47 protein-coding genes and 1 pseudogene (1 of these 48 running past the window's edge) are annotated in these 57,671 nt (G+C 64.4%); 19 read left to right on the top strand and 29 right to left on the bottom strand.

Annotation, left to right across the window (positions count from 1 at the left end):
- The 12 genes from FJ956_RS13395 to FJ956_RS13340 form a co-directional block, all read left to right on the top strand.
- A protein-coding gene (locus FJ956_RS13395) for an aldehyde dehydrogenase (RefSeq protein WP_140677064.1) crosses the window boundary here: on the top strand, positions 1 to 724 show its end. It extends 752 nt beyond the left edge of the window; 724 of the gene's 1,476 nt are visible here — the last part of the coding sequence; the start codon falls outside the window, past its left edge; the stop codon is at positions 722 to 724.
- A 62-nt stretch (positions 725 to 786) separates the two neighbouring features.
- Positions 787 to 1,791 carry an ABC transporter substrate-binding protein gene (locus tag FJ956_RS13390; protein ID WP_140677062.1) on the top strand — a complete coding sequence of 335 codons (1,005 nt, stop codon included), beginning with the start codon at positions 787 to 789 and terminating at the stop codon, positions 1,789 to 1,791.
- A gap of 65 nt (positions 1,792 to 1,856) precedes the next feature.
- Entirely contained in the window at positions 1,857 to 2,717 is an 861-nt protein-coding gene (locus FJ956_RS13385) for an ABC transporter permease (RefSeq protein WP_140677060.1), read from the top strand.
- A 1-nt stretch (position 2,718) separates the two neighbouring features.
- Positions 2,719 to 3,519, top strand: coding sequence for an ABC transporter permease (locus tag FJ956_RS13380; RefSeq protein WP_140677058.1), 801 nt, complete (start codon positions 2,719 to 2,721; stop codon positions 3,517 to 3,519).
- Positions 3,516 to 4,592: an ABC transporter ATP-binding protein gene (locus FJ956_RS13375; protein ID WP_140677056.1), complete on the top strand. Its 1,077-nt coding sequence runs from the start codon at positions 3,516 to 3,518 to the stop codon at positions 4,590 to 4,592. Before FJ956_RS13380 ends, FJ956_RS13375 begins: the two co-directional genes overlap by 4 nt.
- 182 nt (positions 4,593 to 4,774) lie before the next feature.
- A complete protein-coding gene (locus FJ956_RS13370) occupies positions 4,775 to 5,989 on the top strand; it encodes an ROK family transcriptional regulator (protein WP_140677054.1) in 1,215 nt (404 codons plus the stop codon).
- Positions 5,986 to 7,239 carry a M20/M25/M40 family metallo-hydrolase gene (locus tag FJ956_RS13365; protein WP_140677052.1) on the top strand — a complete coding sequence of 418 codons (1,254 nt, stop codon included), beginning with the start codon at positions 5,986 to 5,988 and terminating at the stop codon, positions 7,237 to 7,239. Before FJ956_RS13370 ends, FJ956_RS13365 begins: the two co-directional genes overlap by 4 nt.
- A 35-nt stretch (positions 7,240 to 7,274) precedes the next feature.
- A complete protein-coding gene (locus FJ956_RS13360) occupies positions 7,275 to 8,333 on the top strand; it encodes a substrate-binding domain-containing protein (protein ID WP_140677050.1) in 1,059 nt (352 codons plus the stop codon).
- 64 nt (positions 8,334 to 8,397) lie between these two features.
- A complete protein-coding gene (locus FJ956_RS13355; RefSeq protein WP_140677048.1) occupies positions 8,398 to 9,459 on the top strand; it encodes a substrate-binding domain-containing protein in 1,062 nt (353 codons plus the stop codon).
- 43 nt (positions 9,460 to 9,502) lie between these two features.
- A complete protein-coding gene (locus FJ956_RS13350) occupies positions 9,503 to 10,474 on the top strand; it encodes an ABC transporter permease (RefSeq protein ID WP_140677046.1) in 972 nt (323 codons plus the stop codon).
- A 13-nt stretch (positions 10,475 to 10,487) separates the two neighbouring features.
- Entirely contained in the window at positions 10,488 to 11,687 is a 1,200-nt protein-coding gene (locus tag FJ956_RS13345; protein WP_140677044.1) for an alanine racemase, read from the top strand.
- 86 nt (positions 11,688 to 11,773) lie between these two features.
- On the top strand, positions 11,774 to 12,511 hold the full coding sequence (locus tag FJ956_RS13340; protein WP_181170190.1) for an ATP-binding cassette domain-containing protein: 738 nt from the start codon (positions 11,774 to 11,776) through the stop codon (positions 12,509 to 12,511).
- A 20-nt stretch (positions 12,512 to 12,531) separates the two neighbouring features.
- Here FJ956_RS13340 and otsB read toward each other — a convergent pair whose 3' ends face one another.
- The 4 genes from otsB to FJ956_RS13320 form a co-directional block, all read right to left on the bottom strand.
- On the bottom strand, positions 12,532 to 13,314 hold the full coding sequence (gene otsB, locus FJ956_RS13335) for a trehalose-phosphatase (protein WP_140677040.1): 783 nt from the start codon (positions 13,312 to 13,314) through the stop codon (positions 12,532 to 12,534).
- Positions 13,311 to 15,098, bottom strand: a complete 1,788-nt coding sequence (locus FJ956_RS13330; RefSeq protein ID WP_140677038.1) for a trehalose-6-phosphate synthase — start codon at positions 15,096 to 15,098, stop codon at positions 13,311 to 13,313. The genes otsB and FJ956_RS13330 overlap by 4 nt, the downstream gene beginning before the upstream one ends.
- Positions 15,099 to 15,351: 253 nt before the next feature.
- Positions 15,352 to 17,514 (bottom strand): amylo-alpha-1,6-glucosidase, encoded by a 2,163-nt coding sequence (locus FJ956_RS13325; protein ID WP_140677036.1) that lies wholly within the window; start codon positions 17,512 to 17,514, stop codon positions 15,352 to 15,354.
- Positions 17,515 to 17,667: 153 nt separating this feature from the next.
- On the bottom strand, positions 17,668 to 18,726 hold the full coding sequence (locus FJ956_RS13320; protein ID WP_140677228.1) for a glycosyltransferase family 4 protein: 1,059 nt from the start codon (positions 18,724 to 18,726) through the stop codon (positions 17,668 to 17,670).
- Between the two features lie 224 nt (positions 18,727 to 18,950).
- On the opposite strand from FJ956_RS13320, the gene FJ956_RS13315 reads away from it, so the two are divergent.
- Positions 18,951 to 20,156 (top strand): ROK family transcriptional regulator, encoded by a 1,206-nt coding sequence (locus FJ956_RS13315; protein WP_140677034.1) that lies wholly within the window; start codon positions 18,951 to 18,953, stop codon positions 20,154 to 20,156.
- Between the two features lie 23 nt (positions 20,157 to 20,179).
- Here FJ956_RS13315 and FJ956_RS13310 read toward each other — a convergent pair whose 3' ends face one another.
- The 3 genes from FJ956_RS13310 to fghA form a co-directional block, all read right to left on the bottom strand.
- The gene (locus FJ956_RS13310) at positions 20,180 to 21,472 is read right to left on the bottom strand and encodes a sorbosone dehydrogenase family protein (RefSeq protein ID WP_246672064.1); all 1,293 of its coding nucleotides are present in this window, start codon (positions 21,470 to 21,472) and stop codon (positions 20,180 to 20,182) included.
- A gap of 40 nt (positions 21,473 to 21,512) precedes the next feature.
- Positions 21,513 to 21,965 (bottom strand): DUF2231 domain-containing protein, encoded by a 453-nt coding sequence (locus tag FJ956_RS13305; RefSeq protein WP_140677030.1) that lies wholly within the window; start codon positions 21,963 to 21,965, stop codon positions 21,513 to 21,515.
- A 166-nt stretch (positions 21,966 to 22,131) separates the two neighbouring features.
- Positions 22,132 to 22,965, bottom strand: a complete 834-nt coding sequence (gene fghA / locus FJ956_RS13300) for an S-formylglutathione hydrolase (protein WP_140677028.1) — start codon at positions 22,963 to 22,965, stop codon at positions 22,132 to 22,134.
- A gap of 327 nt (positions 22,966 to 23,292) precedes the next feature.
- Between fghA and FJ956_RS13295 the strand changes: the two genes are divergently transcribed.
- A complete protein-coding gene (locus tag FJ956_RS13295) occupies positions 23,293 to 24,789 on the top strand; it encodes an aldehyde dehydrogenase family protein (RefSeq protein WP_140677026.1) in 1,497 nt (498 codons plus the stop codon).
- 34 nt (positions 24,790 to 24,823) lie between these two features.
- On the opposite strand, the gene FJ956_RS13290 is transcribed toward FJ956_RS13295, so the two are convergent.
- The 4 genes from FJ956_RS13290 to FJ956_RS13275 all read right to left on the bottom strand — a co-directional run bounded on the left by FJ956_RS13290 (position 24,824) and on the right by FJ956_RS13275 (position 28,662).
- On the bottom strand, positions 24,824 to 25,885 hold the full coding sequence (locus FJ956_RS13290; RefSeq protein WP_140677024.1) for a maleylacetate reductase: 1,062 nt from the start codon (positions 25,883 to 25,885) through the stop codon (positions 24,824 to 24,826).
- A 14-nt stretch (positions 25,886 to 25,899) separates the two neighbouring features.
- Positions 25,900 to 26,187 carry a YciI family protein gene (locus tag FJ956_RS13285; RefSeq protein WP_140677022.1) on the bottom strand — a complete coding sequence of 96 codons (288 nt, stop codon included), beginning with the start codon at positions 26,185 to 26,187 and terminating at the stop codon, positions 25,900 to 25,902.
- 219 nt (positions 26,188 to 26,406) lie between these two features.
- Positions 26,407 to 27,399, bottom strand: a complete 993-nt coding sequence (gene ftsZ / locus FJ956_RS13280) for a cell division protein FtsZ (protein ID WP_040996104.1) — start codon at positions 27,397 to 27,399, stop codon at positions 26,407 to 26,409.
- 222 nt (positions 27,400 to 27,621) lie between these two features.
- Positions 27,622 to 28,662, bottom strand: a complete 1,041-nt coding sequence (locus FJ956_RS13275) for a proline racemase family protein (protein WP_140677020.1) — start codon at positions 28,660 to 28,662, stop codon at positions 27,622 to 27,624.
- A 287-nt stretch (positions 28,663 to 28,949) separates the two neighbouring features.
- On the opposite strand from FJ956_RS13275, the gene FJ956_RS13270 reads away from it, so the two are divergent.
- On the top strand, positions 28,950 to 29,825 hold the full coding sequence (locus tag FJ956_RS13270) for a hydroxymethylglutaryl-CoA lyase (protein WP_140677018.1): 876 nt from the start codon (positions 28,950 to 28,952) through the stop codon (positions 29,823 to 29,825).
- Between the two features lie 79 nt (positions 29,826 to 29,904).
- Here FJ956_RS13270 and FJ956_RS13265 read toward each other — a convergent pair whose 3' ends face one another.
- The 8 genes from FJ956_RS13265 to FJ956_RS13230 all read right to left on the bottom strand — a co-directional run bounded on the left by FJ956_RS13265 (position 29,905) and on the right by FJ956_RS13230 (position 40,193).
- The gene (locus FJ956_RS13265) at positions 29,905 to 31,407 is read right to left on the bottom strand and encodes a sugar ABC transporter ATP-binding protein (protein WP_140677016.1); all 1,503 of its coding nucleotides are present in this window, start codon (positions 31,405 to 31,407) and stop codon (positions 29,905 to 29,907) included.
- Positions 31,404 to 32,543 (bottom strand): strictosidine synthase, encoded by a 1,140-nt coding sequence (locus FJ956_RS13260; protein ID WP_140677014.1) that lies wholly within the window; start codon positions 32,541 to 32,543, stop codon positions 31,404 to 31,406. The genes FJ956_RS13265 and FJ956_RS13260 overlap by 4 nt, the downstream gene beginning before the upstream one ends.
- A complete protein-coding gene (locus tag FJ956_RS13255; protein WP_140677012.1) occupies positions 32,540 to 34,654 on the bottom strand; it encodes an SMP-30/gluconolactonase/LRE family protein in 2,115 nt (704 codons plus the stop codon). Before FJ956_RS13255 ends, FJ956_RS13260 begins: the two co-directional genes overlap by 4 nt.
- A 67-nt stretch (positions 34,655 to 34,721) precedes the next feature.
- The gene (locus tag FJ956_RS13250; RefSeq protein ID WP_246672061.1) at positions 34,722 to 35,726 is read right to left on the bottom strand and encodes a sugar ABC transporter substrate-binding protein; all 1,005 of its coding nucleotides are present in this window, start codon (positions 35,724 to 35,726) and stop codon (positions 34,722 to 34,724) included.
- A 31-nt stretch (positions 35,727 to 35,757) separates the two neighbouring features.
- Positions 35,758 to 36,756 (bottom strand): ABC transporter permease, encoded by a 999-nt coding sequence (locus tag FJ956_RS13245; RefSeq protein WP_140677224.1) that lies wholly within the window; start codon positions 36,754 to 36,756, stop codon positions 35,758 to 35,760.
- A gap of 23 nt (positions 36,757 to 36,779) precedes the next feature.
- A complete protein-coding gene (locus FJ956_RS13240) occupies positions 36,780 to 37,532 on the bottom strand; it encodes an enoyl-CoA hydratase/isomerase family protein (RefSeq protein ID WP_140677010.1) in 753 nt (250 codons plus the stop codon).
- Between the two features lie 2 nt (positions 37,533 to 37,534).
- A complete protein-coding gene (locus FJ956_RS13235; RefSeq protein WP_246672060.1) occupies positions 37,535 to 38,773 on the bottom strand; it encodes a CoA transferase in 1,239 nt (412 codons plus the stop codon).
- Positions 38,774 to 38,873: 100 nt separating this feature from the next.
- Positions 38,874 to 40,193, bottom strand: a complete 1,320-nt coding sequence (locus FJ956_RS13230; RefSeq protein ID WP_140677008.1) for a hydroxymethylglutaryl-CoA reductase, degradative — start codon at positions 40,191 to 40,193, stop codon at positions 38,874 to 38,876.
- 136 nt (positions 40,194 to 40,329) lie between these two features.
- Here FJ956_RS13230 and FJ956_RS13225 point away from each other — a divergent pair, with 136 nt between their 5' ends.
- Positions 40,330 to 41,721: a PLP-dependent aminotransferase family protein gene (locus tag FJ956_RS13225; protein WP_140677006.1), complete on the top strand. Its 1,392-nt coding sequence runs from the start codon at positions 40,330 to 40,332 to the stop codon at positions 41,719 to 41,721.
- 172 nt (positions 41,722 to 41,893) lie between these two features.
- Here the strand turns inward: FJ956_RS13225 and FJ956_RS13215 are convergent, their stop codons facing one another.
- Positions 41,894 to 43,963, bottom strand: coding sequence for an NAD(P)-binding protein (locus FJ956_RS13215; RefSeq protein WP_140677004.1), 2,070 nt, complete (start codon positions 43,961 to 43,963; stop codon positions 41,894 to 41,896).
- 219 nt (positions 43,964 to 44,182) lie between these two features.
- On the opposite strand from FJ956_RS13215, the gene argE reads away from it, so the two are divergent.
- Positions 44,183 to 45,340 (top strand): acetylornithine deacetylase, encoded by a 1,158-nt coding sequence (gene argE, locus FJ956_RS13210; RefSeq protein WP_140677002.1) that lies wholly within the window; start codon positions 44,183 to 44,185, stop codon positions 45,338 to 45,340.
- Positions 45,341 to 45,346: 6 nt separating this feature from the next.
- Here argE and FJ956_RS13205 read toward each other — a convergent pair whose 3' ends face one another.
- From FJ956_RS13205 to FJ956_RS13185, 5 genes are read right to left on the bottom strand one after another with little or no spacing between them, the layout of a single operon-like run.
- Complete coding sequence (locus tag FJ956_RS13205) at positions 45,347 to 46,276, bottom strand: LysR family transcriptional regulator (protein WP_140677000.1); 930 nt, start codon at positions 46,274 to 46,276, stop codon at positions 45,347 to 45,349.
- A 45-nt stretch (positions 46,277 to 46,321) separates the two neighbouring features.
- Positions 46,322 to 47,812 (bottom strand): aldehyde dehydrogenase, encoded by a 1,491-nt coding sequence (locus tag FJ956_RS13200; protein WP_140676998.1) that lies wholly within the window; start codon positions 47,810 to 47,812, stop codon positions 46,322 to 46,324.
- A 22-nt stretch (positions 47,813 to 47,834) separates the two neighbouring features.
- Positions 47,835 to 48,509, bottom strand: coding sequence for a DUF1028 domain-containing protein (locus FJ956_RS13195; RefSeq protein ID WP_140676996.1), 675 nt, complete (start codon positions 48,507 to 48,509; stop codon positions 47,835 to 47,837).
- A 5-nt stretch (positions 48,510 to 48,514) separates the two neighbouring features.
- Complete coding sequence (locus FJ956_RS13190) at positions 48,515 to 48,931, bottom strand: RidA family protein (protein ID WP_140676994.1); 417 nt, start codon at positions 48,929 to 48,931, stop codon at positions 48,515 to 48,517.
- A gap of 35 nt (positions 48,932 to 48,966) precedes the next feature.
- Positions 48,967 to 50,241, bottom strand: coding sequence for an NAD(P)/FAD-dependent oxidoreductase (locus FJ956_RS13185; RefSeq protein WP_140676992.1), 1,275 nt, complete (start codon positions 50,239 to 50,241; stop codon positions 48,967 to 48,969).
- Positions 50,242 to 50,542: 301 nt separating this feature from the next.
- Between FJ956_RS13185 and FJ956_RS13180 the strand changes: the two genes are divergently transcribed.
- Positions 50,543 to 52,174, top strand: coding sequence for an amidohydrolase (locus FJ956_RS13180; RefSeq protein ID WP_140676990.1), 1,632 nt, complete (start codon positions 50,543 to 50,545; stop codon positions 52,172 to 52,174).
- Positions 52,175 to 52,194: 20 nt separating this feature from the next.
- A complete protein-coding gene (locus FJ956_RS13175) occupies positions 52,195 to 53,814 on the top strand; it encodes a GMC family oxidoreductase N-terminal domain-containing protein (protein WP_140676988.1) in 1,620 nt (539 codons plus the stop codon).
- A 199-nt stretch (positions 53,815 to 54,013) separates the two neighbouring features.
- On the opposite strand, the gene FJ956_RS13170 is transcribed toward FJ956_RS13175, so the two are convergent.
- From FJ956_RS13170 to FJ956_RS13155, 4 genes and pseudogenes are all read right to left on the bottom strand, one after another.
- Positions 54,014 to 54,772 carry an ABC transporter ATP-binding protein gene (locus FJ956_RS13170; protein WP_210239423.1) on the bottom strand — a complete coding sequence of 253 codons (759 nt, stop codon included), beginning with the start codon at positions 54,770 to 54,772 and terminating at the stop codon, positions 54,014 to 54,016.
- Between the two features lie 122 nt (positions 54,773 to 54,894).
- Positions 54,895 to 55,698 (bottom strand): ABC transporter permease, encoded by an 804-nt coding sequence (locus FJ956_RS13165; protein WP_140651198.1) that lies wholly within the window; start codon positions 55,696 to 55,698, stop codon positions 54,895 to 54,897.
- 190 nt (positions 55,699 to 55,888) lie between these two features.
- Complete coding sequence (locus tag FJ956_RS13160) at positions 55,889 to 56,872, bottom strand: ABC transporter substrate-binding protein (protein WP_140676984.1); 984 nt, start codon at positions 56,870 to 56,872, stop codon at positions 55,889 to 55,891.
- A 472-nt stretch (positions 56,873 to 57,344) separates the two neighbouring features.
- A pseudogene (locus tag FJ956_RS13155) lies at positions 57,345 to 57,671 on the bottom strand (aldehyde-activating protein); the annotation flags it as partial.

Here is a 57,671-nt window from a genome sequence, read left to right as displayed (position 1 = left end):
TGGTGGCAAAAGCCCGGTCGTCGTCTTCGCCGACGCCGATCTCGACAGCGCCGCCAATGCCGTTGTCGCCGGCATCTTCGCGGCCACAGGCCAGAGCTGCGTTGCCGGCTCGCGGCTTTTGGTCGAGCGTTCGGTCAAGGACGATTTCCTCGCCCGGCTGAAGCGCAAGGCCGAAGCCATCGTCATCGGCGATCCGCAGGATCCGGCCACCGAGATGGGGCCGCTGGCGACTTCGCGCCAGCGCGAACGGATCGAGACGATCGTTGCCGAGAGCCTGTCCGCCGGCGGCCGGCTTGTCACCGGCGGCGCGCGGCCGAAGGACAAGGCTGACGGGTTCTACTACGCGCCGACGATCATCGAGGCGCAGGACCAGGCTCTCGCCTGCGTGCGCGAGGAGTTGTTCGGACCGGTGCTTAGCGTCATTGCCTTCGACACCGAGGCTGAAGCGCTGGCTCTAGCCAACGACACGCCCTTCGGGCTGGCTTCCGGCGTCTTCACCAGCAACCTTGCCAAGGCGCATCGCATGGCGCGCGGTATCCATGCCGGCGTCGTCTGGGTCAACACCTACCGTGCCGTCTCGCCGCTGGTCCCGTTCGGAGGCTACGGCCTTTCCGGCCTCGGCCGCGAAGGCGGCCTCGATGCCATCCGCGATTACACGCGCTCGAAATCGGTGTGGATCCGCACCTCGGACGAACCGATCCCCGATCCCTTCGTCATGCGCTGAGACGGCCTGGCGGGGGTGCAGACAAGAACAAGAAACGGAACAACCAATCAGAGGAGAACGACATGAAACTGATTTTCGCCGGCGTCCTTGCCGGATTGATGGCGACCACGGCCGCCAAGGCCGATGAAGTGGTGTTCACCAGCTGGGGCGGGACGACGCAGGAAGCCCAGACCAAATCCTGGGCCGAGCCCTTCACCGCCTCTTCGGGCGTCAAGGTGCTGCAGGATGGACCAACCGATTACGGCAAACTGAAAGCGATGGTCGACGCCAAGAACGTCACCTGGGACGTCGTCGACGTCGAGATGGATTTCGCCATCAAGGCGGCCAAGGACGGCCTGCTCGAGCCGATCGACTTCGCCGCCGTGCCGAAGGCCGATCTCGACCCGCGCTTCTCGAATGAGAATGCCGTCGGCAGCTTCTATTATTCCTTCGTGCTCGCCTGGAACAAGGGCGCCGTCTCCGGCGAGCCGGCAAGCTGGGCCGACATGTTCGACACCAAGAAATTTCCTGGAAAGCGCACCTTCTACAAATGGTCGGCTCCAGGTGTGATCGAGATCGCGCTGCTCGCGGACGGCGTACCGGCCGACAAGCTCTATCCGCTCGACCTCGACCGCGCCTTCAAGAAGCTCGACACCATCAAGTCGGACATCGTCTGGTGGGGCGGCGGCGCGGAATCGCAGCAACTGATCGCCTCCGGCGAGGCCGCCTTCGGCCAGCTCTGGAACGGCCGCGTCTTCGCGCTGGAGAAGGATGGCGCCGATGTCGGCGTCTCCTGGAACCAGAACCTCACCGCCGCCGATGTCCTCGTCGTGCCGAAGGGCGCCAAGAACAAGGACGGCGCGATGAAGTTCCTGGCAGCGGCCACCAGCCCGACCGGCCAGGCGAAATTCGCCGAGGCGAGCGGCTACGCGCCGATCAACACCAAGGCCAAGGCCGAGATGCCGGCCGATGTGGTCAAGGGCCTGCCCGACGCCCATGTCGACGGCCAGATCAACCTCGATATGAACTACTGGGCCGAGCACCGCGACGAGATCGCCACGCGCTGGTACGCCTGGCAGGCGAAGTAAACGTCCTTCGTGACAAGGATCGGGGCAGCGCTGGCCGTCCCGATCCGCAATCCGGGATTACCGTCATGTCGGTGGAAGCACAGCAAGGGATCGCAACCCCTCGCATACCGGCAGGCCTCGGCGGCCTGCTTCCGGCGTTGATCCTGATCGGGCTTTTCTTTGTCGTGCCGGTGCTGACGCTGTTGCTGCGCAGCGTCACCGATCCTGCTCCCGGTCTGCAGAATTATGCGGCGCTGCTGGGCGACGGCACCTATGCACGGGTGTTCTTCAACACCTTCCTCGTCGCCGCCGTCGTCACCATCGTCACCGTGCTTGTCGCCTTTCCGGTCGCCTGGATGCTGGCGATCATGCCGCCTGCGCTGGCGTCGATCCTCTTCGGCATCATCATCCTGTCGATGTGGACGAACCTGTTGACCCGCACCTACGCGTGGATGGTGCTCCTGCAGCGCACCGGCGTCATCAACCGCGCACTGATGGGCGCCGGCATCATCGACCAGCCGCTGCCGCTCATCAACAACCTCACCGGCGTCACCATCGGCATGGTCTATATCATGCTGCCCTTCATGATCCTGCCGCTGGTCGGCACCTTGCGGGCGATCGATCCGATGACTTTGCGCGCCGCCGCCCTTTGCGGTGCCAGCCCGCTCGCCGCCTTCCGCCGCATCCTGCTGCCTCTGTCGCTCCCCGGCATCGCCGCAGGCGGGCTGATGGTCTTCGTCATGTCGCTCGGCTATTTCGTCACCCCCGCGCTGCTCGGCGGCACGTCGAACATGATGCTCGCCGAAATGATCGCGCAGATGATCCAGTCGCTGCTCAACTGGGGCCTGGGCAGTGCCGCCGCCTTCATCCTGCTCGTCGTCACCATGGCGCTCTATGCGCTGCAGCTGCGCCTGGTCGGCTCAAAACGCGTGGCGGGAGGCGCCTGAGATGCTGCTCGACTATGACCGCCTCGGCTGGCTGAAAGTCGCGCTGCTTGCCTTCACGGCCTTGGTCGCGGCCTTCCTGCTGCTGCCCGTGGTCTTCATCGTGCTCCTCTCCTTCGGCTCGTCGCGCTGGCTGGCCTTCCCGCCGCCCGGCTGGACGCTGAAATGGTATCAGGAGCTGTTTGCCGATCCATCCTGGATCGAGGCCGCGCTCACAAGCGCCCGCATCGCCACGATGACGGCAATCCTCGCCGTCGCCATCGGCCTGCTCGCCTCCTTCGCGCTGGTGCGCGGTGAGTTCCGCGGCCGCGAGATCCTGCGCGGACTGCTCTTGACGCCGATGGTCCTGCCGGTCGTCGTTTTCGCCATCGCCATCTATGCCTTCTTCCTGAGGCTTGGCCTCGGCGGCACCACGACCGGCTTCGTCGTCGCCCACACCGTGCTGGCCCTGCCTTTCGCCATCATCCCGATCGCCACCGCGCTCGAAGGTTTCGACAAGTCGATCGAGGACGCGGCCATCGTCTGCGGCGCAAGCCCGCTGCAGGCGAAGCTGCGTATAACCTTGCCGTCGATCCGCATCGGCATCTTCTCCGCCGCGATCTTTTCCTTCCTCGCCTCCTGGGACGAGGTGGTGGTGGCGATCTTCATGGCCAGTCCCACCTTGCAGACCTTGCCGGTCAAGATCTGGGGCAGCCTGAGATCCGACCTCACCCCCGTCATCGCCGCCGCCTCCAGCCTGCTGGTCGCGCTCACGCTGGCCCTGATGATCGTGACGGCACTCTTGCGCCGAAAGCTGCAGACATGACCCAATCCTTTCTCTCGATCCGCAAATTGCGCAAGGCATTCGGTGCCTTCACCGCCGTTCACGATGTGACGCTGGACATTCCGAAGGGCGAGTTCCTGACCTTCCTCGGACCGTCGGGTTCCGGCAAATCGACCACGCTCTATGCCATCGCCGGCTTCCAGGATCCGACCGCCGGCGACGTGCTGCTGCAAGGCAAGTCGTTGCTGTCGGTGCCTTCGCACAAGCGCAACATCGGCATGGTCTTTCAGCGCTACACGCTGTTCCCGCACCTGAGCGTCGCCGAAAATGTCGCCTTCCCGCTTCGCGTCCGCCGCCGGCCCGATGCCGAGGTCAAGCGCAAGGTCGCTGACATGCTGGCTCTGGTGCGGCTGGAGAACTTCGCCGAGCGTCTGCCCACGGCGCTCTCGGGCGGCCAGCAGCAGCGTGTCGCGCTCGCCCGCGCTCTGGCCTATGATCCGCCCATCCTGCTGATGGACGAACCGCTGTCGGCATTGGACAAGAAACTGCGCGAGGAGATCCAGGCCGAGATCCGCCGCATCCACCGCGAGACCGGCGTCACCATCCTCTACGTCACGCACGATCAGGAAGAAGCGCTGCATCTGTCGGACCGCATCGCGCTCTTCCGCGATGGCCGTATCGAGCAGATCGGCACCGGCGAGGACCTTTACCTGAGGCCCGCCACCGATTTTGTTGCCGGTTTCATCGGCAACTCGAATTTCCTCGCCGCCGAGCATCTGGAGACGGTGGGCGGCGCCTCCACCATCCGCCTCGCCGACGGCGCGCTTGTCTCCGGCATAAATGCCAATGGCAGCTTCGCCCGCGGACAGAAGACCAGGCTGATGATCAGGCCGGAAGCCTTCCGTCTGGAGCGTTCGCCGAACAGTGCGGAGCTTGTGGTCGAGATCGTCGATGTCGCCTTCTATGGCGAGCGCCGGCGTATTGTGGCGCGCACGAGCGCCGGACAGGAAATCGACATCCGGCCAACATCTTCGGCCTTGGCGGCGCAGGACGTCGCAACTTGCCGTCGCCCGGTGTTCTTCGATCCTGGCGCGGCTTTCCTGTTTCCCGCCTGACCGTCGATTTGCCGTTCGCAGCCTGAAATCGAGCGCGCCGAGGATGAGATCGGCCTGCCTCCAGGCAAGATGGTGGCTGAGTAAATCCTCCCGGTGCGGTCTCCGACAACGCAACGTCATCGTTGACAAGGTGTCATTTCGCTAATAAGTTCGGTGACAGAACGAATTAATCCGAGGCCGCCGTGAGCGATCTGCCACGTATTTCCCGCCAGTTCTCGCAACGCTCCGTCATGGAGGCGATCGTCCAAGGCGGGCCGATATCGCGGGCCTCGATTTCCAAGCTCACCGGCCTTTCGAAGCAGACGATCTCGGAAATCGTGCGTGGCCTCGAGCAGGAAGGCTGGGTACAGGAAACCGGACGCACCAGCGGCCATGTCGGGCGCACCGCCGTCACCTATGAGCTTGTCCACGACGCCGCCTACATCATCGCTGTCGACCTGGGCGGCACCAAGGTGCGCGTGGCGCTGACCGACCTCGCCTGCCAGATCTTCGCCGAAGCGGCGACGCCGACCGATCCGCGTGGCGGCCAGTTCATCATCGACCAGATCGCGGCGCTCGCCTTCCAGGCCGCGGCCAGGGAGCGCATTCCCCGCAAGAAAATCCGCCTTGCCGTCATCGGCGCGCCAGGCGCGCCGGACCCCGCGACCGGCCGCATCCTGCTCGCGCCCAACATTGCCGGTTTCGACGCCATGAACGTGCTCGACGCGTTCGAGAAGGCGCTCGGCGTCGCGGTGATGATCGAGAATGACGTCAATCTCGCCGTGCTCGGCGAGAACTGGCTTGGCCGGGGCCAGGGCACCGACAATCTCGCCTATATCGCGCTTGGTACCGGCGTCGGCAGCGGCCTGATGCTGGGCGGCCATCTGGTGCGCGGCGCCACCCATGCCGCGGGCGAAATCGGCTTCATGCCGATCGGCGCCGATCCGTTCGCGGCGGAATCGCTGCGCACCGGCGCGTTCGAGCGGGCGGTGGCAACCCATGCGATAACCGAACGCTACAGGTCCCTGACCGGCATCCAGGTCGCGGTTCCCGCGATCTTCGAGAATGCGGCTGCAGGCGACAAGGCAGCGCTTATCGTGCTCGACGAGACGGCGCGTTATCTGGCGCAAGGCATTGCGGCGATCGCCGCCGTCGCCAATCCCGAAAAAATCATACTGGGAGGTTCGATCGGCCTCAGGCCGGAGATCCTGTCGCGCGTCAAGGCCCTGATACCGCTGTGCTTCCCCTACCCGGTCACGGTCGAGGCCGGCGAGTTGGGCGCGCGGGCGGCACTCATCGGCGCGGCCGCCATCGGTCTCGGCCAGTTGCACAACACGCTGTTCGGCGTCGACGCGCCGGATGGCCGGATTTCGCTTCCCACCGCCCAGGCGGCTGCCTTGAAGGAGGTTGTGCTGTGACCAGCGATATCGTCACCAGGCTGCGCGCAGCTCTCGATACCGACCACGCGCTGGCGCTGTTCAGGGGCGCGATTGGCCGCGAAAGCATCACCGGCAACGAGGCGAATTTCGTCGGCTTCCTGGAAGAGAAGATGCGCGAGCTGGGACTGAGCGGCCTGAGCCGCGCGGATTTCCTGCCCGGCAGGCCGAACATCTGGGGCGAGCGCAAGGGTGCCGGCAACGGCAAGCGCCTGCTCTTCATCGGCCATACCGACACCGTTCATGTCGATGGCTGGCGCGAGCATTGGGCGGGGACCGAGCGGGAGGACCCGTTCGGCGCGCCCATCATCGACGGGGCGGTCTGGGGCCGCGGCTCCGGCGATCTGAAGGCCGGCATCACTGCTTCGCTGGCGGCGCTCTCGCTGCTCGACAAGGCCGGCATCCGCCTCAAGGGCGATGTGGCCTTCGCTTTCGTCGGCGACGAGGAGAGCGGCCAGCCCGGCACCGGCGTATCCGCCGGCATCAAGCATTTCGTCGGCCGCATCGAGGCCGGCGCGGTCGCGGCGCCCGATTTCACCGTCTATGTCGAGCCGACGCGGCTTGCCGTCTATGCCGCGCAGATCGGCTTCTTCATCACCGACATCACGATCACCGGCAAGTCGGCCTATTTCGGTGTGCCCGAGCTTGGCAAGGATGCCTTGCGCGCCGCCCATGCCGCCATGACGGCGCTGTGGAACCATTCGGATGAGGTCGCGGCCCGCGCCGAGCACAAGCTCACCGGGCGCGGCTTCCTGCTGATCACCGGCCTCACCGGCGGCGGCTATATCGCCGTGCCCGAGCGATGCACGCTGTCGCTGATCCGCAAGCTCCTGCCGGGCGAGGACCTCGACAAAGCCGCCGCCGAGATCGAGGCCGCGGTACGCGGCGCCATCACCGATCCCGAGATCACCGTGGAGTTCGCCTATCCGGCCGGCCGCGACCACCAACTGGGCGGCACCGCCGCCGAGATCGATGAGACGCGCGCCGAAGTCGCCCTGCTTTCAGACTCGATGGCGGGCGCCATGGGCGGGCGCGGCGTGATCGAGGGCGCGCCCTTCTGGTCGGAATCGTCGTTGTTCGTCAATCGGTTGGGCATTCCCGCCGTCTATTGCGCGCCGGGCGATATCCGCAACTGCCACACTTTCGAGGAGCACGTCGATGTCGAGGAATACCTCGCCGGCATCGTCGGCTTCGCAGCCTTCATGGCCCGCTATTGCGGCGTGGCCGATTGAACGACCAACGAAGCAGAAAATGGGAGACTAAAAACATGCTGATGAAGAAATGGATTGCCGTCTTGGCCGGCGGATTGATGCTCGCCGCCGGCGCGGCTCACGCACAGACGGTCGGACCGCAGGGCGAGACCGCCACCCCGAGTTCCGGCCTGACGCTGAGCGATGCCGACATCGCGGCGCTGAAGGACAAGGGCTACAAGGCGGCGCTCCTGTGGCACACCTCTTCCGACTTCACCAACGCGGTGACCGCGGGCGCCACGGACGAGTTCGCCCGGGCCGGCATCTCGATCGCGGTCAAGACCGACGCGCAGTTCGACGCCGCCCGCCAGCGCAGCGACATCGAGACCGCTTTAGCCGCCAAGCCGAACGTCATCCTAGCGTTGCCGCTAGACCCCGTCACCTCCGCCGAAGCCTTCCGCCAGGCGGTCAAGGACGGCGTCAAGCTGGTGTTCCTGTCCAACCTGCCCAAGGATTACAAGCAAGGCACCGACTACGCCTCGATCGTCACCGACGATCTCTACCAGATGGGCAAGCAGGCGGCCGACGCCATGGCCAAGGCCATCGGCAGCAAGGGCAAGGTCGGCTATATCTTCCACGACGCCAATTATTACGTCACCAACCAGCGCGACCAGTCCTTCAAGAAGACCATCGAGAAGGATTATCCCGACATCAAGATCGTCGCCGAACAGGGCATCTCCGACCCGGCCCGTGCCGAGGAACTGGCCAATGCCATGCTGCTGCAGCATCCCGATCTCGACGGCATCTACGTGACCTGGGCCGAGCCCGCCGACGGCGTGCTTTCGGCGCTGCGCGGCGCCGGCAACACGCACACCAAGATCGTCACGCTCGACCTTGCCGAGCCGGTCGCGCTCGACATGGTCAAGGGCGGCAATGTCGCGGCACTTGTCGCCGACAAGGCCTACGAGCTCGGCCGCGCCATGGCCGCCTCAGGCATGAAGTCGCTGCTTGGCCAGCAGGCGCCCGCCTTCGTCGTCGCGCCGGCGCTGACCGTGACCAAGGAGAATGTCTCCCAGGGCTGGAAGGACTCGCTGAACCGCGATGCACCGCAGTCGGTGCTCGACGCGGCGAAGTGAAGCCGACGCTCCGGCTCGGCTTACCGGGCCGGAACTCTCTTCCTGAACAAAAAGGGGAACCGATATGCGCAAAGCATTGAGTATCATGACTGTATTGGCGAGCCTGTTCGCCGCTCACGCCTTCGCCGCCCAAGGTGTCACCACCGGCCCGAACGGCGAGAAGCCGGTTCCGGCGGCCTCGCTGACGCTGACGGCGGCGCAGGAGCAGCAGGTCAAGGACGGCAAGTTCACCGCGGCTCTCGTCTGGCACGAGATGAGCGAGTACACCAACGCCGTCAACGCCGGCGCGCGCGACGAGTTCAAGCGTCTCGGCGTCGAAGTGGTGGCGCAGACCGACGCCGGCTTCGACGCCGCGCGCCAGAAGGCCGATGTCGAGACGGTGATGGCCAAGAAACCGTCGATCATCCTGTCGCTTCCGGTCGATCCGGCGACCGCCGCCTCGGTCTACGACCCGGCCCGACAGGCCGGCGTCAAGCTCGGCTTCGTCGACAATTGCCCGGCCGGCTACAAGCAGGGCACGGATTACGTCACCATCGTCTCCGACGACCTCTTCCAGATGGGCAACAAGGCCGGCATCGCCATGGCCGAGGCGCTCGGCAAGAAGGGCAAGGTCGGCTACATCTTCCACGACGCCGATTTCTACGTCACCAACCAGCGCGATGGCGCCTTCAAGAAGACCATCGAGCAGGACTATCCCGATATGAAGATCGCCGCCGAGGCCGGCATGGCCGACCCGGCGCGCTCAGAGGACATCGCGCAGGCGATGATCACCCAGCATCCAGACCTCGACGGCATCTATGTCACCTGGGCCGAGCCGGCTCTCAGCGTGCTCTCCGCATTGCGCGCCGCCGGCAACAAGCACACCAAGATCGTCACGCTCGACCTCAACGAACCGGCCGCGCTCGACATGGTCAAAGGCGGCAACATCGCAGCCCTTGTCGCCGACGAGGCCTACTCGATCGGCGTGACGCTGGCGCGTGCCTCGGCAGGTTCCCTGGTCGGCCTGAAGGCCGAGCCTTTCTATGCCGTCGATTCCATTGCCGTCACCAAGGAGACGGTGAAGGAAGGCTGGAAGAAGTCGCTCAACAAGGATGTGCCCGCGACCATCGCGGACGCCATGAAGTAGCCGGCGCGGCAGGCTGCGAAGCACGCATCATCGGAGATCGAACATGTCCAGTGCCAACACCGGTACCGAGGTGGGCAGCCTCGCCAGCCGCTTCAATCTGCAGCAATATGTCGTCTATCTCGGCTTCCTGGCGATCTTCCTGTTCTTCGCTATCATGCTGCGGGACAGCGGCTTCCTCACCGTCCGCAACCTCTCCAACATCGTGCTGCAGACGGCGCCGGTGACGATCATGGCGATAGGCCTCGTCTTCGTCATGTCCGCCGGCGAGATCGACCTTTCGATCGGCTCGATCGTCGCGGTGGCGGCGCTCGCCGCCGCGGTCACCATCGCCTCCTATGGGATGGCGGCGGGCATCGTCGCCGGCCTGGGCGCCGGTATCCTCATCGGCCTCATCAACGGCGCGCTGGTCGCCTATGTCAGGCTGCCGTCCTTCCTGGTGACGCTGGCGACGATGGGCCTGTTCGCCGGTGTCTCGCGCTCGATGACCGACCTGCGTTCGATCTCGGTCACCAACGAGATCTTCACCGGCTTCTTCGGCTCTGGCTCGCTGCTCGGTGTGCCGTCGCTGATCTGGTGGACGGTCATCGCCATCGCCATCGGCCACCTCGTCTACCGTGAGACGCGTTTCGGCGCCCATGTGCTGGCGACTGGCGACAACGCCCGCGCAGCGAGCGTCTCGGGCATCAGCGTGCCCAAGATCAGGCTCGCCGTGCTCACCATCAGCGGCGGGCTCGCTGGGCTTGCCGGACTGCTCTATGCGGGCCGCCTGCAAGCGGCGAAATACACGCTCGGCGAGACCGATCTGATGACGGTCATCGCCGCCGTCATTGTCGGCGGCACGCTGCTCAACGGCGGCAAGGGCTCGATCGTCGGCGCTCTCGTCGGCTCGCTGATGATGGGCATGCTGAACAACGGCCTGATCCTGATGGGCCTCTCGGTCTCCGACCAGATGATCGTGCGCGGCCTGATCATCCTCACCGCCGTCGCCGTGTCGCTGCGCGACAAATCCCGCTGAAGGAACCTTTTCCATGTTTCTTGACGTTCTGCGCCGCCGCAACCCCGCCTTCATCGAGGCGGCGATCGGCCTTCATCAGCAGGGCAAGCTGCCGGCCAACGCCTATGTGCTCGATCTCGACACGGTCGAGCACAATGCGGCGGTCCTCAAGCAGGAAGCCGACCGGCTCGGCCTGAAGATATTCGCCATGACCAAGCAGGTCGGGCGCTCGAGCTCATTCTGCAAGGCGGTGATGCGCGGCGGCATCGAACGCGCCGTGGCGGTCGACATGGCCTGCGCGCGCGCCACGCACAAGGCCGGGATGAAGCTCGGCCATCTCGGCCATTTGCAGCAGATCGCGAAATTCGAAGCGGAGGCGGCGGCGAGCACCTTCCAGCCGGATTACTGGACCGTCTTCAACGACACCAAGGCCGAGGAAGCCGGCAAGGGCGCCAAGGCCGCCGGCTATGTCCAGCACCTGCTCGCCCGCATCGCGGCCGAAGGCGACATTTTCTACCGCGGCCATGAGGGCGGCTTCGACGCCGCCGAGGTTGTCGGCGTCGCCGACCGGCTCGATGCCGTTCCGGGCGGCCGCTTTGCCGGTATCACCACCTTCCCTGCCCTGCTCTTCGACCATGCCGCGCGAAAAGTGTTGCCGACGCCCAATCTGGCAACGCTGAGCAAGGCAGCCGAGGCGCTCGCCAGGGCCGGCCGTAAGGAGATCGAAATCAATGCGCCTGGCACGACGTCGAGCGTCATGTTGGCCGCGCTGGCCGAAGCCGGCGCCACGCAGTGCGAGCCCGGCAACGGACTGCATGGCACCACGGCGCTGCATGTCATGGAGGACCTGCCGGAATTGCCCGCGGTGCTCTACCTCACCGAAGTGTCGCATCTGTCGGGCGGCAACGCCTACTGCTTCGGCGGCGGCTTCTATATCGACCCGATCTTCCCGGACTATGACGTCAAGGCGATCGTCTCGGCCGAGCCGACAGCGGCCGCCACAGCGCTCAAAAGCGTCGAGGTGCCGCCGCCTTCGGCGATCGACTACTACGCCATGATCGACGCTTCCGGCGCGCGAGCTCCGAGGCCGGGCGACAGCGCCATCTTCGGCTTCCGCGGCCAGGCCTTCGTCACCCGCGCCTATGTCGTCGGCGTCTCAGGTATCTCGAAGGGCGATCCGAAGGTCGAAACGATCGAGAACGGCTTTGGCGAACCCTATGCCTGGCCTGTTTAGAGCATGATCCCGAACCGAAGGACCGCGTCAGCGAAAAGTGGGAACCGGTTTTCGGACAAGATCATGCTCCAACGAAGGAGATGACCATGAACGCGCCCATCCTGCAGCTTCAGGATATCCGCAAGAATTTCGGCGGCATCACCGCGATCGAGAACTTCTCGCTCGAAGTCTTTCCGGGCGAGATCGTGGCGCTTGTCGGCGACAACGGAGCCGGCAAGTCGACGCTGGTCAAGATAGTCTCGGGCGTGCATCCGCCTTCCTCCGGCACGATAGCCATCGAGGGCAAGCCGGTGACGATGTCGAACGCCACCATGGGGCGCGCGCACGGCATCGAGGTGGTTTATCAGGATCTCGCCTTGGCCGACCAGCAGACCGTCTACATGAACATGTTCCTCGGCCGCGAGCCGCTGAACCGCTTCGGCCTGCTCGACCGCCGCCGCATGATCGCCGAGACGGAAAAGCTGGTGAAGGAGCTCGACGTACGCATCCCTTCCGCTCATGCCACCATCCGCGACCTCTCCGGCGGTCAGCGCCAAGGCGTCGCGATCGCCAGGGCGACGCACTGGGCAAGCAAGCTGATCCTGCTCGACGAGCCGACTGCCGCGCTTGGCGTTGCCGAGACCGCCAAGGTGGAAGAAATCGTTCTGTCGCTGAAGCAGCGCAATGTCGGTATTTTGATCATCAGCCACAGCCTCGACCAGGTATTCAAGCTGTCGGACCGCATCTGCGTCTTGAGGCGCGGCAAGCAGATCGGCGTGCGCGAGACGAAGAAGACCGACAAGAACGAGATCATCGCCATGATCACCGGCCTGCAGCAGCAATAGCGGCGTAGCGCTTGGCCGGCTTAGGCGACGAGATTGCGGCTGGCCGCTTGCGTGGCCGGCTTCCCGAAATTGGCTTCGAGCCAGGCAATGGCGCTCGCGACATCTTCGATGGCGAAGCGCGCAGCGGTCTCGCCTTGCGGCTTGACGCGGATCGAGATCCCACCCGCGGCGTTGACCGTGTCGAAGCCGTTCTCGTCGGACGTATCGTCGCCGAGGAACACCGGGCGCCTGCCGGTGAACGGATCGAGCTGCATGAAGCGCCGGATCGCGGCGCCCTTGGCCGCTTCCAGCGGCATCAGCTCGACGCCGGCATTTCCGGCGATCACGCGGTAGCCTTGCGGCAAGCGCGCAAGTGCTGCCTCGACCAATTCCGTCGCCCGCGCCAGAAGCTGCGGGGCGGCTCTCGTGTGGATGGCGAGCACTGGCCCCTTGCGCTCGACATAGACGGCCTTGCTCGCCAGCTCGAGTTCGATCTCGTCGGCGAGCGCCGCCATATCCGCCGGCTCGTCAGCGGCTTCGATCTTTCCGTCCGGCGCGAGCCTGTGTTCCAGCCCGTAGAGGCCGGCGATCCGCAGTTTCAACGGGTCGAACAGATGGTCGACGGCTGCTATCGAGCGCCCTGTGATGAAGGCGAGCGCACCGTCGAGCCGCCGCTCGATCCTCTCCAGGAGAATGCGCAACTCCTCGCTGACCGAGACGGCGTCGGGATGCGCTGCATGCTCCAGCAAGGTGCCGTCGATGTCGAGGAAAAGCGCCCACCGGCCTTCGGGAAGCGGCGGGGTAAGGTCTGCTTGAATGGTCATCGGAATCCGACTGCCTGTTTGCGTTCGAACATGGAGACGACATTGTCCCCTGTGGGGCCTGTCGGCCGGTCGTATAAGGCAGTGACCCGGTCGAGGTCGCCGCGCTTTCTCAGCCGCGCCGCGTCGAGCAGCATGCTGCCGGCCCAGCGATAGACATTGTTGTCGCGCACGATATCCCGCATGCGCCGCATGCGCTCATGCTGCTCGTCCGTTCCCATGGTCAGCGCCTGCAGCATCGTCTCGCTCATCATCGCCGCGTCGTAGGGATTGACGATCAGTGCCTCCAGCAACTCGCGCGAGGCGCCGGCGAAGGTGCTGAGCAGCAGCACGCCCTGCTCGTCGTCGCGCGAGGCCACGAACTCCTTGGCCACGAGGTTCATGCCGTCATGCAGGCTGGTGACGAGGCAGATGTCGGCCGCGCGATAAAGTTCATAGACCGCGGCCTGCGAATGGTGCTCGGCTACCATGACGACCGGCCGGTAGGATTCGCTGCCGTAGCGCTGGTTGAGCTCCTCGGCACAGCGCAGGCATTCCTCATACAGCTGCTTGTAGGCCGGCAACGTGCCTCGGCTCGGCGCCGCGATCTGCAGGAACGCGACTTTACCCACCATTTCAGGATGGCGAATGAACAGCTCCTCGAGCGCATGGAAACGATCGAGGATGCCTTTGGTGTAGTCGAGACGCTCGACGCCGACGCAAAGCTTGGCGCCGGCTGGAATCCTGAACCGCTTGCGGACGCGTGCCCGGCATTCCTCGACGCTGGGCAGGGCTTTCAGGAGCTCGACCGGCCATTCGATCGAAATCGGATAGGAATGCACCAGCGTCACCTGACCACCATAGGAAATGGCGGCATCGGCTCGCTCGATGCGGCTCTCCATGAAGCGGTCGACGCTCTCGGTGAAGTTGTTGGCGTGGAACTGGGTGTGGAAGCCCACGATCGAACTGCCGAGCAGTCCGTCCAGGATGCGTTCGCGCCAGGGGCAGATGCTGAACACTTCCGAATTCGGCCAGGGGATATGCCAGAAGGTGATGACGATCGCCTCGGGCAGCCGCTCACGGATCATGCGCGGCAAGAGCGCGAAGTGGTAGTCCTGGACCAGCACGATCGGCCGCTCGTTGCGCGCCTCGGCAACTACCGTCTCGGCGAATTTGCGGTTGACGGCCTCATAGGCCTCCCAGTCCGACTCGCGAAAGATCGGGCGCGTGAACGCGATATGGCAGAGCGGCCACAGACCCTCATTGGCGAAGCCGAGATAGTAGCCTTGATATTCGTCATCGCTCAGCCAAACCCGGCGCAGCGTGTAGGAGGGATGGCCAGGCGGCACCTGCACGCGGTCGTTTCCATCGACCACGGTCCGGTCGGCGCTGCCGCCGCCATAGGCGATCCAGGTGCCGGCGCATGCGCGCGTGATCGGCTCCAGCGCGGAAACCAATCCGCTCGCCGGCACCACCAATTCGACCTCGCCGTCCTTGGACTCGTTGTGGATATACGGCTCGCGGTTGGAGACGACGATGACCTGCGCATCCGGCAGATCCTCGTCGAGGATCTTGCGCAAGGTTTCCGGCGACCAGCTCACGAGAGCCGCATCCACCGACTGGCCGTTCTTCTCGAACTCGCGCAGCACCTTGCGCGCGGCCTCGGACGCAACATCATCGCCCGGTGGAACGGAGGCTCGCGCGTGCTGGCGCCGATGCCGTGAAACTGAAATGAAGGTCGCCAGAGCGGAAAGTCCTAGGCTTGCGAGAATAAGGACCAAAAAAAGGTCGACGCCATATTGTGTCATTGAAATGCCAGGTTGCCTCCGGCTGTCCGCTCTTTGTTTTTCATTCTTGCCGGCTGCGGACCGGTGAACCGGTTCAGGGTGTGGAACGCACAAACCGGCCATGGGTTCCGACATTTTTCGATTGTTGAACGCGGACTTGCGACGCCTTCTTCTAGAGCATGATCCCGAAAAGTGGGAACCGGTTTTCGGAGAAAGATCATGCCCTAACAAAGAGTTAGACTGTGATGGCGATTCAACGAAACGCCATCACGGTCTAAGTCCGCACGATAAGCGGCACCTGGCCTTCATGACGATCGGAAAGGAAGGCCACGACGCGGTCGCCGACCCGCTGGAAGGTGAGATCGACCGCCTTGTCGCCGACCGAGAGATGCCGGAGCGTGAGCGTGTCGATGCCGATCGGCAGCCTTGGCCGCGTGACGTGCAGTTCACCTTCCCAGCCGTCGATCTCCAGGCCAAGGCAGGCCTGCATCAGCATGAAGGTGGAGCCCGCCGACCAGGCCTGCGGCAGGCAGGCGACGGGATAGGCGATCGGCGCCTCGCCGGGCGCGCGCGTGAAGCCGCAGAACAGTTCCGGCAGCCGCATGTTGAAATGCACGGCCGACTCGAACGTGCCGCTCATCAGCCGTACCACGCTGTCGCGCTCGCCGTAACGCGCCAGGCCCACGCCGCAAAGCGCGGTGTCATGCGGCCAGATTGAGCCGTTGTGGTAGGACATCGGATTGAAGAACACCGCATCGTCGGCGAGCGTCCGCAACCCCCAGCCGGAATGGAAGGCGGCCGACAGCAACTGGTCGGCGATCAGCTTGGCGCGCTCGGGCTGCGGCAGCCCGACAAAAAGCAGATGCCCGGCATTTGTTGTTCGAACCTTGCAGGGCTGGCCCTCGCCATCGATGGCCAGTGCATAGAAATTCAGGTCGTCCAGCCAGAAGTCGCGTTCCACGGCGACCCGCATTTCCTCGGCCCGGTTTTCCCAATGCTCGGCGTCCGCATATTCGCCGCGGCGGCGCGCGAGCGCCGCCAGGCCGCGGAAAGCGGCAAAGACATAACCCTGCACCTCGACCAGCGCGATCGGCCCCTTGGGGATGCGGCCGTCGGCGTGGAAGACAGAATCGAAACTGTCCTTCCAGCCCTGGTTGGCGAGACCGGACTCGGCGGCGCGCTGGTAGGTGACGAAACCGGTGGCCCGGCTCGCCTCCTCCGTCCACTCGGCGGCGGCTTTGAGCGAGGGCCAAAGCTTGTCGATGAAGGCCATGTCGCCTGTGCGGTCGGCATAGGCGGAAGCCAGAAGGATATAAAGCGGCGTGGTGTCGACGCCGCCGTAATAGCGGCCGAACGGAAGCTCGCGCAGCGCCGCCATCTCGCCCTTGCGCGTCTCATGCATGATCTTGCCAGGCTGGGAATCGCTGAAAGGCGAAGTCTCCGTCGCCTGGTGCTCGGCAAGAAAGGCCAGCACGCCGCGCGCCAGTCCGGGATTGAGCCAAAGCATCTGCAGGCTCGAGATCACGCCGTCGCGGCCGAACGCCGTCGAAAACCAGGGGATGCCGGCATAAGGGTAAGGCCCGGTCGAAAGCTCGGTGGTGAGCAGCGCCACATCGGCACGCGCGCGCTCGACCCAATCGTTGAAGACGCGGCCCGAGCTGTGCACCGTGGCGCCATGCCGGCGCTTGGCGCGCATGCCGAAGCGGGCGCGTGCCGCCGCGGCGCGGAAACGGTCCCGATCGGGCGGATCAGCGACCTCGGGACCCACTTCGATGTAGAGGACTTTTTGACTGCGCTTGGTCACCGCGATGAGGAAATCGGCGCGATTGTCGCTCAGTTGGTCGGGCGCCTGCGAAAAGGAGACCGCGGAAAGCCGCGGCAGACCGTCGAGGCCATCATAGCCGAGCAGCACCGAGGTCTTGTCTGCTTTAGCGGCATGCGTTGTGCCGCGCTTTACCCGGGTCGAGCCGCGCACCTCGAACATGTCGCGAAAGTCGGCGGAAAAATGCAGCGAGGCGGTGATGGTCGAATGCTCGCGGCTATAATTGGAAAGCGTGATGCGCTCGAACAGCCTGTCCTGCCAGATCAGCCTGACCCGTTCGATATGGATCGCGCCCTGAGGGATATCGCGGCCGCCGGCACTATGGATCGGCAAATTGGTCAGGTTGGACGTGAACAGCACATTGTCCTGGCTGAGTGAGGCGCCGAGCAGCGACATCTGCCTGCCGCCGATGGTCAGCCGGAATTCGGACAGCACGCGCGTGTCGTCGCGGAAGAAGCCGTCGCCGGCGCCCCTGATGTCGCCATAGGCGTCGGCGACGGCGAAGCAGTCGCCCTGCTTGAGCGCAAAAAGCCGGTGCGGTTCGCGTGGCGCCGTCTCGTCGAGCGAGGAAAGGGCCACGGCGGGATCAAGCTTGCGCTCGTCGAGCTCCGTCATTCATCACCTCTTCGTTTGCCCCGCCCTAGAGCATGATGCCGAAAAGTGTGAAGCAGCTTTCGGACAACATCGTGCTCTATCTCTTTGATTTAGTGCCGGATTCAGATTTCGGGTCGAACAGACCTGAAATCATCCGGCTCTAGGCAGTGAACGTCAGGAGGCCTTGGCCTCCGGCATGCCAGTCAGGCGCATATAGGCAGCGAGGTAGTCGCGTGCCATTCTTGCCGCCGAGAACCTTGTCTCGAAAACCGCCCTCACCTGCTGCCGGTCGAGGTCGAGAAGCGCCGGCATCGACGCGACCGCATCGTCCACGCTGTCCACGACGAAGCCGGTGACGCCGGTGTCGACGATCTCCGGCAAGGCGCCTTGATCCCAGGCAATCACCGGTGTGCCGCAGGCCATGGCCTCGATCGCGACGAGGCCGAACGGCTCCGGCCAGTCGATGGGGAACAAGAGACCTGCCGCGTTGCCGAGAAACTTGGCCTTCTCGTTTTCCGTGATCTCGCCGACATAGTCGATGCGGTCGCCATCGATGAGCGCCTCGATGTTACCGCGGAAATAAGCGCGGTCGTCGTCGCCGATCTTGGCCGCCAGCTTCAACTTCAACCCGGACCGCCGCGCGATCTCGATGGCGCGGTCCGGCCGCTTGTCGCGGGACAGGCGTCCGAGGAAGGCCAGATACGGCTCTTCCGCTTGCGGCTGATAAGTCGGCTGATAGGCATCGAGCGGCAATCCGTGATGGATCGTGGCGAGCCAATTCGCATCCGGCAGACCGCGCTTCTGGCTTTGTGAAATCGAGATCATCGGGAAACGCGGGAAACGTTGGTAGGCCGGCGCCAAGTCGACATAGTCGAGCCGGCCATGCGGCGTCGTCACCGTGCGACCCGCGATCTCCTCGAAGAACGGAAAATGCAGGAAGTGGCTGAGATGGAAATGGATGACGTCGAATTCGCCGGCGCGTTCGCGCACATCGGCGAGCATCGCCAGATGCGCGGCGATTTCCGATTTCTTCGGCCGCGGGTCGAGGCGTATCGCCTGGTCGCGGCCTGGCGCCAGCCGCGCCGAAGTCTCGCTGTCGCCGCTCGCGAACAGCGTGACGTCATGCCCGAGCTCGACGAGTGCTTCGGTGATGTAGAAGACAATCCGCTCCGTGCCGCCATATAGTTTCGGCGGCACGGATTCATAGAGCGGCGCGACATGGGCTATGCGCATCTGGTCCCTCGGCTGTTGACGCGAGGCAAAATGCGTCAGCCGCGAGATCGTTCCTGCCCAATTGGTCGCGGGCACGGGTCGATATCCGCTCGATAGGGCACGAAAGGCCCGCACGGCGTTGAACCACGCCGCGCTCTCCGAATTCGATGCCGGGCGCCAAGTAACTAAATCAACTTGATTTTCTAAAGTGGCATTCTAGGGTTGCCGTGGCTGGTAACTATCTCATGATCCCCAAGAAAGCCATCTCCGGCACAAATCTCGAGCAGGCGAAATCGCACAACCGGCGTGTTGTGATCGAAGCGATCCGCATCAACGGCGCGCTGTCGCGGGCCGCGATCGCAAGGCTGACGGCGCTGTCGTCGCAGACCATCTCCAACATCGTCGAGGAATTGGAAGCAGCCGGGCTGCTGCGTCCTGAAGCAACGCTGAAAGGCGCGCGCGGCCAACCCGCCGTCCCCTACTCGATCAACCCCGATGGCGGTTATTCGATCGGCCTGCAGCTCGACCACCAGCTGGCCGTCGGCGTCGTCACCGATCTCTCCGGCACCGTGCGCGCGCGCGTCGAGAGAGATGTCGACCGACCGACTCCAACGCAGGCTATGCCGCTGCTAGCCGCGATCTCGAGCGACCTGATCGCAACCTGCCGGCTGGACCGGACGAGACTGCTCGGCGCCGGGATGGCGATGCCCGGGCCGTTCGGCGTCGAAGGCATGACTTCGGTCGGGCCGACCGCCCTTCCCGGCTGGCAGGACTTTCCGGTGGCCGAAGAACTGGAGCGCCTGACCGGCATCGCCGTGATCGTCGAGAACGACGCCACAGCGGCGGCAGTAGGCGAGCGGCTTTACGGCGTTGCCCGCAAGCTCGACAGCTTCGTCTACCTCTTCATCGGAACGGGCCTTGGCGCCGGCCTGTTCCTCGACGGCCATCTCTACAAGGGCAGGCGCCACAATGCCGGCGAGATCGGCCACATCATCGTCAAGCCAGGCGGCCTGCCCTGCGATTGCGGCAAGCGCGGCTGCCTGGAGCGCTACGTCTCGCTGCGCGCCGCCTACGACAGGCTCGACCTGCCGGATCCCGATCATGCCTCCCCCGACCTGTTGGAAGAGCTTTTGGCAAGCGGCGACAGTCGCTTCGAAGCATGGCTCGCCGAGGCGGTCGAGCCATTGCGGCAGGCGATCGACGTCCTTGAAATGGCGCTCGACCCCGAGACCGTGGTGCTCGGCGGCTTCATGCCTCTGCCGGTGATCGAGGCACTGGCCGGGCGGCTGGAACCGCTCCATCTCTCAGTGAGCTCGACCAGCGCCCGTACCACGCCGCGTGTCCTGGTCGGCGCAGCGGGAAAGGACACATCCGTCCTCGGCGCCGCGGCCCTGCCGATCTTCTCGGAAACCAACCCGCAATTCGACGTGCTGCAGAAGCCGGTGGGCTGATACATTGGCGTTGAGCCAGGTTCCTACGAGGAACCAGGCGCCGCAGCGGTCACCCGCCACACCGTGTTGCCGACATCGTCGGCGATCAGCAGCGCGCCGGATTTGTCGACGGCAACGCCGACCGGACGACCCCTCGCCTCGCCCTTGTCATCAAGGAAGCCGGTGACGACGTCCTGCGCCATGCCGTTTGGATGCCCGCCGCTGAACGGCACGAAGATCACCTTGTAACCGTTGAAGCGGGAGCGATCCCAGCTGCCATGCTCGCCGACAAAGGCGCCGCCGCGATAGGATTGCGGCAGGTTGTTCGCGGTGTAGAAGGCAAGCCCGAGCGGCGCGACATGCGAACTCAGCGCGTAATCCGGCGGGATGGCCTTCGCCACCATGTCCGGCCGCTGCGGCATCACACGCGGATCGACATTTTGGCCGTAATAGCTATAGGGCCAGCCATAGAAGGCGCCGTCCTTCACCGATGTCATGTAATCCGGCACGAGGTTCGGCCCGAGTTCGTCGCGCTCGTTGACAACGGTCCAAAGCGCCTTGCTCTGAGGCTCGAACGACAGCCCGTTGGGATTGCGCAACCCGCTGGCGAAAATGCGCGAGCGACCGGTGGCGCGATCGACCTCCCAGATCGCGGCGCGGTCCTTCTCGGCCTGGATGCCGTTCTCGGTGATGTTGCTGTTCGAGCCGACGCCGACATAGAGCAGCGAACCGTCGGGACTCGCCACCAGGCTCTTCGTCCAGTGGTGATCGATCGGTCCGCCCGGCAGTTGCGTCAGCACCTTGCCGGATGCCATGATCTTGGTGTCGCCCGGCTGATAGGGGTAGCGCACAATCGCGTCCGTGTTGGCGACATAAAGGTCGTTGCCGACCAGCGCCACGCCGAAGGGCGAGTTGAGATGGTCGAGGAACACCCCCTGGTAGTCCGGCTTGCCGTCGCCATTGCTGTCGCGCAAGAGCGTGATGCGGTTGCTCGGCCCGGTGTCGCCGCCGGAGGTGACCCAGCTCTCGACCCAGCCCATGACGATGTCCTTAGGCCGCTTGACCGATGCTTCGGTCGGCGCCGTTGATTCCACCACCAGTATGTCGCCATTGGGCAGCACGTAAAGCGAGCGCGGATGCTGAAGCCCCCTGGCCAGCGCCTCGATTTGCAGACCTTGCGCGACCGCCGGCTTTTCATCGTTTTTCCAGCCGACCACCGAGGCCAGATGCATCGGCGGGAACAGGTACTGGTTTATCTCGGGCAGCTTCGGGTTCGGACCGATCTGCGCGTTCGGGTTGGTGTTGTCGTCGCTGCAGCCGGCAAGGCCCAGGGCCATTGCGCAGCAGAGCGCCGCAGTCGTCCATTGGATTGCGCTATCAAATCGTCTCATCGGCCACTCCTACATGATGGCGATAGACCAGCGCCCAGCCGAGCCAGCCCGTGAAGATCAGGACGATCACCACCAGCGCCGACAAGATCAGCCCGGTCGGCACGACGGATGACCAGGCGTCGCGCGTGTGGATGAGCATGTTGAAGAAAGACAGCACGAGCACGACGAGGTTACCCGCCATGTGCAGCCATGCGGTCGGCTGAGCGCGTATCTTGCGGCCCCCAAGAAAGTCGGTGAGCCCTGCGATGGCGGCCAGAATGCCGACAATGACACCCACGGTCAGGAGCCAGGCCGAGAAGTTGGCCCAGGTCATTTCCGCTGTCTGCCAATAGACGATATCGGTGAGCAAGGTCCCGACGAAACAGGCGATCGGGATGGTGACGAGCATGGGATGGATGGGATGGCCAGCTATGCTTGCCGTGGATTGCGGATTTTCCATGAGGAAGCTCCTTTCCGCGCTGCTGCTAGGATGTAACAGCGCGAAAAGGCGAATGTTCCTCCGGAAATTCTCGCGCTCACCAGAAGGTGAATGCCCGATTGTCAGCCATGGCTGACGCGGAATAGACCGTTCCAGGGTGGCCGGGCGCGCATTTTACGGACGACAATCACGCAAGCCGCGCGGCATGCCACTTCAGGTGATCGTCCATGAAGGTCGAGATGAAATTGTAGGAATGGTCGTAGCCGTCCTGCATGCGCAGGGTGAGGTCGATGCCCGCCTTCTTGCATGCCTCTTCGAGCAGCCATGGCCGAAGACCGTCCTGCAGAAAGCCGTCGGCGGTGCCCTGGTCCACGAGGAATTCCGGAAAACGCTTCCCATCCTCGATCAGCAGCGTCGCGTCATAGGCGCGCCAGCCCTTCTCGTCCGGCCCGAGATATTTTTCGAACGCAGGCCGCGACCAGCCGGCCGTCGACGGCTGCACGATCGGTGCGAAGGCCGAGCAGCTCCGGTAGCGTTGCGGATTCTTGAGCGCGATCGTCAGCGCGCCATGTCCGCCCATCGAATGGCCGAAGATGGCCTGGCGTGCCATGTCGACCGGGAAGTTGGCGGCGGCGAGCGCCGGCAATTCCTCGGTGATGTAGGAATACATGCGGTAGTTTTTCGCATAAGGCTCCTGCGTTGCATCGAGGTAGAAGCCGGCGCCGCAGCCGAACTGCCAGTTGTCCTTCTCGTCCGGAACGTCAGGTCCACGCGGGCTGGTGTCGGGACACACGATGACGAGGCCGAGTTCGGAAGCCAGACGCCGGTACTCGCCCTTGTCCATGACATTTGCGTGCGTGCACGTAAGGCCCGACAGGTACCAAAGGACCGGAAGGTGGCCGTCCTTGGCTTGGGGCGGCACGAAGACGGCGAAGGTCATGTCGCAGGCACAGACCTCGGAAGCGTGGGAATAGACGCCCTGGATGCCGCCATGCGATTTGGAGGTGGAAACGACCTTCATCGGCTCTGCCTTTCGTAGGGAAATCTCGATCCGGCATAACCGCCGGCCGGGCTTGGCGCAACCTTGCGCCTCGCAAAACCAGACCGACGCGATGGAATAGGTCGGCGCTGATCAGTCTGCCGGACCAATACTGGGCCTTTGCCGCCAGGAGCTGCCCAATACCGACTGGGCCAGATCGCGCATCGCGCAAAGCTCTCGCCTGTCGACGCTTCGCCGAGGCGAGGACGCGCGCGTTGGCCGATTATCTGAACGCCCTTTTAGCTTTCCTTGTTTGAGGTCGCCGGCAGCCGGAGTAATAGTCGCGTCGGAATTCGTGAGGAGGAGACGATGACGCTGAACTTCGACCCGAGGGCGAAGGCCACCACGCTCTACCATGGCGAGTTCCGGCCAATGTTCATCGGCGGCAAATGGGTCGCGGCGCAATCCGGTGAGGAGATGCAGGCGCTGAACCCGGCGACGGGCGAAGTGCTGGCAACCGTGCCGCGCGGGTCGGCCGCCGACATCGACGCGGCGGTGGCCGCGGCGCGCGCGGCCCTCGAAGGCCCCTGGTCGAAATTCTCGCCCTACGAGCGGCAATGCGTGTTGCTCAGGATCGCCGACCTGTTCGAAAAACATTGGGAAGAGATCAGCGTCTCCGACACGCTCGACATGGGATTGCCGATCACCCGCACACTAGCCAACCGGCGCCGGGTCATCGGCATGCTGCGCTTCTATGGCGGCATGGCGACCGCGATGCATGGCGAGGCGATCGACAATTCCATTCCGGGCGAGATCGTCACCTTCACCCGGCGCGAGCCGGTCGGCGTCGTCGGCGCGATCATCCCCTGGAATGCCCCGACCGCCGCCTCGATCTGGAAGATCGCGCCGGCCCTGGCCACCGGCTGCACCATCGTGCTGAAGCCCTCGGAGGATGCATCGCTGACGCCGCTCCTGATCGCGCGGTTGATGCAGGAGGCCGGCGTGCCCGACGGCGTCGTCAACATCGTCACCGGAACCGGCGCCGAGGCCGGCGCGCGGCTTGCCGAGCATCCCGACGTCAACAAGATCGTCTTCACCGGCTCGACGCCGACCGGCCAGGCCATCGCCCGCGCCGGCGTCGCCAACCTCAAGCGCGTCTCGCTGGAGCTTGGCGGCAAGTCGCCGATCATCGTCTGCCGCGACGCCGATATCGACAAGGCCGTGCCGGTTGCGGCGATGGCGGTGTTCGTGCATTCCGGCCAGATCTGCATTGCCGGCTCACGCCTGTTCGTGGCGCGCGAGATCCATGACGAATTCGTGCGCCGGGTCGCCGAGTTCGCCGGCAAGCTGCGCATCGGCCACGGCATCGAGGCGGAAACCGAGATCGGGCCGCTGATCAATGCGCGGCAGGCAGGCAAGGTGGAAGGCTACATCAAGGCCGGCAGCGACGAAGGCGCCAGGCTGGTCGCCGGCGGCTCAAGGCTGACGGGCGAACTCTATGACGGCGGCAACTTCATCGCGCCGACCGTCTTCGGCGCGGTGTCGGACAAGATGACGATCGCGCGAGAAGAGATCTTCGGGCCGGTCATCTCGGCGATGCCCTTCGACACGCTGGATGAGGTCGTCGCGCGCGCCAACGCAACGCCTTACGGTCTCGCGGCCGGCATATTCACCACCAATCTCGGCACCGCGCACAAGCTCGCCCGCCGCGTCAAGGCCGGCTCGGTCTGGGTCAACATGTACCATGCCATCGATCCGGCGGTGCCGTTCGGCGGCATGAAGATGTCCGGCTATGGCCGCGAGGGCGGCGTCGAGCATCTGCACGAGTATCTCGAAACGAAAGCGGTCTGGATCCAGACGGATTGATATTCAGGTGAGGCCGCCTGCAACGGTCGCCTTCTCAGGCCCGCGGCGGCTCGCCGGTATAGGCGCGCGCGATAAGGGCCCAGATCGGTTCCCGCTCCAGCGCCCGCGGGTTCCAGTAGGGATTGGCCAGCGCGCGGTCCGTTGCGATGTCGATCCCGTCGGGCGGCATGCCTATCTCGGACAGGGCGCGCCTTGCGCCGATCCTGCCCGCGAGATCGTAGAGGGCCGTCGCCGGGTCATTCGTCTTCAGCACGGCCCGCAGGGTTTGCATGACGGCCGGAACGGCGGGGGCATTATAGGCCAGCGCATGCGGCAGCACGATCGTATGGGTCTCCGCGTGCGGCAGGTCGAAACTGCCGCCCAGCGTGTGACAAAGCTTGTGATGCAGCGCCATGCCGACCGAGCCGAGGCAGATGCCGCAGAGCCAGGCGCCATAAAGCGCCTCGGAGCGCGCGTCGCGGTCATGCGGGTTCCCGGCGATGACCGGCAAGGCGCTCACCAATGCGCCGATGGCCTCGGTTGCCATCAAATCTATCACTGGGTTGCTTTCCCTTGCGTAGAGCGCCTCGACCGCATGGGCGATGGCGTTCATGCCGCTTGTTCCCGACAAGGAAGCGGGAAGCGTCATCGTCAGGTCGACGTCGTAGATGACCACTTCCGGCAGCACCTTTGGGCTCGATTGGGTGACCTTCACGCCATCCTTGGTCTCGCCGAGGATCGGCGTCATTTCCGATCCGGCATAGGTCGTCGGCATCACGATCTGCGGCAGGTTGGTGCGCAAGGCGATCGCCTTGGCGAGGCCCGTCGTGGAGCCGCCGCCGACCGCGACCAGCCCGTCGGCCTTGAGTTCCGCCACGACGCGCAGCGCATCCTCGGTCACGGACACGGGCGTATGCATCGTCGCCCCGGCATAGACCCCGGCCGCCGTGCCGCCGAGCGATCCGGCAAGACGCCGCGCGTCGGCCTCCTGCGGCGGCGTTGCCAGCACGAGCACGCGTTTCAGTCCGAGCCGGTCGATCTCTTCCGGCAGCCGAGCGATCGTGCCCGATCCGAAGACGACGCGTGCCGGTTGGCCGTTATAGACGAAGCTTTTCATCGAGCCCCTCCCCGTCAGGCCCGGTTGTCGACACGCAGCAGGAAGGGATTGATGCTGACGCTCTGCCAGACATTGGCGGCGTTGAACGGGTCGGCGGCGTTGAACGCCTTCACCTCCTCGATGCTGTCGGCGGAAAAGACGAAAAGCGAGCCGATCATGGTTGCGCCGTCCGCAGCGACCAGCGGCCCGGAGATCACGGTCGTGACCGAGCCGCCGGCAAGATAGGCCTTGTGGGCATCATAATTGACGAGCCGGCGCTGAAGCGCATCGGCATGGTCGAGACAGTGCACGGCAAAGAGCAAGGTAATCCTCCCGGGTAGGCGCGACGCTTCATCGATCGTCGCTAAGTCTACTCCTCCCCGAAGGAACTTAAATCGACTCCCGTCGAACAGGCTGGTCAATTAGTCCAATCTGGACAGATGCTGGCCGATGCTGTCGTGATGGCTTGCGACGAAGAAGCGCGCAAAGGCGCCACCCCGCATCGCGCGGTCCGGGAGCGCAGCCGCGAGATCGCCGTGGCGTCAGGCGATCCGCTGCTCGAACTGTGCGATGTCCGCGCTCTTGCGCAGTCCGGTCGCGACGACGGACACGCGGAACTTTCCTGCCAATGCCTGGTCGAAGATGGCGCCGACGATGATGTCGGCATCGGCGTCGACTTCTTCGCGTATCCGCGTCGCGGCTTCGTCGACCTCGAACAGCGTCATGTCCATGCCGCCGCAGATCGACACGAGCAGCCCCCTGGCGCCGGACATGGAAGCTTCATCGAGGAGCGGATTGGCGATCGCCGCCTCGGCCGCGATCTTGGCGCGCCCCTCTCCGGAGGCCTCGCCGGTTCCCATCATCGCCCGGCCCATGTCCCGCATCACCGACTTCACGTCGGCGAAATCGAGATTGATCAGGCCTTCCTTGACGATCAGGTCCGTGATGCAGCCGACACCCGCGTAGAGAACGCGGTCCGCCATGGCGAAGGCGTCGGCGAACGTGGTCCTGGCGTCGGCGACCCTGAAGAGGTTCTGGTTCGGGATGACGATCACGGTGTCGGCGCTCTCGCGAAGGCGTTCGATGCCTTCCTCGGCCGCCTGTGTCCTGCGCTTGCCTTCGAACACGAAAGGCTTGGTGACGACGGCCACCGTCAGGATGCCGGCATCGCGCGCCGCACGCGCGATCACGGGCGCAGCACCCGTCCCCGTGCCGCCGCCCATGCCGGCGGTGATGAAGCACATATGCGTTCCCGCCAGGTGGTCCATGATCTCGTCGATGGATTCTTCCGCGGCAGCGCTCCCGACCTGGGGCAAGGACCCGGCGCCCAGGCCCTCGGTCACATGCGCGCCCAGTTGGATCAGCCGCGACGACTTCGACATGGTAAGCGCCTGGGCGTCGGTGTTGGCGACGACGAACTCGACGCCCTGCAGCCCTTCGGCGATCATGTTGTTGACGGCGTTGCCGCCGGCGCCGCCGACCCCGACAACGGTGATCTTGGGCCTCATCTCCAGGATTTCCGGCTTGGCGGTCATTTTCTCATCTTTCTACCGAAGGCACCGGCGGCTCCGTCGCACGTTCATGCGGAACCGGAGCGACAAGCACACCGAATCAGGCGACCCCCGCCGACATAAGGGAATCAGAGCAGGCGTCTCCCTGCAAGGTCCGCTGACATTCTGCACCAGCGCAATGCCTTGCCATGCGCTGGAAAGCGCCTGGGCGCTCGAATGATCCGAGCCGGCCCGCTGCAGGAAATTCTATTGTGTCACCGAAGTCGAGGTACCCCAGGTATCCGACAGCACATAGCCTTGCGGGTAGGGATCCGTCGGATCGAGATAGTAGTTGTGCTCTCCTGTGATCCAGGCCCTGCCGGTTATCTGCGGCACGATCGCCTTGCGCCCGGCGACTTCGGTGAGTTCGAGGATCTTGCCGGTGAAGCGCGAGCCGATGATCGATTCATGGATCAGCGCCTGGCCTTCCTTCATCTGGCCCCGCGCCTGCAGCACCGCCATGCGGGCCGAGGTGCCGGTTCCTGTCGGGCTGCGGTCCGAGCGGCCGGGCGAGACGATGCAGGTGTTGCGCGTGACGTTGCCCGGCCCCTGGAACGGCATGGCGAACTGCACGATCGACACACCGCGCACATTGTCGAACTGCGGATGCACGACATCGAGCTGCTCGCGCGCCGCGCGGCGGATCTTCTCGCCGGCCACGGCCAATTCGCGGGCCTCGTCGGGTGTGACCGAGAAGCCGAGCGCGGGCGCATCGACAATCGCGTAGAACATGCCGCCATAGGCAATATCGACCTTGATCGTGCCGAGCCCTTCCACCTCGATATTGGCAGCGAGGCGCTCGGCGAAGGCGGGGGCATTGCGCAGCGTGATCGACAGGCATTTGCCGTCTTTGCATTCGGCGCGCACCTCGATGACGCCACCGGGCATATCAAGCTTGAAGCGCGTCTCCGGCTCCTGCATCGGCACCATGCCGGTCTCGAGCAGCACCGTGGCGACGCAGATCGTGTTGGAGCCAGACATCGGCGGATATTCGGTTGGCTCCATGATGATGGCGCCCGCGGCGCAATCCTCGCGCGTCGAGGGCACCAGGAGATTGACATGCCGGGCAACGCTGCCGCGCGGCTCGCAGATCAGCATGCGCCTGATATGGTCGTGATCGCGTTCCATCGTGATCATCTTCTCCATCATCGTGCGGCCGGCAGGCGGCAGCACGCCGCCCACGATGACATCGCCGATCTCGCCCTCGGCATGGCAGCCGACGACGCGGATGCTGGTTTTGGTGCGCATTGCTTTTTTCTCCCTGTCCGCCGCGACCATCCGCCTGGCAAGTGGTCCTGCTTTGCGGACAAACTGATCAATCCGCGCGCCAGCCTCAAGGAGATTCCGCGAATGACCGCCAACGTTTTTCCAGCGGCGCGCCGAGACCGCGGAAAATTCCCGCTCGGCGGTCGCGCCTTCCTCTCGCAGCGTTCGGGCACAGATCGTGGCATTTTCATCAGCTCTGTACCTTTTCCTGCACCTTCCCGAGAGCGTTTGCTGGCTCGCAGGATGCGTGAACAACCAGCAATCGACCGATGAGCCAGTCAGGGAACGTTACGATCGTCGAGGTAGGCCCTCGCGACGGCCTGCAGAACGAAAAGGCGGTCATCCGCAGCCAGGACAAGGTCGCGCTGATTGGGCTGCTGGCGGATGCCGGGCTCAGGCGGATCGAGGCGACGGCATTCGTCTCGCCAAAATGGGTGCCGCAGATGGCCGACCATGACCAGGTCATGCGGGGAGCTCCGCGCCGGCCCGGCTTGGTTCTCTCGGCACTCGTGCCGAACGAAAAGGGCGCGGCGGCCGCGATCGAGGCCGGCGTCGAGGAACTTGCCGTCTTCGCTAGCGCGTCGGAGACCTTTGCGCGAAAAAACACCAATTGCACGATCGCGCAGAGCATCGAACGGTTCGGGCCGGTGATAGCGCTTGCCGCCGCCCACGGGCTCCCTGTGAGGGGTTACGTCTCCTGCGCCATCGACTGCCCTTACGAGGGAGAGATCGAACCGCAAGCCGTGCGAGATGTCTCCGAGCGGCTGATCGGCATTGGCTGCCACGAAGTGGCGGTCTCGGACACGATCGGACGCGCTAGCCCCGGGCGGATCGATCGGATGTTGGCCGAGGTAACGCAAGGCATTGCCGCCTCGCGCCTCGCCTGTCATTTCCATGACACGTCGGGCCAAGCGCTGGCGAACATCGACGTCGCCTTGGCCTTTGGCGTCCGGGTCTTCGACAGCGCCGTCGGCGGGCTGGGCGGCTGCCCCTATGCACCCGGCGCCGCCGGCAACGTCGCCACGGAGGCCGTGGTCGCCCATCTGGCGGCGCTCGGCTATGACACCGGTGTCGACGCCGACAAGTTGGAAGACGCCCGCGCCCTGGCGCTGCGGCTGAAGGCCGGTACAGGTCTGCGCGACTGACCCACCGCCTTGGCGGAGAGATGCACGATCCTGAGGCAAGGAATGGAGCAGGCCGGCGTTCTATGGGACGCTGACTGTCCTAATGGACCGCGGCATACATGATCGATTCTTCCGTCGCGTTGCGGCGATCCATTTCCTCGACAATCTTGCCCTGACGCGCAATGAGGATCCGGTCCGACAGCGTGAGGATCTCCGGCAGATAGGAGGAGATCACCGCGATCGCGATACCCTGGTCGGCGAGCTGGTTGATGAAGGCGTGGATTTCGGCGATGGCGCCGACGTCGACGCCGCGCGTCGGCTCGTCGAAAATCACCAGCTTCGGCTTCTGCACCAGCGCCTTGGCGATGACGACCTTCTGCTGGTTGCCGCCCGACAGCTCGATGACCTTCGCATTGGGGTCGATGGCGCGGATGTTCAGACGCTTGCGCCAGTCTTCGGCGAGCGAGCGAGCCTGCCGCATCGATATGATGCTCAGGCCGCCATAGGGCTGGCCGCCGAGATGACCCATATAGATGTTCTCGGCGATGCTCATCGTCTCGAAAAAGCCCTCGGCCTTGCGCTCCTCGGTGACGTAGACGACGCCGTCGCGCACGGCGGGAGCGGGCACCAGATAGCGTTTGGGCTGTCCGTCGATCTTCACCTCGCCGCCGTGGAAGAAGTCGCGCTTGAGCACGCCGCTGACAACTTTCAGCGTCTCGGTGCGGCCGGACCCGACCAGGCCGAAGATGCCCGTCACCTGGCCGGCATAAAGCGAGAAGGACGTGTTGCGGACCATGTTGCCCATCGATAGATTCTCGACCGAAAGCACTTTTGGCCCGCGCGGACGCGGCGCGCGGGTCCGCGAAGCGCCGCTGTAGATCTCGTCGGTGCGCGTACGGCCGACCATCGCCTGGATGATCTTCTGGCGGTCGAAGGCGGACGCCTTGTCGGATGCGACCAGCCTGCCGTCGCGCAGGATGGTGATGCGATCCGCCACTAGCAGCGCTTCCTCCAGCGCATGCGAGATGAAGATGATGGAGACCCCTTCCTCCTTCAGCTTCTTGATCAGCTTGAAGAAATAGCTCTTCTCCTCGGGCGTCAGCGTTGCCGTCGGTTCGTCGAAGATGATGACTTTGGCCTTGTGGTGAACTGCCCGCGCGATCTCCACCATCTGTTTCTGGGCCGCGCCGAGCGAGCCGACGACGGCGGAAGGATCGACATGGAAATTGAGCGACTGCAGAAATTGCTGCGCCGAGATGTAGATGCCGCGAAGGCGGTTGAGCGGCTTTTCCTTGCCGAGATAGATGTTCTGGGCGACCGTCATCGACGGCACCAGGCTGTTTTCCTGGTAGACCATGGCGATGCCTTTCGCGAGGCCCTCGGCGGGGGTGCCGAGGCGCTCCTCCCGACCATTGATGAACAGCTTGCCGCTGCTCAGCGGATAGACCCCTGCTATGACCTTGGTGAGCGTGGATTTGCCGGCGCCGTTTTCGCCGAGCAGGGCGTGAATCTCGCCAGGCAGCAGTTGGAAATCGACATCCAGGAACGCCGGATTGCCCCGAAAATCCTTGGTTGCCGCCTTGAGTTCGACGATGGGTGTCATGCTAAGGCATCCAAGGTGGAAACGATGTCCGGCTCGCTGGGATCGAGATGATCGAGCGCCAGGATTGCGCCGCAGCCTTTCGAGGTCAAAAGCAGTCGCCCTGCGTCTTCCACGCAGGAGGTTATGCCGTGGCGCTTGCCGTCGGCCCGGCTGTGCGCGCTCCAGATCGGCTGGAATTGATCGTCGAGCCTGACCACGAGACCGTAGGAGCGCGTGGGAGCCCATGGCTTGTGGATACCAAGCCGGATGACGCCGCCCGCCTGCAGGGGCTCCTTGAAGCTGTGGCCGCTGGAGAGCGTGGGCGCGATCCAGTATTCGGGAGCGACCGTCTCCATCATCTCGCGCTTGTAGCGCTTTTCACGCAGCACGAATTCCTGCAGCTGGGAGCGCACCGCAAACATGGTCAGCCAGTACCCTCCATGGTTCGACGGACAGATGCGGCCCGGATAGGCCGGCAGGTCAGCCAGCGGCGTCGCGCGGCCTTTGCTGCCGATCCCGACCGTCAGCAGGTGGTGCCGCCATGCCTCGCTGACGGCCACACGGTCGCCGTCGGCGATGCACACGCCCGAGGGATAGCCGAGGCCGCCCTGGATCACCGAGGCACCCCGGGCACCGATATCGATCCTCAGCACGCTGCCGCTGCGGCCAAGCTCCAGGAGGTCCTGCGCCCATTCGCCAACCGGGTGGGCGCTCGAGCCGTTGCAGACCACGAGCGTGTTTTCGTCGGCGAACACGCCGGCGGTCGGACAGTTGAGCCGTTGATTGCCGATGTTGGCGGGCAGCCGCTTTCCATCATGCGGTCCGCCCGCGATCGCGATTCCCTGCCCGTCCAGGCCGACGGCGATCGCACCGCCGGCGGAGGCCGCCAGAAACGTGATGTCCGCGTCATAGGTCTGCCGCGTTTTGACCGAGCCGTCGCTCGCGACCTCGACTAGGCTCCTTCCCGACGAAGCCAGGACATGGGTGCCGGCGACGGCCAGATTGTCGGCGCCTGCCAGCATCGCGATGCTGAAGACCCTTTCGAGCAGGTTGTTCGGCTTCAGCGCGCCGTCCATGACCGGTACGGTGATGGAATGCTCGCCACGGCCGCCCATGAAGCTGTCGACGATGCCGCCGATGTAGCGCGAGAAGCTCATGAGCGCGCTCCCCAATAGGCTGCCTGCGACGTCCAGTCCGGATCGGCCGCGGGCAATTTCAGCCGGCCGATCCGGTCGTTGTAGAGTCCGCCGAGATAGAGATAGCCCTTGTGCTCGCGCATCGACGTCACCATCGGATGGTTCTTGCCGCCAAGGTCCCAGTAGGATTCGACGATCTGGCCGTCCGGGCTGAACTTCAGCACGCAGCCGGTGTTGATGTTGGGGAACAGCCACTCGTCCCGGGCAACCCGCTTGGCCATGCGTTTGCGCAGCGAGGGCATGCGCATGGCGAGGTCGAGCGCCGGCGACCGCATGCCGACCAGGGCCAGCCAGAAATTGCCGTCCGAGGCGCGATTGATGTTGTCGGGATATCCGGGAAGGTTCGGGATCGTGACCTCGCGCTTGCCTTTGTTCGGCCCCGCGAACCAGTACCGGTTTATGCGGCATCCCCAGGTCTCGGCGAAGAAGAAGGATTCGCCGTCGCCGGCCATGCAGACCCCGTTCGGGAACTGGAGGTCGCGCAGGATTGTCGCCGTCGACCGGTCCCTCGGGTCGTAGCAGATCAGGCGTCCGTTGCCGCGGCTCTCCAGCGCATCGGTCGGCCAGTCATGCATGTCGTAGCGGATGGTCGCTTCGGAGAAGAAGATGCGGCCGTCCGGCGCGATGTCGAGATCGTCGGCGAGCTTAAGGCGTGAATCGTCGATGACCGACAGGAAGGTGCGCTTGGTCTCGTCGGTGAGCTTGGTCACCTTGCGGTCCGGCGAGACCTGATAAAGGCCCATGCCGCCGATGCAGACATTGAGGTTGTCGTCGGCGTCGAACGCCATCCCAAGCGGGTGGCCGCCGATATGCACGAAAACCTCCCACCGCGCATAATCGGGCGCCAGGAAGCGCACGATGTCGCCATGGCGGTTGGGGCAGTAGAGATTGTCCTGGCGGTCGAAGATGACGTCCTCCGGCCCTTCGATCTCGCCCTTGCCGATCAGCGTGACGTCTTTCAGCCGGTCGTTGAGCGCGTAGGGGCTCGTCGATCCGGCATCGGTTTCGGGGAGTTCGGGAAGGCGGAAATAGCTCGGCGACACATAGACCTTGTTGAGCAGCTTGTGCCTGTTCTTCAGCCAGCGCACATCGATGGCCACGACGCAGAGCAGCACGATGCCGAGGATCATCGAGCTGATGCCGCCGGTGATGCCGATGCGAACCATGCTGTCGGTGAGGATGAGCACGACCACGGCGCCCAGCACCGACTTGACGACCGAGCCGCGGCCGCCGCCCAGGCTGTTGCCGCCGAGGACGGCCGCCGTCAGCGCGGCGATCTCGAGGCCGACGCCGGTATCCGATCCGGCGCTGCCAAGCCGGGCCGCGAAGAACACGCCGGCCAGCGAGACCAGCACGCTCGACCAGACATAGGTCGAGAAGATGACGAACTTGACCTTCAGCCCGGCATTGTAGGCCGAGCGGCGGCTGCCGCCGACGGCGGTGATGTGCCAGCCCATCCTGGCCCGGGTCAGCACGATGTGCCACAGGACGATGACGACCAAGGCTACAAGAAAGGAGAATGGGATCCCGAAGACGCTGCCTTCGCCGATGAAGGCCCAGAGGTCGGAATCCGGAAACACCGCGGAGATGTCGACCGCATAGTGGAGCAGGATGATGTCGACGATCGAGCGGATGATGATCAGCGTGACAAGCGTCGTCAGAAACGCCCGGATGCGCAGATAGCCGATCAGGAAGCCGTTGACCGCGCCGCAGACCGCCCCTACCGCCAGCGTGGTCAGCACCGTGGCCCAGACCGGCCAGCCGAGGAGCGAAATGCAGATCAGGGCCGTGATATTGGCAAGCGCAAAGACGCTGCCGACCGAAAGGTCGAGCCCGCCGGCAAGCAGCACGATGCCCATCGCGACGACGACCAGCGCAAACTCCGAGAGCTGGCGCGACGTCTCGGTCACGCTGTCAAGCGTGAAGAAATGCGGATTCTCCAGAAGGAAGAAGCCGATCGTCAGGATCGTGGCGAAAACCGGAACGGCATTGTCGCTCCAGCGCTTCGACAGCACTTCGCCGAGCACCTTTTCAGGAAAATAACGAAAATAGAGGCGCTCGATCGCTTCCATCACAACGTCCCAATCAAATCCGGCTTGGCCGGGGCCGCCGCGTATCGCGCAACGGCCCGGCGTGTTCCTATTTCTTCAGCTGATCGAGGTCCCAACAGCTGTTCGCGGACATGGTATCCTTGGTGATGAACTTGTTGGGTGTGTAGAGCGCGAATTTGAGCGAGCCTGCCGGCTCCTTCGACTGCAACAGCACCTTGATGGTGTTGTTCAGGTCGCGGCCCTGGCCCTCGACATCGTAGGAGATGACCTCGTTGAAAGTGCCGTTCTGCACGCCCTGGCATGCGGTCTTGTTTCCACCGCCCGAGGTGATCAGGTAGATGTCCTTGCCGGACTCCTGAATGGCCGCGCCGGTGCCCGCATCCATGACGTCCCAGAAGCCGACGATGCCGCACAGGTCCGGGTTCTGCTGGATCACCGTCTGGGCGATGCCATGCGCCTTGGACTGGTCCCAGTCGCCCGTCTGGCTGGAGACGATCTTGATATCGTCGTGACCCTTGAGCGTTTCGGTGATGGCGTTGAGCTGATAGACGCTCGCCGCCGCCGTGGCCGGGCCCTGGATGATGGCGATCTTGCCGCTCTTGCCACTCGCCTTGCCGCATTTCTCGATCATGCGGTTGGCGGCGTATTGGCCGATCCCGTACCAGTCGGCGCCGACGAAGGCGTCGGTCTGATAGCTCGACTTCATGTTGACCTGGATGACTTTGATGCCCGAATCCTCGGCCTTCTTCAGGGTGCGCGCGTAGGACGCCACATCGAAATTCTGCACGACGATGATGTCCGGCTTTTCAGTGATCGCCTGGGTCAGCGCGCGCGTGCCGGTGTCGGTGCTCCAGTTGGCGTCGCGGATGTCGATCGTGTAGCCGAGCCGCTTGGCTTCCTTTTCCATGATCGCGGCCCAGCCTTCCGGCAGGTCGAAGCTCATCGACATCGGCACGAAGACCACCTTCTTACCGGCGAGCGAATCGAGCGTCGGCTGCCTCAGGGCGTCGGCCATGCCCTCCTGCGCTATCGCGCAGCCCGTGGAAATGATTGCCGCCGCGAGCGCGGCCGCCGCGTATTTCAGGATCATCATCTCGGTTCCTCCCATTCGATGATTGTCGGTTTCAGATGTCCCCTTGCTGCGATGTTTGTTCGTCTCGGGGGTTGAGAAGGGCGTCGATTACCAACGCAAGCAGCAGCACCGTGCTCTTGAGCAGGTTCTGGACAGTGTAGGAGATGTTGAGGATGGTCATGCCGTTCAGCAGCAGACCGATGAGGATCGTGCCGACCAGGATGTTGCGGACGCCGCCGCGCCCGCCGGTGAGGCCGATGCCGCCCAATATGACGACCAGAAGCACGTCGTAGATCAGGGTGGAATTGACCATGCGCATGTTCATGCTGGCAACCGAGGCCGCCGTCGCGCAGCCGGCCAGGAAGGCCATTGCGCTCGAGATCACATATTGCAGGATGATGATCGGGCGGACCGGAATGCCGGTGATCCGCGCCGTGGAGATGTTGTCTCCGATGCCGTAGATGAAGCGTCCGAGACCGGTCTTCCTGAGAAAGAGATAGAGTGCGGCCGAGCAGATCGCGAAGAGCCATATCGGCATCGGGATGCCAAGCACGGCGCCGCGCCCGAGAAACAGGAACCAGTGCAGATTGTCGGGGATGTTGTTGACGTCGAGGGACGCGATCACGCCTCGCCCGAGACCATAGACGATCGCCGACACCGCGAGCGTCGCAAAGATGGCTGGGATTTCGACATAGGCGATCAGGAAACCCATCACCACGGCGACCGCGACGGCGAAGGCCAGCCCGAGGGCCAAGGCGGTCGAGAAGGCGTAGCCCTGGTTGGCGAGCACGATCGACAGGGTGAGCGACACCGCCATGACCGCGACCAGGGAAAGGTCGACGCCGCGGCCGATGACCACCACCGCCATCCCGAGGCTGAGCATGCCCAGCATGGCGACGTTCCGGATCAGGTTGAGGATATTCTCCGGGCTCAGGAATCCGTTGAGGGCGACGGAGAAGTAGAGGAAGAGCAGCACCGCGACGACGAACACGATGAGTTCCTGGGTAAGGCCGATCCGGTGCCTGGTCTTCGTCGTCGCGCTCGGCGTCATTTTTTCGGAAGCAGTTGCCACAGTCACTTGCCCTTGTTGGCGAAAGCGTCGAGTCCGCGCTTGGCATCGTCGCTCGTGAAGGTGCGCTGCCCAAGGCGCGCTTCTTGCTGGAAGGCATCGCCGAGCGGCAGATGCTGCAATGTCAGTACCGCCTCCTTGATCGTCTGGATGGCCGTCGGGCTGAAGGACGCGATGCGGTCGGCGACATCGCGCGCTACCCGCTCCACTTCGCCGCTCGCCACGGCTTGGTTCGCGACGCCCCTGGAAAGCATTTCGGCCGCCGTGAAGCGCCTTCCCGTCAGCAGGATTTCCATCGCGTGCGCATAGCCGATCTGACGCACGAGGCGCACGAGCGTGCCGCCGGCGGGAACAAAGCCGTGGGCGGGTTCCGGCAGCTGGAAGACGGCGTCCTCGGCCACGATCCGAATATCGGTAGCCAGCACCAGCTCGAAGCCGCCACCGATGCACAGGCCGCGGATGGCGCCCACCACCGGCTTGTAGAAACCCGACGTCTTGATATGCGCCGGATCCCAAGCGGAAATGTCGAAGCTGTCGGAAGCAAGCGCCGGAATGGACTCTTTGAGGTCGGCGCCCACACAGAAGGCACGGTCCCCGGCACCGGCGAGCACGGCCACCCGGATACGGTCGTCGTCTCGCACCTCGTTGAAGGCGCGGCCGAGATCCTCATACATGGCCAGGCTCAAGGCGTTGAGCTTTTCCGGACGGTTGATCCGGATCGTGGCCACATGGCCGTCGACGTCGAAATCGATCGCCATCGCTAGACCGTCCCTCGCGATTTCATGGCGCTCAACTCTTCGGGCGAAAGCCCGACCAGCCGGGCGAGGATGAGATCGTTATGCTCGCCGGGCGCCGGCGCCTTCTGCGGCGCCGCCTCGGCCATTTCGGAGAGCTTGACGGGCAGCCCGAACATGCCGAGAAGCTGCCGCCCGATCGGCACCTGAACGATCATGTTGCGGGCGGCTATGTGCGGGTCCTCGACGACCTCCGCGATGGTCTTGATGGCGCTCAGCGGCACTTGGTCTCCGGCGAGCTCCTCGAGTTCGGCCTTGGTGTAGCGGCTGAACCATCGATCCAGCAGCGGCTTGACCTTGGTCTCGGCAACGACCGGATCGAAACGCTTCTCCATCGTATCGATCTCGGGATCCGTCGCCCTGTCCGGCTCGCCGAAGAGACCGCAGGTGATCGCCCAGAACTTGTCGGTGTAGCCGCCGAAGAAAACATAGCCGTCCTTGCACGGAAATTGCCCGTAGGGGCGCACGAACGGATGATCGTTGCCCAGCGGCGAGGCGATCTCTTTCCTCGCCGTATAGCGGACGACGGCGTTCTCGGTCAGCGTCAGGACGGAGTCCTGCTGCGAGACGTCGACCACCTGGCCGATCCCGGTCTTGTCGACATGGCGCAAGGCGGCCAGCGTCCCGATCGCGGCATAGAGCGCCGCCGCGAGATCGCCGATGATGGTGCCGACCCGGACCGGCGGCCGGTCCGGATAGCCGTTCATCGACCACAAGCCACCTGCCGCCTGGCCGGTGTTGTCGTATGCGGGTTTGGAGGAGTTGGGACCGGTGCGGCCGTAGCCGCTGATCGCGGTGTAGATCAGCCGCGGATTCTCGGCCTTGAGCACATCGTAGCCGAGGCCGAGCCTGTCCATGGTGCCCGGCCGGAAGTTTTCGACCAGGACGTCGGCCTTTCTGACCAGCCGCTTGAGCAGGGCCTTGCCGTCGGGCGATTTGAGATTGACGGTGAGGCCGAGCTTGTTCCGGTTGAACTGGGTGAAGAAGGCGCTGAGCTCCGAGCCTTCGTCGCCGACAAAAGGCGGAAAGGTACGCGCATAGTCCGGGTCTTCCGGATTCTCGATCTTGATCACTGACGCGCCGAGGTCCGCGAGCAGCATCGAGCAGAACGGCCCGGCGACCACGCGCGTTATGTCGAGCACGATAACGCCGGCTAGCGGGCCGCTCCGCACCGGAAAATCGCCGTTGAGATCCACTTCAGTCACGTCTTGGTTTCCAATGGCCTGATTGAGGTCGGGCAGCGAAGCGGCGCCGATTGTCGCACGCTAGTCGAGGCGACGGGTTCACCGCCATCAAGACGAAGGTTCATACCTTCTCCGCCCGTATCTCCTCGAGCAACTCCCTGGCGCGATCGACCCGCACGTCGTGGCTGGCGGAGAGCAAGGAAGCGACCTTGTCGATCTCGTCCCCGGTCGCTCCGGCGACGATGGCGATGTTGCGCGCGTGCAGCGCCATGTGACCGCGCTGGATGCCTTCGGTCGCCAGCGCTCGAAGCGCGCCCATGTTCTGGGCAAGGCCGACCGCCACCGCCACCTCGGCCAGGGTCTGCGCGCTTTCCACGCCGAGAATCTTCAGGCAGGCGCGCGCGGCCGGATGCGTCTTGGTCGCGCCGCCGACGAGCCCGAGCGCCATCGGCATCTCTAGCGTGCCGACAAGATGCCCTTCGGCGTCGAGCTCCCAGGTCGTCAGGGACGTATAGCGCCCGGAGCGGGACGCCCACACATGCGCGCCGGCCTCGATGGCTCGCCAGTCGTTGCCGGTCGCCACCACAAGCGGGTCGATGCCGTTCATGATCCCCTTGTTGTGTGTCGCAGCGCGATAGGGATCGACGATCGCAAGCGCGCATGCCTCGACGATGCCGCGGGCGATCCGGTCGCCCTTGTATTCCGGAGTCTCGAGCGTCTCGGGGGCGACCCTCACCATGGCGCGCGCGATACGCAGGTCGGCGAAGTTGGAAAGGATGCGCAGCCGCACGACGCCGCCGCTGATGGCCTCGATCATCGGCGCCACGGCTTCGGCCATCGTGTTGACGGTGTTGGCGCCCATGGCGTCGCGCACGTCGACGATGAGATGGACCACGACCATCGGCCCAGCCACCGTCTGATCGAACACATGGACCTCGACGTCGCGGCAGCCGCCGCCGAGCGAGACGAGGACCTTGTCCTTAACGTTGGCCGCCGCGATGATCGCGTCCCGCTCCTTCAGGATGCGCGCCCGCGCACCATGCGGGTCGCGCAGTTCCAGGACCTGCACCTGGGCCCGCATGATGGGACCGGAGCTGGAGGTGAAGAAGCCGCCGCTCTTTCTCGCCAGCCGCGCCATGAAGGAAGCCGCCGCCACCACGGAAGGCTCCTCGACGGCCATGGGAACGAGATAGTCCCGCCCGTTCACGGTGAAGTTCGTGGCAACCCCGATCGGCAGCTCGAATGTGCCGATCACGTTCTCGATCATCCCGTCGGCCAACGTCAGCGGCAGGCCGCCAGGCCCGAAGGTCCCGCGCTCCGCCTCGGTCAGGGACACGGCCTCGGCGACCCGAGCCAGGCGCTCCGCCGGCGCGAGGTTGCGCAGGTTTTCCAGCCGCGAATTGACGGAGGGGCGCGCCGCGCCTTTCTGGGGGTCTGTCACAAGCGCCTCCCACGCAATGTGTCATTTTCTTCTTGCAGCAGGATGGATCATTGTTACCATCCGCTAAAGGTACAGATATGAGAAATTGTCTTAATCTGTACCCGCATTAGAGGGACTACATTAGAGGGACTAGCAGATGGCTGCTTCAGGCGGCAGACAGGGCGCCACCCTGGTGGAGAATGTGGCGGCGCGATTGATCGAGCAGATCGTATCGGGCGACCGCGCTCCCGGCAGCAAGCTGCCCTCGATCCGCAACGCGACGCGTGAATACGCCGTCTCGAAGAACACGATCGTCGAGGCGTATGAACGCCTGGCGGCCGCGGGATACATCGTCTCCAAGCCCCGTTCAGGCTTCTTGGTCACCAAGTCCGCGCAGCCGGCGGCCGGTCGTCCCAAGCACCTGTCCGAGGCGGTCGATATCGTGTCGCTGCTCAACGCGCAATTGGAAGAGAGCTTCGAGATCAGGGTTGGCGATGGCCGCCCGCCCGCCTCGTGGACGGAGGAGTCGGAAATCCGCCGTCATCTGGGGCTTCTGGGCAAAGGGCCGTCCTCGAGCACGGATGGCTATGGCTCGGCATGGGGGTTCCCGCCGCTTCGGCAGCAGATCGCCAGGCGGCTGGAAAAGCAACATATCCAAGCTTCAGAGAAGAACGTCATCCTCACCTTCGGCGCCAACCACGCGCTCGACCTGGTGATCCGGGCCTTCCTGGCACCGGGCGACGTCGTCCTGGTCGACGAGCCCGGCTATTATCCGCTGTTTGCGAAGCTCAAGCTCGCCCAGGTCCGCGTCGTTGGCGTCAGACGGCTCCCCGACGGACCGGACCCCGACGACTTCGCGACCAAGGTCGTCGCGGAGCGGCCGAAACTGTTCATCACGCAATCGATCGGGCACAACCCGACCGGGGGCAGCATCAGCCTGTCGGTCGCGCATTCGATCCTCACCATCGCGGCCAGGCACAGTGTAACGATCGTCGAGGACGACCCGTTCGCGGACCTGTCGCCGACGCCGCCCAACAGGCTCGCGACGCTGGATCAACTCAATCATGTGATCTCGATCGGCACGTTTTCGAAGACGCTGTCGGCAAGCCTGCGTTCGGGTCACATTGCCGGCCATGCCGACAAGATCGCGGCGCTGGCCGAGCTCAAGATGCTGACGACCGTCAACAGCTCCGGCCATGTCGAGCGGCTGCTGCACCGGGTGACGTCGGAGGGGCATTACGACCGCCATCTCAAGCGCCTCGGCCAGCGTATCGAGGCCGCCGCCAACCGGGTTCATAACGCCCTCGTCCGTTCCGGGCATTCGATCTTCGCTGGGAATGGCGGAGGCTATTACCTCTATCTGATGTTGCCGCAGGGCATCAACGATATCGAGCTGGCAAGGCTGGGAGCGCAGGAAGGGATCTTCATCGCCCCCGGCAGCGTCTTTTGCCTGGACAAGCAGAACCCGATGGCGGCCGGCATCAGGATCAATGTTGCCCGCGCCGAAGAGAATCGGTTCTTCGATTTCCTTCTCAGGAAGCTCTCCTAAAGCAATTCCACGAAAGTGTGCAACGGTCAGGCTCGGCGCCGCCCGCGATGTCGCGCCTTGATTGCCGGCGCTATCCCTTGAATGCCGGCAACGTCAGACCCTTGACGCCGACATCGAGCGCGAACAGCCCGCCCGGATGCTTCTGGCCGATGAAATGGCTAGCTGAACGGCGCTACCCGTCCGCCAGCGCCGTCACCTCACGCCGGAAAGGCAGCGCGTCACCGATATCGGCTTCGTCCAGCTCGCGGGCGAAGCGGTGGCCGGCATAGGTGGCCCAGGCGATCGGCCCCGGCGCCTCCGCATCGCCGATGACCTTGACCGAGCGGATGCCATTGCTGGCCCACTCGTTTTCCCGGGCTTTCAACTCGCGCCAGACGGCGTCATCCTGATCGCGCGACGTCACCAGGACGACGGCATCGGCGGCCATGTCCACTTTCGCGCCGGTATAGACGCAGGCCGTCGCGACGCCGCCCGAAACGATGCTCGTGACGGTCCTGTTGAGGACGATATCGACCCCCAACTCCGCCAGGCGGCGGTGGATGGCCCCCTGCTCCAGCGTGTTGCGGGTCCAGTCCGAGACATAGGCCGAAGGGGTCACCAGGGTCACTGTCGCGCCCTGGCGCGCCATCAGCTCGGCCAGCACGCCGCCCATGTAATAGTGGTCGTCGTCGAACAGCACGACGTTGCCGGACGGCACCTTGCCGCCCATCAGATCGTCGGGCGTGTAGAGCGGCATGGCGGCGTCGATCGGCATCGGCACGACATGGGCGCGTGCGACGCCGTCGCGACGCCAGGTCGAACCGGTGGCGACGGCTACGTTCTGGAAGCCGAAGGACAGGATGTCGTCCGCCGACAGTCGGCTCTCGAAATAGACGTCTACATTCGGCATCTGGCTGAGCTGGTACTGCCGGTAGTCGCGCACCCGGCCCCAAGCCGACAGGCCCGGCAGCAGGCACTCGCGCGCCACGCGGCCGCCAAGCTCGGTGCCGGCTTCCGCAATGGCCACCTGGTAGCCGCGCAGGCCGAGCGCGCGGGCGGCCTCCAGTCCGGCGGGCCCGGCGCCGACGATCAGCACGCTGTCGCTGTCGCCTTTGGCCTGCATGCGCTCCGGATGCCAGCCCTTGCGCCATTCCTCCATGAAGGTCGGGTTCTGCGTGCAGCGCGAGATCGACATCGTCATGTCGCCGGTGATGCAGATGTTGCAGCCGATGCATTCGCGGATATCCTCGATGCGCCCTTCCTCGACCTTGCGCGGCAGGAAGGGATCGGCGATCGACGGGCGGGCGCAGCCGATGAAGTCGAGCGTGCCCGACTTAATCATCCTGACCATGACATCCGGCGAGGTGAAGCGGCCGACACCGACGACCGGCTTCGAGGTCAGCTTCTTGATGCCGGAGACGAGGCTTTCCTGCGCCGCCTCCTCCTTGAAGCGCGACGGTCCCGAGCAATCCTCCCAGGCGCCGTGGGCGAGGTCCCAGAGATCGGGCAGCTCGGCATGCATCTCGATCATGTCGCGGACTTCCGAATTGGCGAACCCAAGCTCACCGATCATCTCGTCCAGCGACAGCCTGAGCGTCAGGCCGCACGTGTCGCCGATCGCGTCGCGCCCTTCCTCGATCAGCTCGCGCATCAGCCGCGAGCGGTTCTCCAGCGAGCCGCCATATTCGTCGCTGCGCTGGTTGGTGGCGGTGGACAGGAAGTGCTGGATGATGCCGAAGCCATGCGCGCCGTAGAGGCAGACCAGGTCGAAGCCTGCCTGTCTAGCGCGCTTGAAGGCATTGCGGTGCCAGCGGCGCAGGTCGCGGATATCCTCTCTGTCCATGGCGCGCGCCTGCACAGGATCGTTGGTGAAGGTGCGGATCGGCAAGGCCGATGGCCCGCGCGGAACCTCCTTGGTGTAGAGGTTGGGACCGTTGATGCCGGAATAGGCGAGCTGGACGCCGGCCAGCGCTCCATATTCGTGCATCGCCTTGGCCATCTTGGCCAAGGCCGGAATATCGGCGTCGTCCCAGAGCCTGAGCTCGATGAAGGGCGTGATCTCGGAGGTGTGATGCATCTCCGTCTGCTCGGTGAAGATGACGCCCCAGCCGCCTTCGGATTTCATCCGGCGCATCTCGGCCGCAGCCGACGGATCGCGATAGCCGCCGCCATTGCAATGCGGGACCTGGTAGAAACGGTTCTTGGCCGTCACCGGGCCGATCTTCATCGGCTCGAACAGGATGTCGTAGCGTGGGTCGCGCATGGTGCTTCCTTCCAGTCGGCTGGCGCTGCCGATGCTCTGGAGACTACTCATAAGTTGGCGCTGGCGTGGGAAAACTATGGATTTCTTCTGCGAGGATTAGGACGCGCCTAATCGCCCTTGCATGGATTAGCCTGCGATGAATCGGGGCTGAGCCAAATGCGACTTCAGGACCGCTACGGCGCGATGTAAACAGCCGGCTGCGGCAACGGAACAAGAGACATGGACAGCACCAGGATCCTCGAAAAGCTGATCGCCTTCCCGACGGTGAGCCGCGACTCGAACCTCGACCTCATCTTCTATGCGGCGGAGCTGCTTGGCGCGAGCGGCATCGCCAGCCAGATCATCCACAGCGCGGACGGCCACAAGGCCAATCTCTTTGCCACCATCGGACCGGCCGACAAGCCCGGCATCATGCTGTCCGGCCATACCGACGTCGTTCCCGTCGACGGCCAGAACTGGACCCTGCCGCCATTCGCGATGACCGAGCGCGACGGCAGGCTTTTCGGGCGCGGCGCGACGGACATGAAGGGTTTCGTGGCCTCTGCGCTCGCGACCTGCCTCAAAGCTTCGAAGATGACGCTGCGCACGCCCTTGCATCTGGCGCTCTCCTATGACGAGGAAGTCGGATGCCTCGGCGTGCGCGACCTGATCGAAGTGCTGAGCGCGGCACCGCAACGGCCGCTGCTGTGCATCGTCGGCGAGCCGACCAACATGCAGGTGGCGACCGGGCACAAGGGCAAGCTTGCGGCGCGCGCTCTCTGCAAGGGACGCGAAGGCCATTCGGCGCTCGCTCCGCTGGCGCTCAACGCCATCCATCTCGGTTGTGATTTCGTGCAGGCCTTGCGCGACGAACAGGATCGGCTGGCCCGCGAAGGCGCCCGCGACGGCGACTACGACATCCCCTACACGACCGTGCATGTCGGCAAGATCAATGCCGGCGTGGCGCTCAACATCGTGCCCAACCTTTGCCAGGTCGATTTCGAGATCCGCAACGTCGCCACCGACGATGCCGCCGGCATTCTCGACAGGCTGCGCGGTGCCGCGGCGCGCATTGCCGCCGACGCCGCATCGATCGCGCCCGAAGCGGCGATCGACATCGAGATCACCAACACCTATCCGGGTCTCGACACGCCGGCCGCTTCGGAAGCCGTCGCCTTCGTCAAATCGCTGACCGGCGCCAACAGCGCCATGAAGGTCGCTTTCGGCACGGAAGGCGGATTGTTCAGCCGCGATCTGGGCACGCCCGCCGTCGTCTGCGGACCGGGCTCGATGGCGCAGGGGCACAAGCCGGACGAATTCGTCAGCGTCGAACAGCTGCGGCGTTGCGACGAGATGCTGGAGAGGTTGCTGTCGCGGCTCGCCGACGGCTGGCCGTGATATCGCTTATTTGACGATGCGTTCGGTGCCGAAAACGCCTTGCTCGACCACGAAGCGGCGGCAATGGTCGATGAAGGCTTGCACCGTGAGCGTGCGGTGCTCGGCGTTCGGCAGCGCGATTCCCATGGTCAGCGGCCTGAGGTCCCCAAGCAAGGGCACGAAGACCAGCAGCTTGCCGTCCGGCGACATGGTGTTGAGCGGCCGCATATTGGCGATGCCGTAGCCGAAGCCGTTGGCGACCATTGAGCGCATCACGGCGATGTCGCCGGTGCGCTCGGCGATCCTGGGCCGCAGGCCCTGGAACGCCGAGAGGAAGTATTCCCGGCTGTAAGGAAGGTCGAGCAGCACCATCGGTTCGTCGACCAGCTCCTCGGGCGTGATGCCCGCCCTCGCCGCCAGGCGATGCGCGGCCGGCAGCATCACATAGGCCGGCAACTGCATCAGCGGCTCGAAGGTCATATCCTGCGACAATTCGAGGTCGTAGGTCAGTGCAGCATCTATTTCGCCACGCTGCAGCATCTCGAACAACTGCCCCTGGTTGCGCTCGAACTGCCTGACGCGCACATCCGGATAGGCGTCCTCGAATTTCCGGCGGAGCGCCGGCAGCACGATCTGCGCGAAGGTCAGCAGGCAGCCGATTGCGAGCGGTCCGCGCACCTTTTCGGCGATATCGCCGGCAATGTCATGCAGCGCATCCGCATCGTTGAGCAGCCGCGCGGCCTCCTTGAGGAACAGGCGGCCACCCGCGGTCAGCGCAAGCGCATGCGAGTGCTTGCGCACGAAGAGCTGGACGCCGAACTCAGCTTCGAGCTGGGCGATCGAGGCTGAGATCGACGGCGGCGAGACATTGACCTGCTCGGCCGCCTTGGCAATTGAACCCGCCTCGCCGACGGCGACGAAGTATTCGAGCTGTCTGAGTGTGAAGCGGAGCGGCATGGCCCTATGTTGCCGGTTTGCACCCGGTGATCAAGGTCACGGCCCTCAGTACTTGATCCAGGTGGTCTTCAGCGCCGTGTATTTGTCGAGCGCGTGCAGCGACAGGTCGCGACCGAAGCCGGACTGCTTGAAGCCGCCGAAGGGTGTCATCGGGCTTAGCGCATCGACGGTGTTCACCGAAACCGTACCCACCCGCAGTCTTTCCGCGATGCGGTGTGCCCGCGACAGGCTGTCGGTCCAAAGCGATGCCGCCAGTCCGTAGACGCTGTCGTTGGCGATCTGAAGCGCCTCCTCTTCGCTGTCGAAGGCGATGACAGACAGCACCGGGCCGAATATCTCGTCGCGGGCAAGCGGATCCTCGGGCGCAACATTGTCGAAGATGGTGGGCTGCACGAAGCTGCCGCGCCCGTCGACCGAGATCCGGCCGCCGCCCGTGACCAGCCGGGCCGACTTCCTGCCACCGTCGATGAAACGCATGACGGTCGCGGTGTGGCGTGCATCCACCATCGCCCCCATCCTCGATGCCGGATCGAGGGGGTCGCCGGGCTGCGTCGCCGCCGCGCGCGCCGCCAGCTTCTCGACCAGCGCATCCTTGATGCCGCGCTCCACGAGAAGCCGGGAATTGGCCGAGCACACCTGACCCTGGTTGAAGAAGATGCCGAAGGCGGCCATGTCGGCCGCCGCGTCGAGGTCCGCGCAATCCGCGAACACCAGATTGGGGCTCTTGCCGCCGGTCTCCAGCCAGACCTGCTTCATGTTCGACTGGCCGGAATATTGCAGGAACAACTTGCCGACGGCGGTCGAGCCGGTGAAGGCGAGGCAATCGACATCCATATGCCGGCCAAGCGCCTGGCCGGCGGTCTCCCCGAGGCCTGGCACGACATTGAGCACGCCGGCGGGCAGGCCGGCCTCCATGGCGAGCTCCGCCAGCCTGAGCGCCGAGAAAGGCGATTGTTCGGCCGGTTTCAGCACCACCGAATTGCCCATCGCCAGCGCCGGCGCGCATTTCCAGGTCGCCATGTCGAGGGGGAAATTCCACGGCACGACGGCGCCCACGACGCCAAGCGGTTCGCGTCGTACCAGTGCCAAGTCGCCCTGCTCCGTCGGCGCGACCTCGTCATAGACCTTGTCGATCGCCTCGGCATACCACTGGAAGATCGCCGCCGAGCCCGGCACGTCGATGGTGGCCGCGTCCTTGACCAGCTTGCCCATATCCAGCGATTCCAGCAGCGCGAGCTCCGGCAGATTCTCGCGCAGCAGCTCCGCCAGCCGCAACAGCACCTCCTTGCGATGCTGAGGGCTCGTCCGCGACCAGACGCCGGCCTCGAAGCTGCGCCGGGCCGCGGCGACGGCAAGATCGATGTCCTCTTCACCGCAGGAGGCGACCTCGGCAAGCGTCGCTCCCGTGGCCGGATTGATGCTGGCGAAGGTTCGGCCGGAGCGCGCCGGCACCGCCTTGCCGTCGATGAACGCCTTGTCGCGAAAACGGATCGCGGACGCCTTGCCGATCCATTCCTTATGGCTGAGTTCGCTCATGCTGGCTCCAGGACTGGCCGGACTATTCGTCACCGGGAACGCCATAGCTCGGCGCGCCGGACGGGTTGAGGGCACGGGTCACGTAAGCATCGAGCTGGGGCTTGTAGATGTCCCAAAGCCCCGCCAGCTGCTCGATCGGACACGCTTCCGTCCAGTCGCACCGCAAGTCGGCGACGGGCCAGGAGACATCGCGCACCAGCTTCATGCCGGCGGAGCGGACAGGCCCGGCCTCGCCGCCGGCTTTGAACGCGGCGCGCATCGTGGCGATCAGCCGATCGCCAAGATGGCCCTCGGACGCCAGGAACGCGTCGACCATGGCCTGTGGAATTCCATCGTTGGCGAGCAGGTTGCCACCGCAAGCGACGTCCTCGTCGCGCGCTTCGGCCCAGATGCCGAGCGCCTTCGGCCCGGAGTGGATCGCGCTGACGCCCGCGGTGTCGACAGCCAGTATCTGCCGGTATTCAATAAAAGCGCCCGTGCGCTTCAGGATCGCGACGGCCTCCGTGGCCGAGGCGCCGCGCGCCATCAACTCCAGCGCCCGAGGCCCGAGCGTCGGGTCGGTGATGTTCTGGCTGGCGACTGCGCCGACACCCGCCTGCGCGTAGGCGCAACGCGCCGCGACCGCGGGAGACGACGAGGACACCGCCACGCCGAACATGCCTGTGCGCCTGCAGCGCGCGACGATGGAGAAGGTCATGGCGTTCAGTCCGGGATGACGGCGGTGCCGTCGATCTCGACCAGCCAATCCGGTCGCGCCAGGGCCGACACGACCAGGCCGGTCGAAACCGGGTGGACGCCCCTGATGTACTCGCCCATCGTCCGGTAGACGGCCTCGCGATGGCGCACGTCGGTTATGTAGACAACCACCTTCACCAGATGCTCCATCGTGCCGCCGCACTCCTCGATGAGCTGCCTGATGTTCCGCATGACCTTATGGGTCTGCTCGACCGGATCGTGGCTGTCGATGTTCTTCGCCGTATCGAGATCCTGCGGGCACTGGCCGCGCAGATAGACGGTCCGGCCGCCGCGCGTGACGACCGCCTGGCAGAGGTCGTTGTCGAGCTTCTGCTCGGGATAGGTGTCCTTGGTATTGAATTTGCGAATTCGCGTATGCGCCATCTTGGTCTCCATAAGGGTCGGGCTCGCAGCTTTGGTCAGGCGTCCACGGGCTCGCGGGTCGCGGCGGCGTGATAGGCCAGATATTTGCGCTGCGTCGAAATACGGTCGGCCACATGCTTGGCATCGTGCCAGACGCCCCAGATGAAGCTCGACCCTCTTCGCGACTGCCAGGGCAGTCCCAGGAAATAGATCCCGGGCTCGACCGAGACGCCGCGCTGATGCCTTGGCCGGCCCTTCTCGTCGAAAGCGTCGACCTTCAACCAACTGTAATCGACGGCAAAGCCCGTCGCCCAGATGATCGTCGCGACCCCGGCCTCGGCCAGGTCGAGTTCGCGGATCGGATTGGTCACGCAGTCCGGATCGGGGTCGATCTTGCGCAAAGCGGGTTCTTCCGGAAGGTCGAGACCGTTGCGGGCAACATAGGCGTCGGCTTCGTCCAGCAGCGACATCAGATTGGCGTCGCCGCGGGCAATGTTCTTTGCAAGGTCCGGCGCGAAGGTCATCACGCCGTCCTGGTATGTCTTTGTCATGCCGACAAGCGTAAGCCCCTGCGCGGCCAGGCGGCGGAAATCGATCGTCTCGCCGCCGCGCGCGCCGCTGACCGCGATCGTGACATGTTCCGTGCCGGGTCCCGGCGTTTCCAAGTCCCATTTGCCGAGAACGCCCAGCCACCAGCAGAAGTCGCGGCCGCGATAGGCGCGCGGCGGGCGATCGTGCGGGCCGACCGAGAGATAGACGCGCCTGCCTGAGCGCTGCAACTCGTCGGCAATCTGCACGCCCGAGGATCCCGCGCCGACCACCAGCACCGCACCCTTCGGCAGCTGCGCGGGGTTGCGGTAGGCGCTGGAGTGGATTTGCAGGATGCCGGCATCCGCAGGAACGAGAGGCGGGATGACAGGGACCTGGAAAGGTCCGGTCGCGGCAACAATGCTGTTGGCTTCGATCACGCCGTCCGACGTCTCGACGTGAAATCCCGGACGGCCGACATTTCTCTGCACGAGCTTGACCTCCACGCCACAGCGGATCGGCGCGTTGATCTGCTTTGCATAGGCGACGAAATAATCGGCGACCTCCTCCTTGGAAGGAAAGCCGTCGGGGCCAGTCACGGGAAACTCCAGGCCTGGAAACCGGTCATGCCAGGCCGGACCGTTGGCGACCAGCGAGTCCCACCGCTGCGAGCGCCAGCGCTCGGCGATCCGGCCGCGTTCGAGGACGAGATGAGGCACCCCGCATTTGCTCAGGTGCTCGCTCATCGCCACCCCGGCCTGGCCGCCGCCGACGACGAGCGTGTCTACCTTCTCAACCGACATATCCACGTCTCTTTCGATAGGGCTTTCGCCGCTGCGATGGAGGTCCGGTTTGCTTTTAGTGAGGGGCTGGCGGAGCGAAAATTATGATTTCATGTGTCAGTGCTTAGCTTATCCCTAAACGCTGGAACGGGATCGCCGAGGGCACCCAATTCCAGCGATCGCGATCAGCAAGACCGCCTCCGGACATCGGGAAAAGCTTAGGCGGACCCTAAGCACGGGTGCTGGAAAAAGTAATTCTTGCGCCTTGGATTTGGTGGTTCCCTGCGTCACCCGCATCAGAGCGACGACCGCTGAGAGTGAAATGGCGCGAGAGACCCTTTATAAAAACGGCGCGCTATACACGGTCGATGCGACGAATCCCGTTGCTGAGGCGATGCTGGTTCGCGGCGACCGCATCGTTGCTGTCGGCGCTTGGTCCTCCGTCAGGGCGCAGGCCTCCGCGAATGCCGAAATCGTCGATCTCCAGGGTCGGTTCGCAATGCCGGCCTTCATCGACTCCCATGTCCATTTTGCCTGGGGAAGCAAATATCTCGATGAAGTACGGTTGCGCGAGGCAAAGACCTTTGGCGACGTCCTCGACCGGTTGAAAACCTATTCGCAAACCCATCCCGACAGCGCATGGATCGTGGGCAGCGAATTCAGTTACGGCTACCCCGATCTCCCCGAAGGCGACTTCCACAAATCGCTTCTCGATCAGGTTGTTGCCGATCGCCCCGTTTTCTTCCGCTCCGGCATGGCGCACGCGGCCTGGGTGAACAGCAAGGCGCTGGAACTTGCCGGCATCACACGGGACACGCCCGACCCCGAAGGTGGCGAGATCGTAAGAGACGCGAGCGGCGAGCCGACCGGGTGGTTGAAGGAGAGAGCCTGGTCCCACCTTGAAGCCCTGGTTCCCCAATCCTCGAAATCCGATATGCGATCGGCGCTGCTCTCCGCCATCAAGGAAGCAAACCGTTTGGGATTGTCGCGGGTCCAAAGCGCCGGGATGGATGACGAAGCGGTCCCCTTGCTGGCTGAGATATTCGCGAATGGCGAATTGAGCCTGCGGTTCACGCTTTCGAGCATTGCAAACCCGGAGGCGAACGTCGACGAGGTGATTGCGCGCGTATCCGGATGGAGGAGTGACCTCGACCCTGATTTTCTCGACGGGCGCGTCGTCAAATTCTTCCTGGACGGCGTGCTGGAATCCCACACCGGCTTCATGCCTCAGGGCTATGCCGACAAACCTGGCGAAACCGGAACATGCCTGTGGAAGGCGACCGCCTACAACGCAGCCGTCAGCCGTGCGCAGCAGGAAGGATTTCAGGTCTGGACACACGCGATCGGGACGGGCGCCATCGAAATGGCCCTCGACGCCTATGCCGCGGACGGGGAACGCTCGCGGCAGCGCCGGCCGCGGATAGAGCATTGCGAAATACCCACCGCGCGCGACATCGAGCGTTTTGGCGAGATAGGAGCGGTAGCCAGCTTCCAGCCCGCCATGATCTATCCACGAGACCAATGGCTCGGGATGGAAGGGCTTTGGGAGGTGCGTGTCGGCTCCGGATCCCTTCCGCGGGCCTTTCCTGTTCGCTCCATCCTCGAGGCCGCGGGCGCCGTCGCGTTCGGAACCGACTGGCCCATCGTCGACCTCAATCCACTCATCGGCATTCGCAATGCGGTGTTGCGCCAGAGCCGGGACCACCAGCCGGAAGACGGTTGGGTCCCAGAGCAGAGGATCAGCGTCGCGCAGGCCCTCCATGCCTATACGCTGGGGGCGGCCTTTGCCGGCCACCGGGAAAACGACGAGGGCAGTTTGGCGGCGGGAAAGCTCGCCGACTTCATCGTCCTTTCCGATGATCCGCTGCAGGTCGAGCCGGACAGAATCGCGGATATCAAGGTGCTGAAAACGATCGTCGGCGGCAGATCGGTCTGGGAAGAACCCGCGGCTTGAGGCCGCGTCTTGGGGGTTGGATGGAAGCGGCTGAATTTGACTACATCGTCGTCGGCGCGGGCTCGGCCGGTTGCGTGGTCGCCAATCGGCTGAGCGCCGATCCGTCTGTCAAAGTGTGCCTGATCGAGGCCGGCGGCAGCGACAACAGCCTGCGGGTCAAGGTGCCGGCGGGCATCCTCTCGCTCTACGGCAACCCGACCTACGATTATTGTTTCGTCGGCGTTCCGCAGCCTCATCTCAACAACCGCAGCATTCCGGTCAATCGCGGCAAGGCGCTGGGCGGATCGAGCTCGATCAACTCGATGGTCTATATTCGCGGCGCCGCCGAGGACTATGACGAATGGGCCGGACTCGGCTGCGACGGCTGGGCCTATCGCGACGTGCTGCCGGTGTTCAGGAAGCTGGAGCGCAATCTGCTCGCCCAGGACCCGCGCTATCATGGCAGCGACGGCGAGCTGCTGGTCGACAATCCGCGCGATCCGAACGTGCTTTCCAGCATGTTCGTCAAGGCCGGCAGGAACGCCGGCCTGCCCGCCAACGCGGACTTCAATGCCGAAAGCCAGTTCGGTCTCGGGATCTACAACGTCACGCAGGCCCGCGGACAGCGCTTCAGCAGCTTCAGCGCCTTCATGCGCCCAGTGCTCGATCGCAGCAACCTGACGCTGCTCAGCCAATGCGAGGTGATCGACCTCGTCATTGCCGAAGGCCGCGCCACGGCAATGCGCGTGCGGCATGACGGCCAGCAGAAGACGCTCTCCGCGAACCGCGAGATCGTGCTTTCGGCCGGCGCCATCAATTCGCCCAAGATCCTGATGGCGTCCGGCATCGGCCCCGCAGCCGAGCTCAGGCAGATCGGCATCACGCCGGTTCTTGATCTGCCGGGTGTCGGCAAGAACCTGCAGGACCATGTCGACGGCATGATCACGGTGCGCTCCAGGAGCACCAGGACGCTCGGCCTGTCGATCGCCAACCTGCCGCGTATGGCGGTGGCACCCTTCCAGTATTTCGCGCGCCGCAAGGGCATGCTCACCACCAACTATGTCGAAGCCGGCGGCTTCGCGAAGACCAGGCACGCGAACGGCCTTCCCGACATCCAGTTCCACTTCGTGCCCGGCTATCGCAGCCATCGCGGCAGGCTGATCGAATACGGCCACGGCTACGCCATTCACACCTGCGTGCTTCGGCCGAAAAGCGTCGGCGAGATCAAATTGTCGCGCGACAGTTCCCGCCGGGACGTCCTGATCGACCACCGCTTCTTCACGCATGAAGACGACGCCATGGTGCTGGTCGAAGGCATCAAGATCGCGCGCCAGATTTTTGCCTCGCCCGAGTTCGACGCGGTGCGCGGCAAGGAAATGCTGCCGGGCAAGGACGTCCGCAGCGACGACGAGATCCTCGCCTATCTGCGCGCCGAGGCGCTGACGGTTTATCACCCCGTCGGAACCTGCAAGATGGGAACCGACGATATGGCTGTCGTCGATCCGGCGACGCTCAAGGTGCGCGGCGTGGACGGGCTCCGGATCGCCGATGCCTCGGTCATGCCGAAGCTGATCGGCGGCAACACCAACGCGCCAAGCATGATGATCGGGCAGAAGGCTTCCGAGATGATCCTCGGCTCGACGCATCGCCGCGGCAAATAGACCACCGCTGTTTCGGTGAACTGTCACAAACGTCCGGAATTGGCTTAAGCCTCCCGAACGTCGTCATTCTAGGGCAGAGCAAGGAGCGAGGCTTCGGCCAATCCCTAGCGTCCGCGCTGATTTCACGGAGATGAACGGCGAAAATCTTACCGCCGACAAGCCTGCAACCTTTTCAGAAACCCTGTGTCTAGAGACTAGTTTAGTGATCCTCGTCGATCTCGTCGTGCAGGAGGCCGAGGATACGGCGCTTGAGCGCGATGAAGTCGGGTTCGAGGATCACGTCCATCGAGCGCGGCCGCGGGATGTCGACTTTGATCTCGGCCTTGATCTTGCCGGGCCTGGCCGTCATCACCAGAACGCGATCGCCGAGCACCAGCGCCTCGTCGATGTCGTGGGTGACGAACAGCACCGTTTTCTGCTGCCGCTCCCAGACGCGCAGGAGCAGCTTCTGCATGGTGCCGCGTGTCTGGCTGTCGAGCGCGCCGAACGGCTCGTCCATCAAGAGGACGGCCGGATCATTGGCGAGCGCGCGGGCGATCGCCACGCGCTGCTTCATGCCGCCGGACAGCTGCGCGGGATAATGATCGGCAAAGGGCGCCAGGCCGACCTCGTTGAGATACTGGTCGACGATCTGCTTGCGCTGCTCCGCCGGCAGGCCCTTGCGCTTGGGTCCATATTCGATGTTGGCGCGCACCGTGAGCCAGGGAAACAAGGTGTAGCTCTGGAACACCATCCCTCTGTCGGGACCCGGTTCGATCACTTCCCTGCCGTCCACCTTGATGGTGCCGGAGGTCGCGTCATTGAGGCCGGCGGCGAGATAAAGCAGGCTGGATTTGCCGCATCCCGAAGGGCCGACGATGACGCAGAATTCGTTCTTCGCCACCTTCAGCGACACATCGTCCAGCGCCAGCACGCCATTGGCGTCGCCATAGCGCAATGTCACGTCCTCGATGGCCATCGTGGTGCCGGTCGAATGCGGCTCGCCGGCCGCATTGGCCGTGTCGGCCGGAATGTTCGCCTTGACGGTTTCGGTCATCACTACCCTTGATCCGGCTGCGGTTTGCGAGGATGCGTTCAACGTCAAGGTGCCCATGGCGCGACCCTTGCCCGCAGAATGCGGAATGCCGTGTCGGTGATCAGGCCGAGAAGCCCGATCGCGGCGATCGCCATGAAGATCACATCGACCTGGAAGCCGCGCATCGCCTTGAGGCTGATATAGCCGAGACCGCTCGACGCCGCGACGAGTTCCGCCACGACGAGATAGGTCCAGGCCCAGCCCATGGTGACGCGAAGCGTGTCGAGTATCGAGGGAAGTGCGGCAGGGAAAATGACGTGCCACACCGCCTCTGAGCGCTTGGTGCCCAGAGTGTAGGAGGCGTTGACCAGATCCCTGGACACGCCGCGCGCGCAGTCGGAGATCATCACCAACTGCTGGAAGAAGGTGCCGAAGAAGATGACCGCGATGCGCTGCTCGATGCCGATGCCGATCCAAAGGATGAACAAAGGCACGAAGGAGGTCACCGGCAGGTAGCGGATGAAATTGACCAGCGGCTCCAGCGGTGCCTGCACCGCCCGGTAGGTCCCCATCCACAGTCCCAGCGGCACCGCGATCACCGAGGACACGATGAAGCCCAGGATGACCACCTTGGCGCTGGTCAAAGTGTGGTAGAAGAGGCTGCCGTCCAGGGACATGCGATAGGTCGTTTGCAGCACCGTTCCGGGCGTCGGCAGGAACATGTTGGGCACGACGCGACCATAGGACAGCAAGGCCCAGCCGCCGATCACGACGACCCACATCGCCAGCGCGAGTGTTGTTGCCGTGCTGGCGGGGATGTTGGCGAATGGGGTCGTCAGGCGTGTCCACGCCGTCCGCCTTTGTGCCATAAGATGGCCTCCGTTGATTTTAGAGCAGTTCCAGGAAAAGCGAGGCGGTTTTCCGTTCGGAATTGCGTCAAAACAAGAGATAGAGAGGTACGCCGTTTCGGTGAAACGGTGAACCGACCCAGGCGCGAAGCTCAGGCGTTCGAGAAACCGGGATCGGCCCGGACGGGCCGACCCCGACGATCCCAAAGGCTCACTGTTCGTTGATGAAATCGGTGTCGAGGATGGTCTTCGAGTCGATCGTCATCTTGAGCTTGCCGGCCTTGCCCCAGATGTCCTGCGCGAAGTTCACCAGGTCGGATGCTTCGCTCTTCTCCGTCGTGCCGAAGAATTCCAGGTTGCGGGCGCGGTCATAGTAGCGCACGCCCTGGGCGCCGGCCGCGAAATCCTCGGGCTTCTCGAGATAGCCGCCAATGCCCTTGGCCATGATCTCATAGGCCTTTTCCGGGTTGGTCTTGATGTAGTCGACCGCCTTGTAATAGCCCTTGATGAGGGCCTTCACATCCTCGGGGTGCTTCTCGATCAGGTCGCATTTGAGCGCGATCACATCGACGATCAGGCCGGGGGTGGTCGTGGAATCGATCAGCACCTTGCCCTTTCCGCCCTTGCGGACTTCGGTTAGGTGCGGCTCCCAGGTCACGGCGGCGGGAACCTGGCCGGCGATGAACGCGGTCGCCGCATCGTCGGCGGTCATGTTGGTGATGCTGACATCGTCCTCGGTCATGCCTTCCTTTTTCAGGAGCACGTTGAACCAGAATTCGGAAACAGAGCCCTCGTTCAAGGCGACAGGCTGGCCTTTCAAATCCTTGAGCGATTTGACGTCGGCCTGCGTGACGACGCCGTCGCCGCCATGGCTGTCGTCCAGCGCCACCACGTATTTGAAGCAGAGCTCGTCCGAGCGGTACTTCATCAGCTCATCGACGGTGGAGGCGGCGCCGTCGAGATCGCCGCCGGCCACCGCCGCCATGTAAAGCGCTGATTCTTCAATGACTTTCAGGTCGACATCGACGCCGGCCTCCTTGAAGTAGCCAAGGTCGCGGGCAAGGAACAGCGGCCCGTAGCCCACCCAGGTGGTCATGCCGAGGCGAATGGCGCCGGCGTTGGCGGGAGCGGCAAGCCCCAGGCCCAGCAGGCCCGCGCTGACCGCGGCCGTCAGGCAATTTCGGAATGTCTTCATTATCGTGGTTCCCCTATGGCTGTTACCGGCATCGACCTCGTTCGAGTGGCGTATGCCAGGCTGTCGTTTCGGCAGCCGCTCTCTTGTTATGCGTCGCCCTCCCAGGCGGGCCTTGTTCTAGGTCTCGCAAGAGAGCATCCGGGCCGGATCGCAAAAAGAAGTCTTTTTCTGTCCTTTGCTTCGCCGAAACCGAAGCAGCGGGCTGAGCTTGGCCGATGAGCTTGAACAGGCGCGCAAAGCGACGGCGGTCCGATGGCGCCGGCAAATGCGCCAATGACCGTGGACGGCTTGCTGACTAAAGAGATTGTGGCGGTGGGGACGCTCGCCCGATCAAAGGCGTTCTCAGACCATCGGGAAATCGACGGCGGCGCCAAGATGAGTGGCAAGTTCAGGCGCTCCGGGGCGCGGCCTCGTCGGCCGCAACCCAGAGATTTTCGGCACGATCGCCACGCCCCCGACGTGGCAATGCGGACTATGCCGCCAGGGCGCCCGACTTCTTGGCGGTCCAGGTGGCCATATAGTCCATCAGGCCGGGATTGAGGCAGTCATAGGGCTCGAGCCCGATCGATTTCAGCTGGCCGCGAATGCCGCCCATGCGGTTGGGGTCGACGCCGGATTCGATGATCGAGGAGACGAAGGCGGCGAAGCCCGGCGGCGACCAGCCATCCTCCTCGAAGCGCTCGGGATGGATGAAGGACAGGCCCTTGAAGGGATGGTCGCGTTCGACCGGGCCGTACATGTGGACGCCGCAGCCGGTGCAGGCATGGCGCTGGATGAGTGCGGCCGGATCGACCACCTT

The sequence above is a fragment of the Mesorhizobium sp. B2-4-3 genome, from assembly GCF_006442815.1.
GTDB lineage: Bacteria > Pseudomonadota > Alphaproteobacteria > Rhizobiales > Rhizobiaceae > Mesorhizobium.
The sequence above is the reverse complement of the archived record's forward strand: the minus strand, read 5'-3'. Positions and strand labels throughout refer to the sequence as shown.

Bases quoted from the DNA above. Each gene is read 5' to 3' on its own strand.
- FJ956_RS13165 (WP_140651198.1), bottom strand. From the start codon at position 55,698: ATGGCACAAAGGCGGACGGCGTGGACACGCCTGACGACCCCATTCGCC.
- FJ956_RS13310 (WP_246672064.1), bottom strand. From the start codon at position 21,472: ATGGCCCTGGGCCTTGCCGGCTGCAGCGACGACAACACCAACCCGAAC.
- FJ956_RS13290 (WP_140677024.1), bottom strand. From the start codon at position 25,885: ATGAAAAGCTTCGTCTATAACGGCCAACCGGCACGCGTCGTCTTCGGA.
- FJ956_RS13350 (WP_140677046.1), top strand. From the start codon at position 9,503: ATGTCCAGTGCCAACACCGGTACCGAGGTGGGCAGCCTCGCCAGCCGC.
- FJ956_RS13215 (WP_140677004.1), bottom strand. From the start codon at position 43,963: ATGCGCGACCCACGCTACGACATCCTGTTCGAGCCGATGAAGATCGGC.
- FJ956_RS13180 (WP_140676990.1), top strand. From the start codon at position 50,543: ATGGCGCGAGAGACCCTTTATAAAAACGGCGCGCTATACACGGTCGAT.
- FJ956_RS13240 (WP_140677010.1), bottom strand. From the start codon at position 37,532: ATGGCGATCGATTTCGACGTCGACGGCCATGTGGCCACGATCCGGATC.
- FJ956_RS13260 (WP_140677014.1), bottom strand. From the start codon at position 32,543: ATGAGCTTCTCGCGCTACATCGGCGGCATCGTCGACAGCTTCATGGGC.
- FJ956_RS13275 (WP_140677020.1), bottom strand. From the start codon at position 28,662: ATGCGCACCAAAACCAGCATCCGCGTCGTCGGCTGCCATGCCGAGGGC.
- FJ956_RS13305 (WP_140677030.1), bottom strand. From the start codon at position 21,965: ATGGAAAATCCGCAATCCACGGCAAGCATAGCTGGCCATCCCATCCAT.
- FJ956_RS13315 (WP_140677034.1), top strand. From the start codon at position 18,951: ATGATCCCCAAGAAAGCCATCTCCGGCACAAATCTCGAGCAGGCGAAA.
- FJ956_RS13185 (WP_140676992.1), bottom strand. From the start codon at position 50,241: ATGTCGGTTGAGAAGGTAGACACGCTCGTCGTCGGCGGCGGCCAGGCC.
- FJ956_RS13160 (WP_140676984.1), bottom strand. From the start codon at position 56,872: ATGAAGACATTCCGAAATTGCCTGACGGCCGCGGTCAGCGCGGGCCTG.
- FJ956_RS13380 (WP_140677058.1), top strand. From the start codon at position 2,719: ATGCTGCTCGACTATGACCGCCTCGGCTGGCTGAAAGTCGCGCTGCTT.
- FJ956_RS13245 (WP_140677224.1), bottom strand. From the start codon at position 36,756: ATGACGCCGAGCGCGACGACGAAGACCAGGCACCGGATCGGCCTTACC.
- FJ956_RS13170 (WP_210239423.1), bottom strand. From the start codon at position 54,772: ATGGCCATCGAGGACGTGACATTGCGCTATGGCGACGCCAATGGCGTG.
- FJ956_RS13175 (WP_140676988.1), top strand. From the start codon at position 52,195: ATGGAAGCGGCTGAATTTGACTACATCGTCGTCGGCGCGGGCTCGGCC.
- FJ956_RS13330 (WP_140677038.1), bottom strand. From the start codon at position 15,098: ATGACACAATATGGCGTCGACCTTTTTTTGGTCCTTATTCTCGCAAGC.
- fghA (WP_140677028.1), bottom strand. From the start codon at position 22,965: ATGAAGGTCGTTTCCACCTCCAAATCGCATGGCGGCATCCAGGGCGTC.
- argE (WP_140677002.1), top strand. From the start codon at position 44,183: ATGGACAGCACCAGGATCCTCGAAAAGCTGATCGCCTTCCCGACGGTG.
- FJ956_RS13325 (WP_140677036.1), bottom strand. From the start codon at position 17,514: ATGACGGAGCTCGACGAGCGCAAGCTTGATCCCGCCGTGGCCCTTTCC.
- FJ956_RS13385 (WP_140677060.1), top strand. From the start codon at position 1,857: ATGTCGGTGGAAGCACAGCAAGGGATCGCAACCCCTCGCATACCGGCA.
- FJ956_RS13200 (WP_140676998.1), bottom strand. From the start codon at position 47,812: ATGAGCGAACTCAGCCATAAGGAATGGATCGGCAAGGCGTCCGCGATC.
- FJ956_RS13320 (WP_140677228.1), bottom strand. From the start codon at position 18,726: ATGCGCATAGCCCATGTCGCGCCGCTCTATGAATCCGTGCCGCCGAAA.
- FJ956_RS13355 (WP_140677048.1), top strand. From the start codon at position 8,398: ATGCGCAAAGCATTGAGTATCATGACTGTATTGGCGAGCCTGTTCGCC.
- FJ956_RS13250 (WP_246672061.1), bottom strand. From the start codon at position 35,726: ATGATGATCCTGAAATACGCGGCGGCCGCGCTCGCGGCGGCAATCATT.
- FJ956_RS13265 (WP_140677016.1), bottom strand. From the start codon at position 31,407: ATGACACCCATCGTCGAACTCAAGGCGGCAACCAAGGATTTTCGGGGC.
- FJ956_RS13295 (WP_140677026.1), top strand. From the start codon at position 23,293: ATGACGCTGAACTTCGACCCGAGGGCGAAGGCCACCACGCTCTACCAT.
- FJ956_RS13340 (WP_181170190.1), top strand. From the start codon at position 11,774: ATGAACGCGCCCATCCTGCAGCTTCAGGATATCCGCAAGAATTTCGGC.
- FJ956_RS13360 (WP_140677050.1), top strand. From the start codon at position 7,275: ATGCTGATGAAGAAATGGATTGCCGTCTTGGCCGGCGGATTGATGCTC.
- FJ956_RS13375 (WP_140677056.1), top strand. From the start codon at position 3,516: ATGACCCAATCCTTTCTCTCGATCCGCAAATTGCGCAAGGCATTCGGT.
- FJ956_RS13270 (WP_140677018.1), top strand. From the start codon at position 28,950: ATGAGCCAGTCAGGGAACGTTACGATCGTCGAGGTAGGCCCTCGCGAC.
- FJ956_RS13190 (WP_140676994.1), bottom strand. From the start codon at position 48,931: ATGGCGCATACGCGAATTCGCAAATTCAATACCAAGGACACCTATCCC.
- FJ956_RS13225 (WP_140677006.1), top strand. From the start codon at position 40,330: ATGGCTGCTTCAGGCGGCAGACAGGGCGCCACCCTGGTGGAGAATGTG.
- FJ956_RS13195 (WP_140676996.1), bottom strand. From the start codon at position 48,509: ATGACCTTCTCCATCGTCGCGCGCTGCAGGCGCACAGGCATGTTCGGC.
- FJ956_RS13390 (WP_140677062.1), top strand. From the start codon at position 787: ATGAAACTGATTTTCGCCGGCGTCCTTGCCGGATTGATGGCGACCACG.
- ftsZ (WP_040996104.1), bottom strand. From the start codon at position 27,399: ATGACCGCCAAGCCGGAAATCCTGGAGATGAGGCCCAAGATCACCGTT.
- FJ956_RS13345 (WP_140677044.1), top strand. From the start codon at position 10,488: ATGTTTCTTGACGTTCTGCGCCGCCGCAACCCCGCCTTCATCGAGGCG.
- FJ956_RS13205 (WP_140677000.1), bottom strand. From the start codon at position 46,276: ATGCCGCTCCGCTTCACACTCAGACAGCTCGAATACTTCGTCGCCGTC.
- FJ956_RS13255 (WP_140677012.1), bottom strand. From the start codon at position 34,654: ATGGAAGCGATCGAGCGCCTCTATTTTCGTTATTTTCCTGAAAAGGTG.
- otsB (WP_140677040.1), bottom strand. From the start codon at position 13,314: ATGACCATTCAAGCAGACCTTACCCCGCCGCTTCCCGAAGGCCGGTGG.